Annotated in this window: 50 protein-coding genes and 3 pseudogenes (2 of these 53 cut by a window edge); 17 read left to right on the top strand and 36 right to left on the bottom strand. The window is 69.3% G+C overall.

The genetic code is table 11. The features are described from left to right. Positions 1-1,755 carry the 3' portion of an alpha-mannosidase gene (locus ACWD4O_RS23500; protein ID WP_451282487.1) on the top strand. 1,371 nt of this gene lie to the left of the window's left edge, so the window shows 1,755 of its 3,126 coding nt (coding positions 1,372-3,126); its start codon lies beyond the left edge, outside the window; its stop codon occupies positions 1,753-1,755. Between the two features lie 80 nt (positions 1,756-1,835). Beyond that, positions 1,836-3,086: an alpha-L-fucosidase gene (locus tag ACWD4O_RS23495; RefSeq protein WP_451282486.1), complete on the top strand. Its 1,251-nt coding sequence runs from the start codon at positions 1,836-1,838 to the stop codon at positions 3,084-3,086. Positions 3,087-3,407: 321 nt separating this feature from the next. Here ACWD4O_RS23495 and ACWD4O_RS23490 read toward each other — a convergent pair whose 3' ends face one another. Then, the gene (locus tag ACWD4O_RS23490; RefSeq protein ID WP_451282484.1) at positions 3,408-5,096 is read right to left on the bottom strand and encodes a fibronectin type III domain-containing protein; all 1,689 of its coding nucleotides are present in this window, start codon (positions 5,094-5,096) and stop codon (positions 3,408-3,410) included. Between the two features lie 227 nt (positions 5,097-5,323). Beyond that, complete coding sequence (locus ACWD4O_RS23485; RefSeq protein WP_451282482.1) at positions 5,324-6,463, bottom strand: ATP-grasp domain-containing protein; 1,140 nt, start codon at positions 6,461-6,463, stop codon at positions 5,324-5,326. A gap of 351 nt (positions 6,464-6,814) precedes the next feature. On the opposite strand from ACWD4O_RS23485, the gene ACWD4O_RS23480 reads away from it, so the two are divergent. Both ACWD4O_RS23480 and ACWD4O_RS23475 read left to right on the top strand, forming a co-directional pair. Next, a complete protein-coding gene (locus ACWD4O_RS23480) occupies positions 6,815-7,699 on the top strand; it encodes a metallophosphoesterase family protein (RefSeq protein ID WP_450947950.1) in 885 nt (294 codons plus the stop codon). After that, positions 7,696-8,394 (top strand): 4'-phosphopantetheinyl transferase family protein, encoded by a 699-nt coding sequence (locus tag ACWD4O_RS23475; protein WP_451282480.1) that lies wholly within the window; start codon positions 7,696-7,698, stop codon positions 8,392-8,394. The genes ACWD4O_RS23480 and ACWD4O_RS23475 overlap by 4 nt, the downstream gene beginning before the upstream one ends. Positions 8,395-8,921: 527 nt before the next feature. Here ACWD4O_RS23475 and ACWD4O_RS23470 read toward each other — a convergent pair. Then, entirely contained in the window at positions 8,922-9,182 is a 261-nt protein-coding gene (locus ACWD4O_RS23470) for a hypothetical protein (RefSeq protein WP_451282478.1), read from the bottom strand. 240 nt (positions 9,183-9,422) lie between these two features. Between ACWD4O_RS23470 and ACWD4O_RS23465 the strand changes: the two genes are divergently transcribed. Beyond that, positions 9,423-10,454: an alpha/beta fold hydrolase gene (locus tag ACWD4O_RS23465; RefSeq protein WP_450947953.1), complete on the top strand. Its 1,032-nt coding sequence runs from the start codon at positions 9,423-9,425 to the stop codon at positions 10,452-10,454. Between the two features lie 45 nt (positions 10,455-10,499). Here the strand turns inward: ACWD4O_RS23465 and ACWD4O_RS23460 are convergent, their stop codons facing one another. After that, positions 10,500-11,030 (bottom strand): toxin-antitoxin system, toxin component, encoded by a 531-nt coding sequence (locus ACWD4O_RS23460; RefSeq protein ID WP_451282587.1) that lies wholly within the window; start codon positions 11,028-11,030, stop codon positions 10,500-10,502. A 32-nt stretch (positions 11,031-11,062) separates the two neighbouring features. Next, the gene (locus tag ACWD4O_RS23455; RefSeq protein ID WP_451282475.1) at positions 11,063-11,716 is read right to left on the bottom strand and encodes a helix-turn-helix domain-containing protein; all 654 of its coding nucleotides are present in this window, start codon (positions 11,714-11,716) and stop codon (positions 11,063-11,065) included. A gap of 244 nt (positions 11,717-11,960) precedes the next feature. On the opposite strand from ACWD4O_RS23455, the gene ACWD4O_RS23450 reads away from it, so the two are divergent. After that, positions 11,961-12,629, top strand: coding sequence for an MmyB family transcriptional regulator (locus ACWD4O_RS23450; protein WP_451282473.1), 669 nt, complete (start codon positions 11,961-11,963; stop codon positions 12,627-12,629). A gap of 155 nt (positions 12,630-12,784) precedes the next feature. On the opposite strand, the gene ACWD4O_RS23445 is transcribed toward ACWD4O_RS23450, so the two are convergent. Genes ACWD4O_RS23445 through ACWD4O_RS23430 form a run of 4 tightly spaced genes read right to left on the bottom strand, consistent with a single transcriptional unit; the run spans position 12,785 to position 16,168 of the window. Then, positions 12,785-13,597, bottom strand: a complete 813-nt coding sequence (locus ACWD4O_RS23445; protein ID WP_451282586.1) for an ABC transporter ATP-binding protein — start codon at positions 13,595-13,597, stop codon at positions 12,785-12,787. Positions 13,598-13,626: 29 nt separating this feature from the next. Then, a complete protein-coding gene (locus ACWD4O_RS23440) occupies positions 13,627-14,406 on the bottom strand; it encodes an ABC transporter permease (RefSeq protein WP_451282584.1) in 780 nt (259 codons plus the stop codon). A 20-nt stretch (positions 14,407-14,426) separates the two neighbouring features. Next, a complete protein-coding gene (locus ACWD4O_RS23435; protein WP_451282471.1) occupies positions 14,427-15,200 on the bottom strand; it encodes an ABC transporter permease in 774 nt (257 codons plus the stop codon). Then, positions 15,197-16,168: an ABC transporter substrate-binding protein gene (locus ACWD4O_RS23430; protein ID WP_451282469.1), complete on the bottom strand. Its 972-nt coding sequence runs from the start codon at positions 16,166-16,168 to the stop codon at positions 15,197-15,199. Before ACWD4O_RS23430 ends, ACWD4O_RS23435 begins: the two co-directional genes overlap by 4 nt. 147 nt (positions 16,169-16,315) lie before the next feature. Here ACWD4O_RS23430 and ACWD4O_RS23425 point away from each other — a divergent pair, with 147 nt between their 5' ends. Further along, positions 16,316-17,167: an IclR family transcriptional regulator domain-containing protein gene (locus ACWD4O_RS23425; protein ID WP_451282467.1), complete on the top strand. Its 852-nt coding sequence runs from the start codon at positions 16,316-16,318 to the stop codon at positions 17,165-17,167. Here ACWD4O_RS23425 and ACWD4O_RS23420 read toward each other — a convergent pair. Genes ACWD4O_RS23420 through ACWD4O_RS23410 form a run of 3 tightly spaced genes read right to left on the bottom strand, consistent with a single transcriptional unit; the run spans position 17,082 to position 19,281 of the window. Next, the gene (locus ACWD4O_RS23420) at positions 17,082-18,020 is read right to left on the bottom strand and encodes a PDR/VanB family oxidoreductase (protein ID WP_451282465.1); all 939 of its coding nucleotides are present in this window, start codon (positions 18,018-18,020) and stop codon (positions 17,082-17,084) included. The genes ACWD4O_RS23425 and ACWD4O_RS23420 overlap by 86 nt on opposite strands. After that, positions 18,017-18,217 (bottom strand): hypothetical protein, encoded by a 201-nt coding sequence (locus tag ACWD4O_RS23415; RefSeq protein ID WP_451282464.1) that lies wholly within the window; start codon positions 18,215-18,217, stop codon positions 18,017-18,019. Before ACWD4O_RS23415 ends, ACWD4O_RS23420 begins: the two co-directional genes overlap by 4 nt. Next, positions 18,214-19,281 (bottom strand): aromatic ring-hydroxylating dioxygenase subunit alpha, encoded by a 1,068-nt coding sequence (locus ACWD4O_RS23410; RefSeq protein WP_451282462.1) that lies wholly within the window; start codon positions 19,279-19,281, stop codon positions 18,214-18,216. The genes ACWD4O_RS23415 and ACWD4O_RS23410 overlap by 4 nt, the downstream gene beginning before the upstream one ends. A 1,053-nt stretch (positions 19,282-20,334) precedes the next feature. Here ACWD4O_RS23410 and ACWD4O_RS23405 point away from each other — a divergent pair. After that, on the top strand, positions 20,335-21,351 hold the full coding sequence (locus ACWD4O_RS23405; protein ID WP_451282460.1) for a hypothetical protein: 1,017 nt from the start codon (positions 20,335-20,337) through the stop codon (positions 21,349-21,351). Here the strand turns inward: ACWD4O_RS23405 and ACWD4O_RS23400 are convergent. Further along, a complete protein-coding gene (locus ACWD4O_RS23400) occupies positions 21,275-22,219 on the bottom strand; it encodes an AraC family transcriptional regulator (protein WP_451282458.1) in 945 nt (314 codons plus the stop codon). The genes ACWD4O_RS23405 and ACWD4O_RS23400 overlap by 77 nt on opposite strands. A gap of 201 nt (positions 22,220-22,420) precedes the next feature. Here ACWD4O_RS23400 and ACWD4O_RS23395 point away from each other — a divergent pair, with 201 nt between their 5' ends. The 4 genes and pseudogenes from ACWD4O_RS23395 (at position 22,421) to ACWD4O_RS23380 (ending at position 26,306) form a co-directional block, all read left to right on the top strand. Continuing rightward, positions 22,421-23,050, top strand: coding sequence for an NAD(P)-dependent oxidoreductase (locus tag ACWD4O_RS23395; protein ID WP_451282456.1), 630 nt, complete (start codon positions 22,421-22,423; stop codon positions 23,048-23,050). A gap of 324 nt (positions 23,051-23,374) precedes the next feature. Further along, positions 23,375-24,337 carry an amidohydrolase family protein gene (locus ACWD4O_RS23390; RefSeq protein ID WP_451282454.1) on the top strand — a complete coding sequence of 321 codons (963 nt, stop codon included), beginning with the start codon at positions 23,375-23,377 and terminating at the stop codon, positions 24,335-24,337. Further along, a pseudogene (locus ACWD4O_RS23385) lies at positions 24,264-24,917 on the top strand (D-alanyl-D-alanine carboxypeptidase); the annotation flags it as partial. The gene ACWD4O_RS23390 and the pseudogene ACWD4O_RS23385, both read left to right, overlap by 74 nt. Positions 24,918-25,019: 102 nt before the next feature. Next, the gene (locus tag ACWD4O_RS23380; RefSeq protein WP_451282452.1) at positions 25,020-26,306 is read left to right on the top strand and encodes an amidohydrolase family protein; all 1,287 of its coding nucleotides are present in this window, start codon (positions 25,020-25,022) and stop codon (positions 26,304-26,306) included. Between the two features lie 245 nt (positions 26,307-26,551). Here ACWD4O_RS23380 and ACWD4O_RS23375 read toward each other — a convergent pair whose 3' ends face one another. From ACWD4O_RS23375 to ACWD4O_RS23350, 6 genes are all read right to left on the bottom strand, one after another. Next, the gene (locus ACWD4O_RS23375; protein WP_451282450.1) at positions 26,552-26,776 is read right to left on the bottom strand and encodes a hypothetical protein; all 225 of its coding nucleotides are present in this window, start codon (positions 26,774-26,776) and stop codon (positions 26,552-26,554) included. 730 nt (positions 26,777-27,506) lie between these two features. Further along, entirely contained in the window at positions 27,507-27,971 is a 465-nt protein-coding gene (locus ACWD4O_RS23370) for a signal peptide protein (protein WP_451282448.1), read from the bottom strand. A 119-nt stretch (positions 27,972-28,090) separates the two neighbouring features. Next, complete coding sequence (locus ACWD4O_RS23365; protein WP_351915327.1) at positions 28,091-28,465, bottom strand: antibiotic biosynthesis monooxygenase family protein; 375 nt, start codon at positions 28,463-28,465, stop codon at positions 28,091-28,093. A gap of 336 nt (positions 28,466-28,801) precedes the next feature. Next, positions 28,802-30,082, bottom strand: coding sequence for a LuxR C-terminal-related transcriptional regulator (locus ACWD4O_RS23360; RefSeq protein WP_451282446.1), 1,281 nt, complete (start codon positions 30,080-30,082; stop codon positions 28,802-28,804). Positions 30,083-30,931: 849 nt separating this feature from the next. Further along, positions 30,932-31,801: a helix-turn-helix domain-containing protein gene (locus ACWD4O_RS23355; protein WP_451282445.1), complete on the bottom strand. Its 870-nt coding sequence runs from the start codon at positions 31,799-31,801 to the stop codon at positions 30,932-30,934. A 167-nt stretch (positions 31,802-31,968) separates the two neighbouring features. Then, a complete protein-coding gene (locus tag ACWD4O_RS23350) occupies positions 31,969-32,277 on the bottom strand; it encodes a MarR family winged helix-turn-helix transcriptional regulator (RefSeq protein WP_451282443.1) in 309 nt (102 codons plus the stop codon). 84 nt (positions 32,278-32,361) lie between these two features. Here ACWD4O_RS23350 and ACWD4O_RS23345 point away from each other — a divergent pair, with 84 nt between their 5' ends. Next, entirely contained in the window at positions 32,362-33,036 is a 675-nt protein-coding gene (locus tag ACWD4O_RS23345; protein WP_451282582.1) for an FAD-dependent monooxygenase, read from the top strand. Here the strand turns inward: ACWD4O_RS23345 and ACWD4O_RS23340 are convergent. The 3 genes and pseudogenes from ACWD4O_RS23340 to ACWD4O_RS23330 all read right to left on the bottom strand — a co-directional run. Continuing rightward, positions 32,918-33,180: pseudogene (locus ACWD4O_RS23340) on the bottom strand (transposase); the annotation flags it as partial. The gene ACWD4O_RS23345 and the pseudogene ACWD4O_RS23340 overlap by 119 nt on opposite strands. Positions 33,181-33,192: 12 nt before the next feature. Next, positions 33,193-33,678: a hypothetical protein gene (locus ACWD4O_RS23335; RefSeq protein WP_451282441.1), complete on the bottom strand. Its 486-nt coding sequence runs from the start codon at positions 33,676-33,678 to the stop codon at positions 33,193-33,195. 179 nt (positions 33,679-33,857) lie between these two features. Beyond that, a complete protein-coding gene (locus ACWD4O_RS23330; protein ID WP_451282440.1) occupies positions 33,858-34,244 on the bottom strand; it encodes a hypothetical protein in 387 nt (128 codons plus the stop codon). 99 nt (positions 34,245-34,343) lie between these two features. On the opposite strand from ACWD4O_RS23330, the gene ACWD4O_RS23325 reads away from it, so the two are divergent. Beyond that, positions 34,344-35,528, top strand: coding sequence for an IS701 family transposase (locus tag ACWD4O_RS23325; RefSeq protein WP_451282580.1), 1,185 nt, complete (start codon positions 34,344-34,346; stop codon positions 35,526-35,528). Positions 35,529-35,631: 103 nt separating this feature from the next. Here ACWD4O_RS23325 and ACWD4O_RS23320 read toward each other — a convergent pair whose 3' ends face one another. From ACWD4O_RS23320 to ACWD4O_RS23285, 8 genes and pseudogenes are all read right to left on the bottom strand, one after another. Then, positions 35,632-36,543 carry an alpha/beta hydrolase gene (locus ACWD4O_RS23320; RefSeq protein WP_451282438.1) on the bottom strand — a complete coding sequence of 304 codons (912 nt, stop codon included), beginning with the start codon at positions 36,541-36,543 and terminating at the stop codon, positions 35,632-35,634. A 119-nt stretch (positions 36,544-36,662) separates the two neighbouring features. Next, positions 36,663-37,178 (bottom strand): response regulator transcription factor, encoded by a 516-nt coding sequence (locus tag ACWD4O_RS23315; protein WP_451282436.1) that lies wholly within the window; start codon positions 37,176-37,178, stop codon positions 36,663-36,665. Positions 37,179-37,373: 195 nt separating this feature from the next. Further along, positions 37,374-38,333, bottom strand: coding sequence for an amidohydrolase family protein (locus ACWD4O_RS23310; RefSeq protein WP_451282434.1), 960 nt, complete (start codon positions 38,331-38,333; stop codon positions 37,374-37,376). Between the two features lie 55 nt (positions 38,334-38,388). Continuing rightward, the gene (locus ACWD4O_RS23305; RefSeq protein WP_451282432.1) at positions 38,389-39,975 is read right to left on the bottom strand and encodes a Na+/H+ antiporter; all 1,587 of its coding nucleotides are present in this window, start codon (positions 39,973-39,975) and stop codon (positions 38,389-38,391) included. Between the two features lie 64 nt (positions 39,976-40,039). After that, a pseudogene (locus ACWD4O_RS23300) lies at positions 40,040-40,141 on the bottom strand (DUF2255 family protein); the annotation flags it as partial. A gap of 15 nt (positions 40,142-40,156) precedes the next feature. Beyond that, positions 40,157-40,582: a nuclear transport factor 2 family protein gene (locus tag ACWD4O_RS23295; protein ID WP_451282431.1), complete on the bottom strand. Its 426-nt coding sequence runs from the start codon at positions 40,580-40,582 to the stop codon at positions 40,157-40,159. A gap of 83 nt (positions 40,583-40,665) precedes the next feature. Continuing rightward, complete coding sequence (locus tag ACWD4O_RS23290) at positions 40,666-41,682, bottom strand: zinc-dependent alcohol dehydrogenase family protein (protein ID WP_451282430.1); 1,017 nt, start codon at positions 41,680-41,682, stop codon at positions 40,666-40,668. A 283-nt stretch (positions 41,683-41,965) separates the two neighbouring features. Further along, on the bottom strand, positions 41,966-42,301 hold the full coding sequence (locus tag ACWD4O_RS23285) for a carboxymuconolactone decarboxylase family protein (protein ID WP_451282578.1): 336 nt from the start codon (positions 42,299-42,301) through the stop codon (positions 41,966-41,968). 830 nt (positions 42,302-43,131) lie between these two features. Between ACWD4O_RS23285 and ACWD4O_RS23280 the strand changes: the two genes are divergently transcribed. Next, entirely contained in the window at positions 43,132-44,001 is an 870-nt protein-coding gene (locus ACWD4O_RS23280) for a helix-turn-helix domain-containing protein (protein WP_451282429.1), read from the top strand. A gap of 110 nt (positions 44,002-44,111) precedes the next feature. Beyond that, complete coding sequence (locus tag ACWD4O_RS23275; protein ID WP_451282427.1) at positions 44,112-44,981, top strand: helix-turn-helix domain-containing protein; 870 nt, start codon at positions 44,112-44,114, stop codon at positions 44,979-44,981. A gap of 141 nt (positions 44,982-45,122) precedes the next feature. On the opposite strand, the gene ACWD4O_RS23270 is transcribed toward ACWD4O_RS23275, so the two are convergent. The 6 genes from ACWD4O_RS23270 to ACWD4O_RS23245 form a co-directional block, all read right to left on the bottom strand. Beyond that, positions 45,123-45,782 carry a hypothetical protein gene (locus ACWD4O_RS23270; protein WP_451282426.1) on the bottom strand — a complete coding sequence of 220 codons (660 nt, stop codon included), beginning with the start codon at positions 45,780-45,782 and terminating at the stop codon, positions 45,123-45,125. A gap of 46 nt (positions 45,783-45,828) precedes the next feature. Then, complete coding sequence (locus tag ACWD4O_RS23265) at positions 45,829-47,019, bottom strand: fructose-specific PTS transporter subunit EIIC (RefSeq protein WP_451282424.1); 1,191 nt, start codon at positions 47,017-47,019, stop codon at positions 45,829-45,831. A gap of 214 nt (positions 47,020-47,233) precedes the next feature. Next, positions 47,234-48,460, bottom strand: coding sequence for a S1 family peptidase (locus ACWD4O_RS23260; protein WP_451282422.1), 1,227 nt, complete (start codon positions 48,458-48,460; stop codon positions 47,234-47,236). A gap of 280 nt (positions 48,461-48,740) precedes the next feature. Beyond that, positions 48,741-51,080 carry an ATP-binding protein gene (locus ACWD4O_RS23255; RefSeq protein ID WP_451282576.1) on the bottom strand — a complete coding sequence of 780 codons (2,340 nt, stop codon included), beginning with the start codon at positions 51,078-51,080 and terminating at the stop codon, positions 48,741-48,743. A gap of 182 nt (positions 51,081-51,262) precedes the next feature. Continuing rightward, the gene (locus tag ACWD4O_RS23250) at positions 51,263-53,557 is read right to left on the bottom strand and encodes a LuxR C-terminal-related transcriptional regulator (protein ID WP_451282420.1); all 2,295 of its coding nucleotides are present in this window, start codon (positions 53,555-53,557) and stop codon (positions 51,263-51,265) included. A 282-nt stretch (positions 53,558-53,839) separates the two neighbouring features. Further along, a complete protein-coding gene (locus ACWD4O_RS23245) occupies positions 53,840-55,852 on the bottom strand; it encodes a DHA2 family efflux MFS transporter permease subunit (RefSeq protein ID WP_451282418.1) in 2,013 nt (670 codons plus the stop codon). Between the two features lie 485 nt (positions 55,853-56,337). On the opposite strand from ACWD4O_RS23245, the gene ACWD4O_RS23240 reads away from it, so the two are divergent. Next, positions 56,338-56,431 carry the start of an MFS transporter gene (locus ACWD4O_RS23240; protein ID WP_451282416.1) on the top strand. It continues 635 nt past the right edge of the window, so only the first 94 of its 729 coding nucleotides appear in the window; the start codon lies at positions 56,338-56,340; the stop codon falls past the right edge of the window.

The raw sequence follows: 56,431 nt of genomic DNA, 5'->3' as shown, positions 1-56,431 counted from the left end.
CTCGCCCCGTTCGGCTGGGGCGACGGCGGTGGCGGCCCCACCCGCGAGATCATGGAACGGGCGCGCCGGCTGGCCGACCTGGAAGGCTCGCCGAAGGTCGTCGTCGAGCACCCCGACACCTTCTTCGCCAAGGCCCGCGAGGAGTACCCGGACGCGCCCGTCTGGGTCGGCGAGCTCTACCTGGAGCTGCACCGCGCCACCTACACCACCCAGGCCCGCACCAAGCAGGGCAACCGGCGCAGCGAACACCTCCTGCGCGAGGCGGAGTTGTGGGCCACGACGGCCGCACTGCACGCGCCGGGCTACGCCTACCCGTACGAGAAGCTCGACCGGCTCTGGAAGACGGTGCTGCTGCACCAGTTCCACGACATCCTGCCGGGCTCCTCGATCGCCTGGGTGCACCGCGAGGCGGAGGCCGAATACGCGCGTGTCGCCCAGGAGTTGGAGGTGCTGACGGCCGAGGCGGTCGCCGCGCTGGGCGGCGGCCCGGCGGGCGAGGGCCGGCCGGGCGGCGGTGCGGCGCGGGTGTTCAACACCAGCCCGTTCGACCGCGCCGAGGTGGTCCGCACGCCCGAGGGCGCACCGGCGTACGTCGAGGTGCCCGCGAGCGGCAGCGCACCCCTGGCGGGGCCGGCGGACGGCGCGCAGCCGCCGCAGCCGGTGACGGTCTCCGGCCGTGTCCTCGACAACGGGCTGGTTCGTGTACAGATCGCGGAAGACGGCACACTGTCTTCGGTATACGATCTGCGGGCGAACCGTGAGGTCCTCGCCGACCAGGGCAACCTGCTGCGTCTGCACACCGACCTCCCCAACTACTGGGACGCCTGGGACATCGACAAGCACTACCAGAACCGCTACACCGACCTGCTGGAGCCGGACGCGGTGACGGTCGTCGAGGAGGACCCGCTCGTCGGCGCGATCCGGATCACCCGCTCCTTCGGCAAGGGCTCGACGATCACCCAGACCGTCACCCTGCGCGCCGGCAGCCCCCGCATCGACTTCGAGACCGACATCGACTGGCACGAGGCGGAGAAGATCCTCAAGGCGGCCTTCCCGGTGGACATCCGGGCCCCGCACTCCTCCGCCGAGATCCAGTTCGGCCACATCCAGCGCCCCACCCACACCAACACCAGCTGGGAGGCGGCCCGGTTCGAGGTCTCCGGCCACCGCTGGGTGCACATCGGCGAACCCGGCTACGGCGTCGCGGTCATCAACGACTCCACCTACGGCCACGACGTCTCCCGCACGGTCCGTGAGGACGGCGGCACGACCACCACCGTCCGGCTCAGCCTGGTGCGCGCCCCGCGCATCCCGGACCCCGAGGCCGACCAGGGCCGGCACCGCTTCAACTACGCGCTGCTGCCCGGCGCGAGCATCGAGGACGCGGTCGCCGAGGGCTACGCCCTGAACCTCCCGCTCCGGGTGGCGAACGCGGCGGACGTCGCGGACGCAGCGGACGCGGTTCACGCGCCCGAGCCGATCGTCTCGGTGGACGGCGACGGCATCACCGTGGAGGCCGTGAAGCTCGCCGACGACGAGTCCGGCGACGTCGTCGTCCGGCTCTACGAGTCGAGCGGCGGTCGGGCCGCCGGCGCCCTGCGCACGAGCTTCCCGCTCGCGGGCGCGCAGATCACCGACCTGCTGGAGCGACCGCTGGAGCCGGCGGTCGTCGCTGAGGACGGCGCAGTCGACATCGCGCTGCGGCCCTTCCAGATCCTGACGCTCCGTCTGGAGCGCGCCGCCACCGGCCGCTAGCAGCGGCCCCCAGGGGCGGGCGTGCACTCCACGCGCCCGCCCCCGCCATGAAGTGCCCTGCTCTGCGGAGGAGTTCAGCCGTGTCCATGCAACCCTGGTTCACCGACGCCAAGTTGGGGATCTTCGTCCACTGGGGCATCTACGCCGTCGACGGCGTCCAGGAGTCCTGGTCGTTCTACGACGACATCGTCCCGCACGACCGTTACATGTCCCAGCTCGAGCGCTTCACCGGCGCCCGGTACGACCCGAAGGCCTGGGCCGACCTGTTCGAGCGCGCCGGCGCCAGGTACGCCGTCCTCACCAGCCGCCACCACGACGGCGTCGCCCTGTGGGACACGGAGTACGGCGACCTCAACCTGGGCCGCGACTACCTTTCCGGCTACGCGGACGCGCTGCGCGAGAAGGGCCTCAAGGTCGGCCTGTACTACTCGCACTCCGACTGGAACCACCCCGACTACGCCTCCACGCGCAAGCCGGGCCGCCCGCCGGAGCTGGAGGACAACCGCTACTCCGAGTGCTCCGCCGAGGACGAGGACCTGGACGCCTGGGAGCGGTTCATCGTCTACCGGGACGGCCAGATCCGGGAGTTGGCCTCCCGCTACCGGCCCGACCTGATGTGGTTCGACGGCGAGTGGGACCGCAGCGAGGAGCAGTGGCGCATCCCGGAGCTCGCCGCGCTGATCCGCTCGTACTCGCCGCACGTCGTCTTCAACGCCCGCATGCTCAGCGAGGGCGACTACGCCACCCCCGAACAGGGCGCGCCCATCGAACCGCCCGCCGGGCCCTGGGAGTTGTGCCTCACCATCAACGACTCGTGGGGCTACCAGCACCACGACCACAACCACAAGTCGCTCACCCAGCTGATCCGCTACTTCAGCGAGACCATCGGCGGCGGCGGCAACCTGCTGCTCGACGTCGGCCCGATGGAGGACGGCACCATCCCGCAGCCGCAGGTCGAGCGCCTCGAAGGTCTGGGGGAGTGGATCCGTAAGCACTCCGAGGCCGTGTACGGGACGGTGCGGGGGCTGCCGGCCGGGCACCACTACGGGCCCAGCACCCTCTCCGCCGACGGCCGCACCCTCTACCTCACCCTGTTCGACATCCCGCGTGCCGAGATCGGCGTCCGGGGTCTGGTCACGCCGGTCCGCAGGGTCACGGTGCTCGGCACCGGCACGGAGCTCGCCCACCGGGTCGTCGGCGGTCTGCACGAGGCGGTCGGCGTGCTGTGGATCGACCCGCCGGCCGGCTCCGACCTCGACCCGCACGCCACGGTCCTCGCGGTCGAACTGGACGGCGACCTGGAGCTGTACCGGGGTTCGGGACGCTTCTGACGGCCACCTGGGCACCCGGTTCGGGTCGGTCGGTCGCTCCCCGTGACAGCGGCCGACCGACCCGATCCCCCGTTCCCCCGGGAATCCCCCGTCGATTCCCGTTCTTCCCCCGTTGATCCCTGTGCTCCCCCCCCGGGGCCTCGTGCTCCCCCAGCCGTTCCCCGGTGGGCCCTACACACTTAGGAGCAGCCACCCCGGGCGCTGATACACCCTCCACGAAAGAAAAATCCCCCGGGCCGGAGCCCGAGGGACTTCTCGCTCGTGCAGAGCTGCCCGGCAACCGATCCTCTGGGCGACCGAGCTGCCCGGCAGCCGAGTTGCTCAGCCGGTGAAGCCGGCCGTGATCGAGGTGAACTGCCAGGTGCTCTGGCTGATGCCGGAGCAGTTGCTCACCACGCCCCCGCCCGGGCACGGCCGGTCACGGTTGACGGCCCAGAAGGCGAGCCGCGCGATGTGGTGGCCGTTCGCCCAGTCACGGATCGACGTCCAGATCGCCGGGGTGGTGTTCTCCTGCTGGTCGGACAGTCCGTTCATCCCGGAGATGCCGATGTGCGCGTAGGCGGTCGCGTCGTCCCACCCGAAGGTGGACTTCAGCTTGTTCTTCAGCCCCTCCGTGGCGTTCACCGTGTTGCCGTACATGTCGGCGCCGCCGCCGAAGTCGAACGGCATGATGGTGAAGACGTCGATGTCGGCGCCGATGGACTTGGCCTGTTCGATGAGACGGTTGCCGTAGTAGGTCGGCCCCGTCGTGGTCGTCCCGAAGGTGACGATGGTCTTCAGGCCGGGGTTGTTCGCCTTGACGGTCTTCAGCGCGGTGAGGATCCGCGCCTGCACGGCCTCGTTCTCGAACTCGTCGGTGTTCTCGATGTCCATGTCGATCGCCTTGAGGGAGTAGGCGTCGATCACCTTCTGCAGCGCGGCCGCCAGCGCGCTCGCCGAGGAGCAGTTGGCGCCGAGCTTGCTGCCCTGCCAGCCGCCGAACGACGGCACGATGTCACCGCCCGCCGAGCGGATCTGGTTGATGACGCTCTGGTCGACCCCGCCGGTCAGCGGACGGTTGCTGTCCCACATCGGGTTGCAGCCGCCGCCGTCCAGCATGAACGCCATGGTGAACCACTTGACGCCGGTCGCGTTCATCACCGTGGTCGCGCTCGGTGGATCGCCCCAGCCCTCGAACAGATAGGGCGCCGCCTGCTTGAACCCGGTGCCGCCCCCGCCGCCCGCGTTCGTGGTGACGGACACGGAGTTGGAGGCCGCGGAGGTGTTCCCGGCGGCGTCGCGCGCTTTCACCGTGAAGGTGTACGCGGTGCTCGCGGACAGCCCGCTGACCGTGGCGGACGTACCGGAGACGGTGAGGACGTTCGTGGACCCGCGGTAGACGTCGTAGGCCGTGACGCCGACGTTGTCGGTCGAGGCGTTCCAGGACAGCGACACGCTGGACGACGTCTTGCCGGTCGAGGTCAGCGTGCCGGGCGCGGTCGGCGCCTGGGTGTCCGAACCGCCGCCTCCGCCGGGCCCGTCGAGGCTGATGTCGTCCGCCTGATAGGTGCCCTGGGCGTACCAGCCGTGCACATAGATCGTGGCGCTGGTCTGCGCGGCCCCGGTGGTGAAGGACACCGACAGCGGGCTGTACGCCGACGGCGACGACGTCCAGGTGGAGGCGCCGCCGTCGACGCCGAGGTAGACGTAGGAGCCGCGCACCCAGCCGGTCAGCGCGTAGGCGGTGTTCGGCCGGACGGCGACGGTCTGGCTGCACTTGGCGATGTCGCTCGAACTCACGGCTCCGGCAAGGGCCTTGGTGCCGCCGTGCACGGGTGTGGAGACGATCGAGCCGAGGTTGCCGGTACAGGACCAGGGTGAGACGGCGCCCGACTCGAAGCCGGGGTTGGTGAGGACGTTGGCGGCCTGAGCGGTGCCCGGCAGGGCGACGGCCCCGGCGAGGGCGAGCCCGGCGGTGCCGAGCAGGGCGAGGAATCGACGCCATGGGCGTCCGAGGGATCTGGTGCGCACGCGATCTCCCTGAAGATATGGGGGTGTTCGGGAGTGCAGGGGAGTGTGCAGAGAGTGCAGGGGGTGCGCATCAAAGTTGGTATGGACCAATCCGCCTGTCAAGATGACAGACGGAATTGGTCCATACCGGTGAGAAGAGATTCAGTTTTTTGAGGGGGCCGCCCGGCTCGGCGGGGGCCGCCCGGCTGAGCGTGCAGCCCCCGGCTCGGCTTGCCCCCTGGTACCGCCTAGTGCTGCAGCGCCTCCGCCGCGCCCGCAGGCGTCACCTCGACGGAGTCGGCAGGCGCGGGCATGGCGGGCAGTCGCGGCTCGGGGGTCTCGTCCAGCCGCTGGTGCGGAAGCGAGACCGCGCGCAGCGGCCGCGGGCCCGACACCACCGTGTAGTCCTGCCCCAGGAACGGCGGGACGATCTCGCCCGGGTCCTCGCCGAGTGCCAACTGCACCGCCGCCCAGGGCGCGTTGACGCCGCACAGCGACAGCTGGTGCAGTCCGCCGGCCGGGCGGGTGTTGACGTCCATCAGGACCGGCTGGTCGCCGAACATCCGGAACTGGATGTTGGACAGGTAGTGCAGCCCGAAGCCCTCGGCGATCAGGCGTGCCGGCTCCAGCCACTGCTCGTGCAGCGTGAAGCCGCGACGACGGCCGTTCTTCGTCCGGCCGATGGCCATCCGCAGGACGTTGTCGGGGCCGGTGAGGCAGTCCACGGACACCTCCGGCTGCTCCAGGCGGGGCATGACCAGCAGATCGACCGGCTCGTCGGACTGCTGCAACGCCCCGACCACCATGTCCAGTTGGACGTACGCGCTCGGGAACCCGTTGAGGTGCATGAGCGAGAACGGGGTCCGGGTGATCATGCGGAAGCCCACGCCGCCCGCGCCGGACGCCGGCTTGAAGCAGGGCTTGTGTCCGGCCCCCTCCAACTCCTCGACGGCGGCCACGAGTTCGTCCGCCGAGCGGGCCCGGTACCACGGCGGCACGGGCACGCCGATCGCCTGCACGGCCTCGTAGGCGATCACCTTGTCGTGGAAGACGGCGACGGCCTCCGGCGGCGGCGCCAGCAGCGCGGTGCCGATCGCCTCGAAGTCGGCGCGGTGCGCCACGATGGCCGACTGGTTCAGCCGGGGCACGAACACGTCGATGCTGCGGCGCTTGCACTGGGCGAGCGCGTACTCGACGTACGCGGCCGGGGAGAGACCCTCCGGCTCCAGCTCGGCGGTGTCGGCGGCGGCCAGCACGGGGGAGTCGGCGTCACCGTGCGTGGCATGGATCTCGACGGCGCGATCGCTGGGATTTCGTCGCAGCTGATCCGTGAAGAACACGTTCTCCGCGTACGTGCGGTTGAGCCAGACGCGTACGCGAGAGACCATGCGAGGCCGCCTTTCACGGTTCGCGGGCAGGGCGAAGCAGGCCCGGCCCGGGCAGGGGGAATGGTGGGTCACCAAAACCGCCCTGCGGAAGGGACGTCCATGGCGGTGGTGTTGGGGCGATCATACGGCTTCTCGGGGGTGCGGCGTGCAACGCGCGTGTTACGGATTTTCCGATCTTGTTCACGTGAGGCGTGCGGTCGGGTAGTGGCGTGCTCCGGCGCAGGTGGCGGCTGGTGCCGACAGGGCGGGCGGCCCGATTCGACCTTGAACCGCAGGCGTGAATGTGTTCTCGTGGTGGCACTGGTGTGTTCGTGAGGATGCGGAGCGTGGCGACGTGAGCGGGGGCACAAGGTGACGACGACGGCCGGTGACGCAGAGCGACGCGCCGGGCAGCACGCCGGACGACTGTTGGCCATCAGCGATCTGCACATCGGATATCCCGAGAACCGCGCTCTGGTCGAGGCCATGGCCCCGGAGTCGGACGAGGACTGGCTGCTCGTCGCCGGCGACGTCTCGGAGAACGTGGCCGACATCCGGTGGGCGCTGAAGACGCTCGCGAGCCGGTTCCGCAAGGTCGTCTGGGCCCCCGGCAACCATGAGCTGTGGACCCATCCGACGGATCCGGTCGCCCTGCGCGGGGTCGCCCGCTACGAGCACCTCGTGGAGCTCTGCCGCGACCTGGGCGTGATCACGCCCGAGGACCCCTACCCGGTGTGGGAGGGGCCCGGCGGCCCGGTGGTCGTCGCACCGCTGTTCCTGCTGTACGACTACTCGTTCCTGCCGGCCGGCTGCACGACCAAGGCGGAGGGGCTGGCGTACGCGGAGGGCACCGGGATCATCTGCAACGACGAGTACCTGCTGCACCCCGACCCGTACCCCACCCGCGAGGCCTGGTGCCGGGCCCGGGTCGCCGAGACCGAACGCCGGCTCGCCGAACTCCCGGACGACCTGCCCGTCGTCCCGGTCAACCACTACCCGCTGCACCGGCATCCGATGGACGTGCTGTGGCACCCCGAGTTCGCCATGTGGTGCGGCACCGAGCTGACCGCGGACTGGCACCGCCGGTTCCGCATCGAGACCATGGTCTACGGCCATCTCCACATTCCGCGGACCACCTGGCACGAGGGCGTCCGCTTCGAGGAGGTGTCGGTGGGCTACCCCCGCGAATGGCGCAAGCGGCCGCAGCCTCCGGGCCGGCTGCGGCGCATCCTGCCCAGGGAGGCCGAGGCGAAGTGATCGAGGACCTGTTGCCGGAGTCGGCAGTGGTGGTGGAGGCGTTCGGCGAGGAGGGCGTCCGGGAGTTCGGGGACGGTCCGCTGTACCCGGAGGAGGCGGCGCTGGTGGCGCGGGCGGTCGACAAGCGGCGCCGCGAGTTCACCGTGGTACGCGCGTGTGCCCGGCGCGCCATGGAGAAGCTCGGCGTGCCCCCGCAGCCCGTGCTGCCCGGTGAGCGCGGCGCTCCGCAGTGGCCGGAGGGCCTGGCCGGCAGCATGACCCACTGCGAGGGCTACTGCGGCGCGGCGCTCGTCCGGGCCGAGGATCTGGCCTCCCTCGGCATCGACGCCGAGCCCCATGCGCCGCTGCCCGAGGGGGTGCTGTCCGCCGTAGCCCTGCCCGCGGAGGCGGAGCGGCTCGGCCGCCTGGCCGCGGAGCGTCCCGCGGTGCACTGGGACCGGCTGCTGTTCAGCGCCAAAGAGTCCGTCTACAAGGCGTGGTTCCCCCTCACCCGCAAGTGGCTGGACTTCAGCGAGGCCGACATCGACGTCACCGCCGAGCCCGCCGGTCCCGCCGACCTCTCGCAAGGCGCCTTCCGGGCCCGGCTCCTCGTGCCCGGACCGCTGGTCGGCGGCCGTCGGCTCGGCCACTTCGACGGCCGCTGGACCGTCCGCCGCGGCCTGGTGGCCACGGCGGTCACGATCCACCACACCTGAGGCGACCGCCCGCAGGCCGTCACGCTCCACCACGCCCGAGGCGAGCGCCCGGCACGCCGCCACGGTCCGGGGCGCTGCTTGCGCAGCCACCAGGAGGGCTCCCGCTCGTTCCCCGGTCGACTGCGCGTCGCTCAGGACGGCGGGTGGCCCACCGAGCCTGGGCGTGCAGGGCGTGCAGGGTCGGGCGGTGGACCGAGGCGGGTGCCGGGGCTTCACGGGTCGGCAGCTGGCGTTGCGTGGCGGCTGAGGGGCTCCTCCTCGTTCCTCGGTCGGCTGCGCGTCGCTCAAGCCGGCGGGTGGCCCACCGAACCTGGGCGTGCAGGGCGTGCAGGGTCGGGCGATGGACCGAGGCGGGTGCCGGGGCGTCACGGGCCGGCAGCGGGCGTTGCGTGGCGGCTGGGGTGGCTCCTTCTCGTTGCCGGGTCGGCTGCGTGTCGCTCAGGGCGGCAGCCGACCGAGTGGGCAGGCAGCGCGGGCGGCCGACCGGGTGGGTACGGGCGCCGTGTCCGAGGCGGGTGTCCGCGCTGTCATGGGCCGGGGCACCAGCTGTGCAGCAGGCGGAAGAACTCCGCCTCGTTGCCGGCCAGCCCCGCGTCCGCCAGGGCCTGTTCCGCCTCGGCCAGGACGGCGGGTGGCACCACGGGCGGCAACCGGTCCTGCGGGGGCCCGGCGGCGCCGACGCCCCGGCCGGCCCCCTCGTCGCCGAAGGCGGCCCGTACGGTGTGCAGCAGCCGCAGGTAGGCCTGTACGGCGGTGCGCTCGCGGTCGGTCAGTACGGCAGTGGGCATCGGTCGGCTCTCCCCGCGTCGGCGTCGTCTCCCACGCGCCCTGACGGCGCGTACGCCCCCGTGCGGCGGCGCACCCCCCAGCTTGCCGGGCACCACTGACAATCCGGCCGTCCTCCACTTCGGTTCGCCCGCTTAGCGGAGGCGAAACCTGTCCGAAATCCCCTGGGGGAAAGGGGACCTACGCTGGTGGGAAGGGCTTTCGGAAGACCGCCGAAGGCCGGTGGAACAGGAGGCGAGCGGGTGGTCGACGTCCCGCAGCGGCGCCCGGCGCGCCCCGCACGGCTGCGCCCGGTGGGCGACGGAGAACTGGAGCTGCGCCACCGGGTGGTGCACGGATACCGGCGTGCCTTCCGGATGGCCGGCGAGGGACCGGCGCTGGTCCTCATCCACGGCATCGGCGACTCCTCGGCCACCTGGGCCGAGCTGATTCCCGACCTGGCCCGCACCCACACCGTCATCGCCCCCGACCTCCTCGGCCACGGCGCGTCCGACAAGCCCCGCGCCGACTACTCGGTGGCCGCGTACGCCAACGGCCTGCGCGATCTGCTGTCCGCGCTCGGCGTGGAGTCGGCGACCCTGGTCGGGCACTCGCTGGGCGGGGGCGTGGCGATGCAGTTCGCCTACCAGTTCCCCGAGCGCACCGAACGGCTGATCCTCGTCAGCGCGGGCGGAGTCGGCCGCGAGGTCAACCCCGCGCTGCGGCTGGTCTCACTGCCGGGCGCACAACTGGCCTTGTCCGCCCTGCGGTTGCCGGGTGCCCGCCTCCAAGTCGGCCTTGTGATCAAGCTGATGGAGCTGCTGGACACCGATCTCGGCCAGGACGCACCCGACTTGCTGCACCTCGTCGACGCCCTGCCGGACGAGACCTCCCGCAGTGCCTTCATCCGCACCCTGCGCGCGGTCGTCGACTGGCGCGGTCAGGTCGTGACCATGCTCGACCGCTGCTATCTGACGGCCGGCATGCCGACGATGCTGCTGTGGGGGGACCGGGACAGCGTGGTGCCCGTGCGACACGCGTACGGCGCCCACGAGGCGATGCCGGGCAGCCGACTGGAGATCTTCGAGGGCGCCGGCCATTTCCCGTTCCACAGCGACCCGGCCCGATTCCGCGCGCTCGTCGAGGAGTTCACCCGTACGACGGCCCCGGCCGACTGGAGCCGCGAGCGCTGGCGCGAACTTCTGCGCGAGGGCCGTCCGGGGACGGGACCGACGGGCCTGCCGGACGGCACGGGACAGGACCTGCGCGAGGCGAGCGAGCGCAGCGCGACCTGACCGGGCGGGTCCTGTCCCGTGCCGGTGACCCGACCCGGCGGGAGGTCAGTTCTGCGGTCCCAGGTAGCCCAGCGACGTCTCGATCCGGCCCGCCAGGTGATCACGCTGCCCGCGCCCCCGGGGGGACGAACCCGGCAGCCAGGTACGGCACTTGCTGGCCAGCAGCAGGCCGAAGCTCTCGGCGTCCCGCTCGTCGGCCAGGTCGAAACGCGTGCGCGCGGCGACGCTGCGCACCGTCGCCCGGAGGTCCGCCCCGTCGCTGAGTAAACGGGCCGCGACCGCGGCGCCCTCGACGTGATGACCGCAGTGCCCCGCCTTCATGTGCCACAGCTCGTGGCCCAGGATCACCAACTGGTGGTCGGGCGCGGTGCGTTCCTCGATGACGACCAGGTCCTGGTCGGCCATGTCCAGCCACAGCCCGCTGGCCGTGTCGGCCGGGAAGGGGGCCATCCGGAAGTGGACGGGGCGACCGCGCCGTCTGCTCATCCCGTCGCACAGGGCGGTGTACAGCTCGGCAGGCGCGGCAGGGGCCGCGAGGGCCAGTTCCGAGACCAGTTCGCCGCTGAGACGGCGCATTTCCTTGGCGATGCTCACCCTTCTCCCCCCGATCACGACTCGGGCCGCTTCACGCTCTCCAGGAGCATGTCCAGCCACTCGGCGACCTTGTCGCGGTGCTGGTCGGTGGGCAGCTGAGCGGCCCGCCACGCGATGCCACGGACGCCGTGGTCCTGGAGCAGCCGTTCCAGCGGGTCCTCGGCGGCCGCGGCCGCCTCGCGGGCCGCGAGCTTCTGCAGCAGCTCCTGCTCGGTGTGCTGCAGGGCCCCCGCGAGCGCCTCCGGGTCCTCGGCCGTCAGGAAGCCCGCGTGCACGCGGAAGAACCGCTGCAGGGCGTCGCAGTGCTCCATCGTGGGACGCCGGTCGCCGTTGATGAGGGCGCCCGCCTGCTGACGCGACATGCCGCCGCCGTCGGCGATCTCCTGCTGGGTGTACTTGCGGCCGTTCGGCTTGAGCCGGGTACGGCGCAACAGGTCGAGGCGCTGCAGAAAGCGGGCCTGCACATCGGGCTCGCCGGCGGCGCGGCCGCTCAGCAGGGCCTTGACCACGGACTCCGGGACACCGGAGGCGACGGACAGCCGCCCGGTGGCGAAGACCTCCGCGTGCGGTACGCCGAGCCGGTCGGCGAGCGCGGCGACACGGACGACGACGGCCGACAGCAGCACCGTCGCCGTGGCGCCCGGAACCTCGAAGCCATCCTCCGACACCGTCAGGTCTCCTAGGTCTCTCACGTCCCTCTCACACAGGCACACGCTCACCGTACAGACGGTCGCTGTGAACTGCGTGGAGAGTAGCGGTTATTTCGAACTCACATCCAGGTCTCGCCACAACTGTGGCCAATTTCAGCCGTCAACGAGCGCGGAATGCCACGATAGTTGACATGCGAAGCGTCCGGGCAGCAGGATCGGGGCGCCGCGTGAAGGCCGCATAGGCAAGAGGGGTGACCTCCCGATGGCATATCAGGCAGGAAGGCAGCGGTCCGTACCGCGGCCCGTCCCCGAGAGTCCCGAGGCCCAGGCGTATCTGCAGGACTACGCCACATACCTGGAAGCCGTCCCCTTCCCGTCCGTGGTCCTCGACCAGCGCTGGGACGTGGTGCTCTCCAACACCGCTTTCGCGTCACTTTTCCGTGAGGTCGGCCCGCATCCGACGGCTCTGCCGGGCGAGAACTTCCTGCGGTTCGTCCTCTTCCATCCCGACGCGTCCTTGGTCCTCGGCGACCACGAGGCCGGCTGGTGCCTGCCGATGCTCGCCGGTTTCGCGGCGGCGGTGGAGCGCAACGGCCACGATCACGGGCTGCAGGCGATCCGCCGCGACATCGCGCAGGACCCGATCATGGAGGCCGCCTACCGGCACGGGCTTCCGCACTGGATCCGCGCGGTCGGCGAGGGGGCCGTCGAGCACGACGGGGCGGTCCGTCTCCTGTTGCACCCGGACCCGCGCTGGGGCGCCACCGAGTGCCGCATCGTGGGCGACACGCCCCGGACCCTGCAGGACGTGGGGTACACCCGGCTGACCATGGTCCTGCGCGACAACCGGCCGGCGTTCCCCCCGCGCAGAACGCGTTCCGCGCGGCGCACCGCGGGCCACCTGAGCGTGGTACCGGCCCCCGAGGCCTGACGTCCCCCGAGGCCCGACCGGGCACCGTCGGCGTTCAGGTCGCCGACGGCGCCTGGTCGGCGACCCGCCGCGTGCATCCGTCCCCGTACACCCGACCTCACACACACGACCTTGTGCACCCGACCTTGTGCACCCTCCGCCCGGTGCATTCGTGCTCAGTGCGGCGGAGGCGTGTCCGTCTTCGTGAAGCGGTCCACCGGAGTCCCGCGCTTCGCCGCCTGGATCTGCTCGTACACATGGGTCCGCAGTTCGGCGAAGCGCGGGGCCACCCGGGTGTGCAACTGGTCGCGCTCCGGCGGCAGATCGACCTTCAGCTGCTCCTGGACGACCGTCGGGGAGGCGGACAGGACGACGACCCGCTCGCCGAGGTAGACCGCCTCGTCGATGTCGTGCGTGACGAACAGGATGGTGATCCCGCGCTCGCGCCACAGGCCCCGCACGAGGTCCTCCAGGTCGGCCCGGGTCTGCGCGTCCACCGCCGCGAACGGCTCGTCCATCAGCAGGACTTGAGGCTCGTACGCGAGCGCCCGGGCGATCGCCACCCGCTGCTGCATGCCGCCCGACAACTGCCACGGATACGCGGAGGCCGCGTCCGCCAGCCCGACCGACTCCAGGGCGTCGACGACCAGCTCCCGCCGCCGTTGCTTCGCCAACCCCTTCTGTTTCAGGGGGAGTTCGACGTTCTCGCCGACCCGCATCCAGGGGAAGAGGCTCCGCCCGTACTCCTGGAAGACGAACGCCATGCCCGGCGGCGGGCCGGTCACCGGCCGTCCCGCCAGGAGCACTTCGCCGCCGGACGGCGCGAGCAGCCCGCCCATGCACTTCAGCAGGGTCGTCTTGCCGCAGCCCGACGGGCCCACCAGGCACACGAGTTCGCCCGCCTCGACCGTGAAGGTCAGGTCGCGCACCGCCTCGACCCGGCGCCCGGACCCCTCGTAGACCTTCCGCAAGCCGCGTACGTCGAGCATGGACCGCCCTTTCACGAGCGTCACGTCGGTCACGGGGACCGCCGGGTGGATGCGCGCAGACCGTGGTACCAGCCGAGCACCCGACGCTCGACGACCTGGAAGAGCACCGACAGTACGAAGCCCAGCAGACCGAGCACCAGGATCCCGGTCCACATGTCGGGGATGGCGAAGCCCCGTTGGAACTGCACGATGGTGAAGCCGAGCCCGTTGCTGGCGGCGAACATCTCGCTGATGACCATCAGGATGATCCCGATCGACAGTGCCTGGCGCAGCCCCGCGAAGATCTGCGGGCTCGCCGACGGCAGGATCACGGTGCGCAGCCGGGCGACGCCCGTGATGCCGTAACTGCGGGCCGTCTCCGCCATCACCGTGTCCACCGCCCGCACGCCCTCGACCGTGTTGAGCAGCACCGGCCACACACAGCCGCTCGCGATGACGACGACCTTCATGGTGTCGCCGATGCCCGCGAACAGCATGATGATCGGCACCAGGACGGGCGGCGGCACCGCCCGCAGGAACTCCAGGACCGGCTCGCACACCGCCCGCACCCGCCGGTACGAGCCGATGACCGTGCCCAGCGCGATCCCGACGACGGCCGCGGTCGCGTAACCGCCCGCCAGCCGCAGCACGCTGGGCCGGACGTCCGTGCGCAGCCGCTCGCCCGTCCACACGTCGGGGAACGCCTTCAGGATCGTGCGCAGCGGCGGCCAGTACACGTTCGTACTGCCGTCGGACGCCAGCCACCACGCCGTGACCAGGACGGCCGGCAGACCGAGCGTGAACAGTAGCCGCAGCAGGAACCGCCGCACACCGCCACCTCCCCGCGCCTTCACACCGCCACCTCCCCGCGCACCGACTGGTGCCAGGCCAGCGCCCGCCGCTCCACCGACCGGGCGCCCACGTTGATCAGCAGCCCGAGCACTCCGGTGACGACGACCAGCGCGTACATCTCGGGCACCGCCTGCGAGGTCTGCGCGACGGCGATACGCGCCCCCAACCCCGGTGCGCCGATGACCAGTTCGGTGGTGATGGTCAGGATCAGCGCGACGGCCGCCGCGAGCCGCACGCCGGTCATGACGTACGGCAGCGCGGTCGGCCACAGCACGTACCGGACACGTGCCCAGGGGCCGAGCCCGTAGGAGCGGGCGGTCTCCTCGGCGACCGGGTCGACGTCCTGGACGCCGTACAGGACCTGGATCAGTACCTGCCAGAAGGAGGCGTAGACGACCAGCAGGAGGACCGAGCGGAGTTCGGTGCCGTACAGCAGCACCGCGAGGGGGATCAGGGCGACCGACGGGATCGGGCGCAGGAACTCGATCGTCGAGGCCGTCGTCTCACGGAGGTGGGGGACGACCGAGACGATCACGCCCGTCAGGATCCCGGCGCACACCGCGATCGTCAGGCCCAGCGCCCAGCCGGTGAGGGTGTCGCCGAGCGCGGTCCAGAACGCGGGGTCGGCGAGTTCGTCGCCGAGGGCGCCGGCGATACGGCTCGTCGGCGGGAAGTAGGCCTCCTTGACCAGGCCGAGCCGCGGCACCGCCTCGCCCAGGGCGAGGAAGGCCGCGAGCCCGGTCGCACCGAGTGCGAGGTTCGCTCCCTTCACGGCAGCAGCTTGTCCAGGTCCGGGGTCGTCTTGAAGAGCTTGTCCTGCTCGCCCAGCTTCTCCAGCGCCTCGATCGACGAACGGTTCGCCTCGGCGGGCCACTTGGGCAGCGTCACCTGCGTCAGGACGGCCGCGGGGATCTTGGTGTACGTGGTGACGATCTGCCGGACCTCGTCGGGGTGGGAGTCGGCGTAGGCGAGGGACTCGGCGGTGGCCTCCTGGAACTTCTTCACCACCTCCGGGTTCTGCTGCGCGTACTGCGTGGAGGTGAAGTACATGGCGACGGTGAGGTTCGGGGCCACGTCCACCAGCGGCGAGGCGATCTCCACGCCGCCCTGGCTCTTGACGGTGGCGAGCGCCGGCTCGACCACCATCGCGGCGTCGATCTGCCCGCTGTCCAGGGCGGCGGCCATCTGGTCGAAGGCCAGCTCGACGAAGTCCACCTTGTCCGGGTCGCCGCCCGCCTTGCGCACGGACTCGCGCACCGCGGTCTCGTTGATGTTCTTCAGGGTGTTGATGGCGACCTTCTTGCCCTCCAGGTCCTTCGCGGACTTGATCGGGCTGTCCTTCTTCACCGTGATCGCCCCGAAGTCCTTGCCCTGCACGCCCGTTGACGCGATGCCGTTCGAAACGGCCTGCACGGGAACGCTGTTGGACTGGGCGACCATGAGCGAGGTCATGTTGCTGAACCCGAACTGGAACTGCCCGCTGACGACTCCGGGCACGATCGCGGCGCCGCCCTGCGCCGTGGTGATCGACAGTTTCAGGCCGTGCTTCTCGTAGAAGCCCTGTTTCACGCCCAGATAGACGGGCGCCACGTCGACGATGGGGATGAGGCCGAGTTTGACGGTCGTGGTGCCTCCGGACGACGAACTCCCGGTGGACGTACCGGAGTCGTCGGACGAGCCACAGGCCGCCGTGGCGAGCAGGATGGTGCCGGTCGCGAGACCGGCGAGCAGACGACGCAAGGCTCCTCCTGTGCAGACAACGGGTTCCGACAGGCTGTGCGCACACCGCACAGTAGTGCTCAATTGGCGTGCAGGGAACGTAGAGCCCGCCGTCCGACGGGGTCAATGGGCTTGGCTGACGAAATTGTTGACAGTTTGGAGGGCGGCATGTCCGGCACGGCCCGAGAACCGCACTTCGTGAGGTCCTTCGAGCGGGGTCTCGCGGTCATCCGCTCCTTCGACGCCGAGCATCCCGAGCGCACGCTCAGCGAGGTGGCGCGCGCCTGCGGCCTGACCCGGGCGGCCGCCCGACGTCTCCTGCTCACCCTCGCAGACCTGGGATATGTGCACAGCGACGGCCGGCTGTTCCGGCTCACGCCGCGCGTGCTGGAACTCGGCTACGCCTACCTGGCCGGCCTGACGCTCCCTCAGGTCGCCGAGCCGCACCTGGAGCAACTCGTCGCACAGGTGAAGGAGTCGTCCTCGCTGTGCGTCCTGGACGGCGACGACATCGTCTACGTGGCCAGGGTGCCGACCGCCCGCATCATGTCCGCGGTCATCACCGTCGGCACCCGCTTTCCCGCGCACGTCACCTCGGTGGGCCGGGTCATGCTCGCCGCACTGCCGGAAGCCGAACTCGAAGTCCGGCTCGCCCGCACGCAGTTGCGCGCACTGACCGCGCGGACGCTCGTCGAGCCGCAGGCTTTGCGGGCGGAACTGGCCCGGGTGCGACGGCAGGGGTACGCCCTCGTCGACCAGGAGCTGGAGGAGGGGCTGCGGTCGGTCGGCGCCCCGGTGCGCGGCCGGGACGGCACCGTGGTGGCCGGCGTGAACATAGCCGTCCACGCCGGCCGGACCTCGGCGGCCTCGGTCCGCCGGGAGCTGCTTCCGCAACTGCTGGCGGCCGTGGCCCGGATCGAGGCCGATCTGCGGGTCACAGATCCAGCACGAGCCGCTTCCCCCGACACCGGGACACACAGATCATCATCGTCTCCCCGGCCTCCCGCTCCGCCGGGCTGAGGACCGAGTCCCGGTGCTCCGGCTCGCCCTCCAGCACATCGGTCTCGCAGGTGCCGCAGGTGCCCTCCGCGCAGGAGTAGAGCACCTCGACACCGGCCGCGCGCACGGTGTCCAGCACGGAGACGCCCGGTGCCACGGTCAGCGTCCGGCCGCTCTGCGCGAGCTCGACCTCGAACTCGCCGTCCTCGCCCGCCGGTTGCTCCCTGGCCTGGAACCGCTCCACATGCAGCGCACCGGCCGGACAGCGCTCTTCGACGGCGTCCAGCAGCGGCCCGGGACCGCAGCAGTAGACGAGGGTCCCCTCGGGCAGCGTGTCGAGCACCGAACCGAGGTCGAGCAGACCGCTCTCGTCCTGCGGGGCCACGGTGACCCGGTCGCCGTAGCCCGCCAACTCCTCGGTGAACGCCATGGACGCGCGGCTGCGGCCGCCGTAGAGCAGGCTCCACTCGGTGCCCGCGGCCTCGGCCGCCGCCAGCATCGGCAGCACGGGGGTGATCCCGATCCCGCCCGCGACGAAGCGGTAACCGGGCGCCGGACGCAGCGCGAAGTGGTTGCGCGGGCCGCGCACCCGGACCTTGTCGCCTTGCCGCACCTGCTCGTGCACATGCGCGGAGCCGCCCCGCCCGGCCGGCTCGCGCAGCACCGCGATCCGCCAGGCGGCCCGGTCGGCCGGGTCGCCGCACAGCGAGTACTGCCGCTCCAGACCCGGGCCGAGGACGACGTCGATGTGGGCGCCCGGCTCCCAGACCGGAAGCGGCTCGCCCAGCGGATGGCGCAGGGTGAGGGCGAGCACGCCGTCGGCCGCGAACTCCCGCCGATCGACGACGAGTTCGTCTTCGTACACGTCACTCATGGCGTGCTTCCTCGCGGCTCGGTTCCTTGTGGCTCGGTTCCTTGCGGCTTGTGTCCTTCGGGGTGGCCGAGCATCCACTCCCACATCTCGATCGGGTCCTGCGAGGCGTGCTCGGCGCCGCAGTGACAGGTGCCGTGCAGGACATCGGTGCCCGGCAGCCAGTCGACGCGGTAGATCTCGCCGGTCGGGGAGCTCAACTGACCTGCTCCATCGGCTTGTCGCCCTCCTCGACCAGCCGGGCGAGGATACGGCGGGCGGCGAGGCCGCCGGTGTCGATGTTGATGCTCAGCTCCTGGTAGCCGGCCCGCTCCGAACCGAGCGTGCGCTGAAGGAGGTTGAGCGCGTCGACGTCCTGCATGACGACCGTGTGGTTGTTGCCCCGCAGGAACTCGGTGACCTCGTCGTCGTCCGTCGCCCAGTCCCGCGAGACCATCCAGAAGTCGTACACCTTGCCGTCGTCGGACGGCGTGATGGCGTACGTGATCTCGGTGTGGAAGCCGTTGGGGTCGCTGCCGTCCGCCTCGGGCAGCACGCCCACCGGCGCGATGCGGCTGTGCAGCAGGTAGAGGCAGGGCGCGTGGTACTCGATGTCCTGCCAGCGGGTGATCCGGCCCTCGATGCCGGTGGACCTCGCGTAGAAGGGCGGGCACTCGGCGTCGTCCATGTGCCGGCTCACCCGGACGATCCCGGCGCCCTCGTCGACCTCGGTGGTGATCGGCGTCTCCGCGACCTCCGGGGTGCCGATGTAGCCGCCGTGCAGGTACGTCTCGTGGGAGAGGTCGAGGAGGTTGTCGACGAGCAGACCGTAGTCGGCGTCGATGGGCTCCATGCCGCGGACGGTCGTCCAGCCGGGGGAGTCGAGGTGCCGGGCGCGCGGGATGCTCTGCGGGTCGGCCAGGGCCGGATCGCCTATCCAGACCCACACCAGGGCGTCCTGCTCGACGACCGGGTACGCGGTGACCCGGGCGGTGCGCGGGATGCGCTTCTGCCCCGGCACGTACACGCACGCGCCGGTCGTGTCGTACGTGAAGCCGTGGTAGCCGCACACGATGCGGTCGCCGTCCAGCCGGCTCTCGGAGAGCGGGAACCGGCGGTGCACACAGCGGTCGTGCAGCGCGACGGGCGTCCCGCCCTCCTCGGTCCGGTAGAAGACGAGCGGCTCACCGAGGATCGTCCGGCCGAGCAGTTCCTCGCGCCCCACCTCATGGCTGTAGGCGGCGACGTACCACTGGTTCCTGGCGAAAGTGGTCATGTGCGGCATGGCAGTTCCCGTCCCTGTCGGCGGGGCTTCGTCGCCCCGCGTGCCGTGGTTGGAATCAGGGTCGTGAGGGTTGCGGTGGCTCGGCAAGGTGGCTTCTGTCAGGCGGAAGGACTTCTGAGAACAGGCTGGTCAGAGCCCTGTTCTGTCAGCCCTCAGTCGCCAGAGTAGGTGGCCTGGGCGGTGCTGCTGCGGGGACGGCGCGGCGGGCAGTCGGACCGATGAGCCGCTGAAGAGGCGCTGAGTGGCTGTGGCCGGCCGCCAGGCGCAGGGGGCTCACCAGCGGATTCCTCGCTGGCGGTGGTGTACGCCTTTCGTGATCATGTCCTGCGGACATGTCTTCAGGCGGGACGGCTGACGTGCGACGGCCCGGGAAAGGCGGTTCCTGGCCAAGACCGACCTGCCGGGCGGCAGGGGTCATCCAGGAGACGGGTGGTAGGCGGGTGGCGTGGCTGGCTGCCCCGCCGCCTCGCGAGGCAACCGGCGCTCTCGCGACATCCGGTACGCCCCGGAACTGCCATTCCTCGGCGCCGACATCAGCGCAGCCTTGGTTGGCTCGCCGTCCCCGACGCCGAACTGGCAATCTCGGTACCTCAACGAGTTCATGGACCTCTGCGAGGGCCCTTGAGCGGTACTCAGGTAAGTCCTGCCCATGGCGGGACAGTTGAGGGAGTTCACATCTTCTTTGTCCAGGTCGACACTGGTGCCGTCGGTGACGGTGAGGTCCCTCCCCCGCGGGGTGACGGACGCCCGTGCGCCCCCGGCGAACGGGGCAGCTGAGTTCGGCGGTATATCGGGCGATCGCGGCGAGGCCGCGGGCGCCGGCGAGTGCGGCCAGGGTGCACAGTGCGAGCATCGGGCTCGGCGGGGTCGAGGAACGCGACCGCATCGTGGTCGCGGTGGCGCTCGAGCGCGGTGATCGAGGACGATGGCATCGGAAGCGGTTGTTGTTGATGAGGCGTCAGACACCTTGATCATCAACGACCGCTTCCGCCGTTCTCCGACCGGCCCCCAAGCGCGCTCACCTACGGAGTCTCGGCCACCATCGGCTCGGAGGTGGCACCCCAGCGGTTCACCGTCGGGGACCTGGTCCACGACCGTCGGCACTTCTCGCTGGACCTGGCGACACCGGAGTCCGCCGGGCCGGTGATCTCCGTCGCCCTCCGCCCCGGGGACCGCACCCTGTACGCCGTCCGCATCCACGCCCTCGATCAGGCCAGAGAGGAGGTTTGGGACACTGCTTCGGGCCGCCGAACGGCCGACTTCGCCGGCCTGACCGGCGCGCTCGCCTTCACCGCCGACGGCTCCCGCCTCGCGGCGGGCGATCAGACCGGCCGCGTGGCCCTCTGGCACGGAACGCTGAGCCGCCGCGAGGATGTCCTGCGGAACGTCTTCACCAAGCTCTTGGACGAAATCCCGGAGGCGGTCAGCGCTGTCGCGTTCAGCCCCGACGGCCGCACGCTGGCGGTCGGCGGCGACCAGGGCACGCTCCAGCTCCGGGACATCCCCACCCGGCAGCCCCTCGGCGGCCCGCTGATCACGCCCGGCGAGCGCATCGACACGCTCGCCTTCGGTGCGGGCAGCGGCACGCTGTACGCGGTCAGCGCGCATGTCCCCTTCCAGCGCTACACAGTGGCCCCCGCCCGCGTCGTACCCCAGGTCTGCGCCCGCGCGGGCACCGATCTCACGGCGGCGCAAGGGCGTACGTACATCCCGGATGTGCCCTACCGCCGGATGTGCCCTACCGCCGGGTGTGCGGCGACGCCGGGGCCGGCTCCCGCTGACGCATCCCCGGCCGACGGTCGGAGCCGAGCGGTGCAGTCTCGTCCTGGCTCGCAGTGGCCGAAGGACCGCCGGGTGCCGGAGCGTCCGTCACGGTCCACGACATCCCCGCCTCCATTGCCGTCGACGAGGAAGGGGTGGGCCACGCCCCTGACCCCGCCGCCAGGCAGGTCCTTTGGACTCCGGACGAGGCCGAACGACGCGTTGGAAGTGATCAGGGGGTGCCTGCGGTCTCGGGCACACCGTGCGTTCTGCGGTAGCGGCCGGGCGAAGTGCCGTACTCGCGGGTGAAGGCCCTGACGAACGTGAACTCCGAGGCGTAGCCGCATTGCCCGGCGATGGTGCGAAGGTTGGCATCGGTTTGGGTGAGCGCCTGGCCGGCGAGTGTCATGCGCCACCAGGTCAGGTAGGCCAGCGGAGGCTGGCCCACGATCGCGGTGAACCGCTGCGCGAAGGCCGCGCGTGAGAGGCCGGCTTCCGCCCCGAGTGTCTCTACGGTCCACGGATGTGCAGGTCGGTCGTGGATGGCGTGCAGAGCGGCACTGATCGCGGGATCGGCGAGGGCAGCGGCCCAGCCGCTGGACGCGGTCCTGGCCTGATCGGTCAGGCAGGCCCGCATGACGTAGAGCAGGAGGGTGTCGAGCAGCGAGGGCAAGATCGCGTCCGAGCCCGGGCCGGGCCGCTCCAGCTCGCGGCCCAGGAGCTCGACGGCCGAGCGCAGTTCGGGGTATGTGCCGATGTTGGCCGGCAGGTGGATGAGGTCGGGCAGCCCGCTCAGCAACGGGTGCTCCCGGGTGCGCTTGAGCCGGTAAGCGCCGCAGAGGATGCGGGTGGTTGCGCCGGTGCCGTTCAGCTCCCCGTTGAGGGCCCATTGGCCGTCGGGCTGCTGCACGATGTCGGTCAGCGGCGTCTTGGGGTCGTCGGCGAGGCCGTGCGCGGTGCCGTGCGGCCGCAGGACCACGTCGCCGGCGCCTAGTGCGACCGGTGCATCGCCGTCGCCGTCGCCGGGCAGCAGCCAGCACGAACCACGCAAAACGATGTGGAACGCGACGCCGTCTCTGGCGGCGAAGGCTAGTCCCCACGGCGCGCAGGCCGTTGACAGAAAGGACTCCGGCCGCCCACTGCGCATGGCAGTGATCGCCTCACTCAGCACGTCCACGCATCGACTATAGCCACAGATCCGAGCAGGAGGACGGACGGCAAAGTTCCGAGGACTCCAGGCCATTGGGCGTCCAACCGTGCGCGCCTATCGTCGACGTGTGGCTGATCGACGCAGGCCAGACGCCTGCTCGCCACACCTGCCACAGCCCGTCATCAGCTGCGGCCGAGCCGGGCTGGTGTCCACGTCAAGGAGATCGTCATGAAACTCACCGTCCTCGGCGCCACCGGCCCCACCGGCCGGCAGATCCTCGAACAGGCTCTCAGCGCCGGCCATGAGGTCACCGTCCTGGTCCGTAGCCTCGACCGGCTTCCGGAGGCTGCGCGCGACCGGGTGACCGTCGTGACCGGCGACGCCACCCGGGCCGCAGACGTTGAGCGGGCCCTGGCCGGAAGTGAGGTGGTGATCTCGGCTCTGGGGTCCGGCAACGACTTCAAGTCCGATATCGCCAGCCGCGCCGCCCAGGCGCTCGTCCCCGCCGCCAAGGCCGCAGACACCAAGCGAGTGGTCGTGCTCTCCGCGCTCGGTTCGGGCCCGACCTCCACTCACGCGTCCACGGTGCCCAGGCTCTTCGGCCGGCTGCTGATGGGCACGGTCATGGCCGACAAGGCCGTTGCCGACGATCTGATCAAAGCCAGTGGACTGGACTGGACTCTGGTCCGTCCGGCGGTTCTCACCAACGGGCCTCACACCGGCTCGTACAAGGCCGTCACCGTCCCTGACCGCAAGGTCGGCGACCGTGTCAGCCGCGCCGACGTAGCAGACTTCATGCTGCGGGCCGCCACCGACGACGCCTGGTCACGCCGTGACGCCATACTGCTCAGCAAGTGAGCATGGGTGTGGCTGGTCCAGCACCTCGGTATTGGGCGTACGCCGCGGCCCCCTTACGAGCCTTGTCGCTCTCGTGTGCGGTCGAGCAACCTGCCCCTTCGGCCAGGCAGAACCGTCAGAAGGGATAGCAGGGCGCGAAGTCGTTGCGTCCCAGAATGAAGGCGTCACCCGCGGTCCGTCTCCTCGGCGGCGTACGCGTGTACGGCGGAAGGTCAGATATGTGAAGGCTACACGCATGCGCCCGTCAACTGCCGAAGAGGTTATGGAGCCGGGCGCGGTCGTCGGCTGCTACTGGTTCCGTGATGACTGAAAAGGACAGGACGCATGACGTTGGTGAATGGGTGGGTGGATGTGCACGCACACTTCTTGCCGCCGCTCAGCAAAGAGCAACGCCTCAAGCAGTGGGAAGGCATGCGCGCGCAGCGCTTCCTGGCGCCGCAGCCGTATTACTGGAGTCCGGAGTCCGCCTTGGACTACATGGACCGGACCGGTATCGCCATGCAGCTGCTCAGCAACATCCACACCCCCTCGCTGCAGGCATTGCGTGATTCCAACGACTACGCGGCGAAGATCGTCGCGGACCATCCGACCAGGTTCGGGTTGTTGGCAGCGCTCCCCACCGACGATCCCGAGGCGTCGCTGGCCGAGATCGAACGGACCCAGTCGGACCTGCACGCTGACGGGTACACGGTGAGCGCCCGGTACAACGGCGTGTTTCTCGGCGACGAGCGGCTGGAACCGGTGTGGGCCGAGCTGAACCGCCGCCGTGCGGTTGTCTTCGCCCACCCGAATACGATCGCGCCGGCGCAACTCGGTCTCCCCGCCGTCATGATGGAGGTTGCGTTCGAGACCGCCCGGAGCGTGGTCGACATGCTCTACGCCGGGGTGTTCCGCCGATACCCTGACCTGACCGTGATTCTCGCCCACGGCGGTGGAGCTCTGCCCGCGATGAGTGGACGGCTGGGGCAGTTGGGGGCGGAGCCCTGGGTGCCGAACGCGCAGAACATCACCCGGGACGAGATTCGCGAGCATCTGTCCAGGCTGTACCTGGACACCGGCAACGCGGGAGCCGACGCCAGTCTCGCGCCGGCGCTCGCCATGGTCCCGCGTGACCACCTGATCTATGGCTCCGACAGCGGCGCGCCGTGCAACACGGACGAGACCTTGGCAAACAACATCCGGGCGCTCCGCGACTCCCGCGTACTCGTCGAAGGTGAGGCCGACCAACTCGGCTACCGGGGCTGGGACTTGTTCCCGACCGCCAGCCGCCGCGCCGGCAGAAGCTGAGCCGCTGGCCAAGCGGCCTGAAGGGGACTCGGAGCGGAGCCGCGGCATTCGCGGAAAGAGCACACGCCCTGGTAGCCGCAGTGCCCTCACCGGAGCCGACTGCCAGGGCTTGGCCGCCCGTCCCGGCCGATCGATCGGCGATTCCTTGTCGGAGAAGGCGATCTGGGGCCACGGCGCCACAACCGCGCTGATGCCCGCGTCCAATACCAAACTCGCCACCGCGACAGCCGCGTTGACCGTTCTCGGCCCCGACCACAGGTTCACCACCAAGGTCGTCTACGGCGACGGCACGCTCACCCTCGTCGGCGGGGGCGACCGCCCCGTCACCACCGACGGGCTCGACGCGCTGGCCGAGACCGCCGTCTCGGGCCTGAAGAACGCCGGTGTGACCTCCGTGAAGGTCCGCGTCGACGACAGTCTCTTCCCCGAGCCCGCTCTCGCCACCGGCTGGAGCACCGGCTACTACCCTGATTCGGTCGCGCCGGTGCGGCCGCTGGTAGTGGACGGACACGCTGTCACGGACACCTCGCTGGACGCGGGACAGGTCTTCGCGAGGCTCCTCGCACACAGGGGCGTCACCTTCGCCTGCTCCACCTCTCCGGCGGCCGACTGCGGCTGACCAACCGGGACGGCACAGGGCGCCGTACCCTCCCCGTCCCGCTGGCTGCCGCCCCGCACCGACGTGACCCGCGTACACGCCGGACGGCTGTGGGACGGCACCGGGGAAACCGTCCGTGAGGACGTCGACATCGTCATCACCGGGCACCGCATCACCGCCGTCGAACGGCACCCCTCCGGGGCGGGGCGAGCGGGGGAACGCCGGATCGACGCCTCCGGCTCCACCGTCATCCCCGGCCTGTGGGACTCCCACACCCACCCGTACCAGAACATCTACGGCGGGCGTCAGTCCAGCCTCATGCTCGCCTACGGCATCACCACCAACGTGTCCCTGGGCGGCTTCGCCTATGAGCAAGCACGCCTGCGCGAAGCCGCGGACAGCGGCGCCATTGCGGGGCCGCGGCTGCTCACCACCGGCGAACTCATCGACGGGAGCCGGGTCGCGTACAGCATGGGCCGTGCCCACAGCACCTCCGAAGGCCTGCGACGCACCCTCCAACGCGCTGTCGCGCTCGACTACGACTTCGTCAAGACCTACGTCCGTGCCCCCGCCCGGGTCATGGCGGAGGCGGCCCGCACCGCCCACGAGAGGCTCGGCGTCCCCGCCGGAAGCCACCTGCTGACGCCCGGCATCCAGGTCGGCCTGGACCTGACGACCCATCTGACGGCGACCCAGCGCCAGGAGTACGGCCGCTCCGTGTCCACGGCTGGACACACCTACGAGGACGTGCACGAGATCTACCGCGGCGGCCGCTTCGAGATCATCATCACGCCCTTCACCGCCCTCTGCCTGCTCGGGGACGACCCTGCCCTGGCCGACGACCCCCGGGTGACCACCCTCATGCCCCCATGGGACACCGTCACCGTGAAGGCCCTGGCAAAGGCCCGGCCCACCGAGGAGCAACTACGGCAACTGCGCATGGAGATGGCCACCTATGGGCGGATCGTCGCCGACGGCGGCACGCTCGCCCTGGGGACCGACTCCCCTCTGGCCCCCATCGGTCTCCAGGTCCACCTCGGCCTGCGCGCCCTCCACCGGTACGCCGGTCTGTCCCTCGCCCAGGCCCTGCGCACCGCCACTGTCGTGCCCGCCCGGATGTTCGGCGTCGAGGACGACCTGGGCACCGCGGAACCCGGCAAGCTGGCCGACCTCACGGTCATCGACGGCAACCCGTTCCAGGACTTCACCGATCTGACGCGGGTGTCCTGGGTGATGCGCGACGGCATCGTGCACCGTCTGAAGGACGTGGTCGGCCCCCATCACCTCACCGCCGCCCCGGCGGACGGTGACAGTGAGTACTGGCATGCGGTCGGCCACATCATCCGCCGCGAAAGCTGCTGCGCGACCTGACCGTCCCGGCACCGTACGCAGGCGACGGTCGTCACGCGGTCTCGACGGTCCGCTGCGAGCGCACGATCATTGCGAGACGCCCGGGAATGGCTGCCGACTCGTGCGGTGTGTGCGGTGCTGACGCTTGGGCGATTCGGCCAGGAGGACACGGGCAGACGGGCGGCACGTCGTAGCTCCGGTTCGGCACGGCGACTTGAGAGGTCACCCTTCGGACAGCCCTGTCGGCCGGGGCGGGCCGCTCCCGGTCAGCGGGGAGCATGATCGAAGGGACGCCCGACGGCGTTGACGAGACTCAGCCCGCTGACATCGGTGGCACCGCCGTTCTTCAGCCGCGACACGATCGGGGCCTGGTCCTCGGCCACCGCCCGGCGGCGTTGCGCGGACTTCGTGTGCATCGGCAGACCGGCGTGCTGGTCGCGCAGCACGACGATGACCCGTTGCGAGGCACCCGCAGGGGTGCTCCTGCTCATCGCCGCAGCAGAGGCGTCGGGCGCCGTGACTGTGACAGCCAACGAGAGGGCACTCACGAGGATCCTTCCCCTGAGCGCCCTTTCTTTTCTGGTGTTCATTCAGCTCTCCGCTGAGGGTGGGGGGCGTTGCTTCGCGGGATGCGGCGGTGGCGGGCGCCAGTTACTGCCGAGGCATGGCTGTGAGGCACCCCGTTCGTGGGCGAGGGCGGCTGCCTCCCCGTGGGTGCTGACGCAAACGGGACCTGGCGGGGAAATGCGATGGCCATGGCACGTGCCTGCGCCGCGGCTTGCGGCGCGGCCGGCGATCCTGGCGAGCAGGGCCTGTGAGTCGAGATGCGCCGGAGTAGGAAGCTGCAGCAGGATGCCCGGGACGGCCTCGTCCGCTGCGAGTTCGTCGATTCAGCGACCCCACTGTGGCAAGGTCGACGTCACTGTCCAGGTGCGATGGTGGCCGACCAGGCCGGCGGAGGTGTCAGCAAGCTTTTGAGCCTCGACCCGGTCACCGCGAGCTGTTCACATATCGCGGTCTACGTAGGGGAGTTGACCGCGCGACGGTACCGGCGGAGTGTGACGTGGTCTCGATCGACTCCGGGGCGGGTCGGCGTACGTGTTCCCGGCGAGGGGGGGGCTCGCCGGGAAACCGCACAGCACAGTACGGGCGGACCATACGCATCACCGGGAGTTGCGCGCTGTCGGTCACGATGGTGATGCTGATCGGCGTGTCTCCAGGTCAGCCGTACAGCGCCACGCGCGGTTGCACCGTACCCGCAGCACCGGGAGCGATCACGGTGACCCGGTACCGCTCCGTGAGCGTCTCGCCTGGACGCAGGGTGTGCTGTGCAGCCACGAGGTCGGTGAACAGCGTTCCGGTCTGGCTGCCCACAGACACCACCTCTCGGTAACCGTCCGCGCCCCGCCGCTCGACCTTGATGTCTGCGGGTGCCAGGTAGGGACCGGCATCCGGCGACTCCACGAGGATCTGTGGGGCAACGACCTGGTCGACCGACGAGTCGTTGCGGTAGGACACCGTGAACGTGTGCGACTGTCCTGCCGCAGGGAGAGCCCTGGTGGGAGCGTCCAAGAAGTCGACGGGAACCAAGGCCGTCGCCGAAGTCGAGGCGACGGGGGCCGCGCTCGCCAGGGCGGGCGATGCCCCGGCCACGCCGATGCCGACCAGTGCGGCGGTAAGGGCCAAGGTCGCCCTCCCGAGACGGTGGTTGGTCGATGACACTTGCTCAGTCCTCCTGATGTGGTTGCGTGGGTTTGCTGGTTGACCGATTCCAGCCCATCGGGGGCGAATGCCTTGTCAGCTTCCTACTGTTCCCCTTCGCAGACGCCCTCGACAGCGAACTTCTGGTAGAGGTGCGGGTAGGCGACGGTGCCTGCGGGGTAGTTCCCCAGGTGCGTGGCGAACTCCGGCGTGTCGAACGCGGTGCGGAGATGCTCGGTGGATTGCCAGACCGCGACGTTGGTGAAGAGCCGGCTGCCGCCGACGCCGCGGTACAGCTGCACCGAGAGAAGGCCCCCCGCCTTCTTCATGTACATCGCGTCGTCCCTCCAGGCGGCCACCACCTCGTCCTCCTTGCCTTCCGGGGCGACGAACGTGTTGATGATGGTGACCGGGCCGGTCTTCTCCCCCTGCTGGTCGAGGAACTGGGTGGACTCGTCGAGACTGCCAAATTTGAGCATGATTCCTCCATGAGGAGCGGAAGTGGTTCCCGTGAACCTGCGGAAATTCTAGGAACCATTGAATGGGATGGCGTGACCGGAATGATGGACCGCCAACTTTCGAAAGAACATAGCACCTATCCAATGCCCGGACGGCCAACAATTCGGGGATTGGGGGTACGGGCGGTGAATTCTTTACTCTCCGCTTTCCCCTATTCTTTCTGCCTATTCTTTCTGCCTATCCATTGAGCCTGGCCGACAGGAGCAGTGGAAGCGCCCGTTCGACTCGCGCGACCGAGGCAGGCGGCTCGCAGGCCGATAACGTGGGCGGGTGTCGCTCACCGCCGATGGCACGGGCTATGCGGCGCCCCATTGGTGGGCGAGTGCGGCTGCCTCGCCGCGGGTGCTGACGCCCAGTTTGCCGATGATCTTCGCGACGTGGAACTTCACCGTCGACTCGCTGATGTGCAGTGTCTGGGCGATATCGCGGTTGCGGCGGCCGCGGGCCAGCTGGCCCAGCACCTCCAGCTCCCGTGCGCCGAGCGTGGTCAGTGGGTCCTGGCGGGGAGTGCTGGGCGATGCGATAGGGATCTCGAGGGTCACCGTCGTGCCCCATCCCGGCATGGCGTCCACGTCGAGCCGCCCGCCGAGTGGTGCCAGGCGCTCGGTGACACGGCGGGCGTCGAGGGCGCTGCGGGAGAGGGTGCCGGGCCCGTTGTCCCGCACGGTGGCGCGCAGTTCGTTTGCGCCGACCTTCCAGCCGACGTGGACGCGGTGCTCTCCGTCACCGCCGTGACCGTGGTCCTGGTCGTCCAGTGACGCGTGGACGGTGGCCCGCACGACGGCGAGCGCCGTGTGGGTGACGTCGGCGGGCAGCACCCGGTCCGCGCCTTCCTCCGCGCCGGGCGGTCCGAGCTCCAGCTGTATCCCGCGGGCGCCCAGGACCCGGCGCAGCGACACCGCCAGCCGTTCGAAGGCGTCGCCGACCCGCTCCTCCATCAGCACCCGGTCGAGTTCGACCCGTGAGCGCAGTTCGGCGAGGGCGGAGACGGCGAGGTCGACGGCGCGCGTACGGGCGTTCGTGTCGTCCAGGGCGCGGTCGCGCAGGATGCCGAGCAGGGTGGTCAGCGCGGCCCCGTGTGCGTCGCGGAGTTCGGCGATGGCAACGGCACGTGCCGCGGCCGCGGCACGCGAAGCGGCCAGCGATCCTGGCAGCGCCTCGCTGCGCAGACCCTCCCGGTACGCGGTCACCAAGTCCCACAGCGCCTGGGCGGACGCCACATGCTCCTCCGGCACGGAAGTGTCCTCGCTTCGTACGAGGACCAGCAGTGCGCCCTGCCCGGTGATGTCGCTGGCCAGAGCCAGCACGGGCACGTCGACGCCGGCCATCCGCGCCAGCCCCTGCCAGCTTCCCCTCGCCGGCAACAGCGGCCGCAGCCTGGCCAGGTCGTCGGCGACGATGGTGAAGCCGGGCCTGCCCGGGTACTCGCCCTGGGCCTTGAACGGCGAGAGCGAGCAGTTGCCGGACAGTTGGGCGATCGCTCGGTGCGGAATCGCCTTCGCCGTGGCGGTGGAAAGGAGCTGCAGGTGCTCGGACAGCGGCGCCTGGATCAGCTCGACTGCGGCCATCAGGTCCATGCCCGTCAGCGTAATCAGCAGGCCTCTCCCACCGGATCGTCCTTTCGGCCAGTTGGAACCGTCCGAAAGTACGGCTACGCCCGAGCCGCCCCGCCGGAAGCTGGATGCGTTGTTCACGATCGGCCGCTGCCACAGCGGCCTGACGCATACGGTACGACGGGAAGTGACAGGCATGAAGGCGATCTCGTACGAGGAGTACGGCGGTCCGGTGCAGGCATCGGCCAGGTGTTCGCAGTTGTCCAGCACCACGAGGGTCTGCCGCTCGGCAAGGTGTCGCGCGAGTTGGTCCAGGACGGGTCACGGGCCCAGGTCGGGCATTCCCGGCGCGGTCGCGGCCATCCCTGCCACCGCGGCCGGTCCCGTACCGGGGCCAGGTCCACCAGCCAGGTGCCATCGGGGAAGGACTTCGCCGAGATCGTGGCCGCTTACAGGACGAGCCGTGTCTTGCCCACTCCGCCCGCTCCGGTGAGCGTGAGAAGGCGGGTCGTCCCGAGAAGGCGGTCGATTTCAGCGAGGTCGTGGTGCCTGCCCACGAACGTGGTCAAGGGGGCAGGCAGACTGCCCACAGAGGGTTTCTGGGTGATCATGGCCGTTTTCGCCTTCCAGCGGATCGCAGTCGTCCGGGGTCACCACGGACGTCCGCCGGTGGCGGCAGCACGCTCCGTCGCGGGCGCGTGGAGCGAGTCGGGGCGGCCGGTCCTGACCGGTAGCAGTTCGGCGATACCGACAGTGCGCCGAAGCAGGCGTATGGGCAGGCCAAAACCAGATCGCTTGAGGACCTGGAGTATCTCCGGCGCGCGGATTTACGTGGAATCTGCCGCCTTCATGCGCACAGAGTGCGGGCGGGGGCTAGGGGGTGGTCTGGGTCGGTGTGTTTTTTGGGCTGGTGGTCCAGGAGGCGAGGAGGTGGAGTCGTTCGTGGGTGGCGGTGCCGGGTTCGGCGTTCCAGATGATGATGTGCTGGTCGGGGTCGGTGCCGCAGGTGAGGGTGTTCCAGTCGAGGGTGAGTTCTCCGACGACGGGGTGGTGGAGTTTTTTGATGCCTTTACCGCGGGTGGCGACGTCGTGTTCGGTCCACCACCGGCGGAATTGTGGGTCGTGGGCGGAGAGTTCTTCGACGAGGGTGGTCAGGGGCTGGTCGTTGGGGTAGCGGGCGCTTTCCATGCGGAGTTGGGCGATGGCGAGGCGGGTGACTTCTTCCCAGTCGGCGTAGAGGGTGCGCATCCAGGGTTCGGTGATCAGGAGGCGGACGAAGATGCGCTGGTGTTCGGGGTAGCGGTCGAAGTCGGTCCACAGGGCGGCGGCGAGTTGGTTCCAGGCGAGGATGTCGGTGCGTCGGCCGATGACGAATGCGGGGGAGGCGGTGAGGTCGTCGAGCATGCGTTGCAGCTGTGGGTCGACCTGCTGGCGTGGGTGCGTGGCGGGGGGTTGTGTGCGTTCTTTGGCGGCGAGGCCGAGGAGGTAGGTGCGCTGGTCGTTGTTGAGGCGCAGGACCTTGGCGATCTCGTTGAGGAGGGGGGTGGATGCGTGGAGGCGGCCTTGTTCGATGCGGGTGTAGTACTCGGTGCTGATGGCGGCGAGGAGGGCTACTTCTTCTCGGCGCAGGCCGCTGACGCGTCGTCGTGGTCCGCCGCGCAGGCCGACGTCCGCGGGGTTCAGATCGGCGCGGCGGGCCTTGAGGAACTCACCCAGCTCGTTCAGATGAGGGTTGCGCTGCATGACCTCCAGCCTGGCACAAACTTCACATCTTGTGAGGGGTAAAGATCCCTACCCTGCCTGTTCGGCCAGCTGGCGACAGGCCCCTCGGTCCTGTGGTCGGTCTTGGATCAGCTCAGCGCTTCGACCGGTTCCTGGGCCGCGAGGGTCTGGGCCCCGCTGTCGATACGTCACGGCTCCTGGACCGCGTCGGCCACCTCGTCGAGAGGAGTCCTCGGCTGTGCGGTTTTCTCGGGCCCCAGCCTCTCGGCGATCCGGTACTCGATCTGCATAATCCCGGCGTCGGCATCGCGCAGTGACGCCCGGCCGGCGTCGGTGAGATGGAGCTCCCGAACGTGCCGATGGCGCGAGTGCGGGCGGCGTTCCAGCTGGCCCCGCTCCTCCAGGCGTGCGACCTGGGTGGCCATCGCCTGCGGGGTGATGCCGAGGCGGCGGGCCAGTTCGGCTCCGGTCAGGCCGGGGGCGGTGTGGACGCACATCAGCAGGCAGTGCAGGCTTGCGCCGCACGTCCCTCCCCTTACCAATGCCTTAATGCTCATTATCTTCATGTTCATGGAACTTGGATGGAAAGAGGCGGGGTCATGAGCACGGACGTGATCGTGGTGGGCGGTGGCCCGGTAGGGCTGCTGACGGCCGCCTTACCGGACGCGGCTGGTGCCGACGTAGAGGTGTATGAGCGCAGTCGGGAGTTCGAGCGGCACTTCAAAGGGCTGACCCTGCATCCCGCACGCTCGAAGTGCTCGGTCGGCCGGCGGACGGCGACGGCAGGCGGCTCAGCGAGGTGCTGGTGGCGCAAGGGCTGGGTCACCCGCAGCTTCTCCCCGGACGACCGCCGTTCCGTGCTGGTCACGCTGACCCCGGCAGGCGTCGAACGCGCGCTCGAAGTGTTCGCCGTGAAGACCCAGGCGGAGGAATCACTCCTGGCCGCGCTCTCCCGACCGCTCAGAGTCGCCTCAACGACGATCTCCGCACCGTCCTGCTCTCCCTGGAAGGCTCGGCCTGATCCCACAGGCCATGGCGGTGTCGGACGGCTGCTGCCACGGCGGACGCCGACTCCGAGCGGAGCGACCTTTTCGGCCAGGTCGACGTCCGGGACGACCTCGCCGCCATCACCGTTTGCCTTTCGGTCGCCCCGACCACCGACGACCGGCTCACTTCCACCTCACCGCGGGCACCGAGTTCGTCGAGCACGACTCGGTGGAGTTTGGCCCACACCCGAGCCTGCGACCACTCGCTGAACCGCCGGTGGGCCGTTGCCCCTGACAAGCCGAAAGACGCTGCCGGCAGCTGCTGCCATGTACAGCCCGACGTTGCCCCACCCGCTGGAACAGCTCCCACAGCTCCCACAGCTCATCCGGCACCAGCCGCTCAACGATCCCCACGAACTGCCGCGCCTACGGCTTGCTTCGGCAGTCCGTCTCGGTCCAGATCGCCGGGAGGTCACGGCAGACGATGGTGAGTGTGCCGTCCCAGCAGGCGACTTCGTGGCTGCAGCCGTCCCTGTGAGGCAGGATCTCGTCGAGAATCACAGCCCCGAGGGCAGTCCCTCGGTCCTCGTCCGCAGGGTCGATGAGGAAGCTGGACACCCCTGTGTAGCGGATAACCAGGTCTCGGTCATGCTTCCAGCAGTTGTGCTGGAACTCGACCTCCGTCTCCTCACCGCCGGTGCCCCGGACCGCCCGAAGCGTCAGGTCCTTTACACATCGCCCGCTCCGGAAGTCGTAGTGGTCCGTGTCAGTGGCGAAGGGCCGAGCACCCGGCGGCAGATCACCAGAGATCGAGGGCAGATGGTCCAGACAGCGAGCCGGGTCCAAGACCCCTGACAGGTCGCCGACCTGCGCATCGAGATTGACGTACCGACCAACCTGGCCAGCAGTCACGGCAGACACCGTTGCAGCACTAAGCGGCCTGCCCTGCCCAGCTCATGAGGCCGGGCAAGGCAGGTGTCGTTCGCCCGTGCCGCTTGGCGAAGCGTCGGCGAATCGTCCGGTCGCCCCGCTTCTGCGAGGTGAGACGACGGGAGGCAAGGTCGCGCTCCGTGTCCCGGTGATCTGACGGCTCAGTCCTCGGTGAACTCCTTCTGGACGCAGACCTCACCGGGCCCGTTCCAGCACAGCTTCATCAAGTACTTGGCCGCATACGGAACGACGTTGTAGTCGAAGTAGTCGCAACCGGCGTCGCCACCGTCCGACTTCGTCTCCTTCAACTGCCACCCGGCCACGTACGTGTAGAGCTTCCCGGTGACCCCGTGCCCATCGGCCCGCTTGTCGCACACCCGGAAGGTGTCGGGGTCGGGGTCGAGGTGGGTCATGGTACCGATGGTGTTTCCGCTGCGCTTCAGCGTCAGCGTGGTGTCGGCGGCACTGGCGGAGCCGGTCGCCCCGACGACGAGGGCGATGGCTCCGGCCATGGCGAGGGCTCCACGAACGACTGGATACTTCCGCATCGCATCTCCTGATGATGTGTTCACGACGTTGGGCGATCAACCCTAGTGCTGCAACGGTGTCTGCCGTGACTGCCGGCCAGGTTGGTCGTTGGTGTGGCTCTGGGTGGGGACCTTGCTGAGGCGCGTGTGTGGGCGAGTGAGTTGGATGCGGTGCACGGGCGGTTCGTGCACCGGTTCAGCCGGTCGGAGCCGCGGGAGTCGGCGCTGGCCTATATGCGGGGCCTGATCGCTCCGTTGCAGCGCAAGAACGGCTGGACGCTGGCGGAGGAGGCCGGCCATAGCGGTCCGGACCGCATCCAGAGGATGCTGAACCGGATCGAGTGGGACGCCGACCAAGTCCTCGACGACGTACGCCGCTACGTGGTCGACAATCTCGGCGACCGGGAGGCGGTGCTCATCGCCGACGACACGGGCTTCCTGAAGAAGGGCACCCGCTCGGCAGGAGTGCAGCGACAGTACCCCGGCACCCCGGGCCGCACGGAGAACTCCCAGACCGGCGTCTTCCTCGCCTACGCCGCCGACCGCGGGCACACCCTGATCGACCGGCGGCTCTACCTGCCCACGTCATGGACGGACGACCGGGAACGCTGCCGCCGGGCCGGCATCGCCGACGAGGTCGCCTACGAGACGAAGGCGGCCATGGCCAAGGCGATGGTCCGCAAGGCGATCGCCGACAGGATTCCCTTCGCCTGGGTGACCGCGGACGCCGCCTACGGGTTCAGCAAGGGCTGGCGCCTCGAACTCGAGCAGGCCGACGTCTTCCACGTCATGGCCACGACCCGGCACGACACCGTCGTCACCCGCTGGGCGCCCGACCACCCCGTCCACGACCTGTTCCCCGGCCTGCCACGGCAGAAGTGGAAACGCCGTTCCTGCGGCGAGGGAGCACACGGCCGGCGGATCTACGACTGGGCCCGTGCCGAGGTCAGACCCCGGCACCGCGAAGACCGCCGGCACTGGGCCATCGCCCGCCGCAGCATCAGCCGACCCGGGGAGATCTCCTACTACATCGCCTACTGCCCCGCCGACACCACCCTGGACGAGCTCGTACGCATCGCGGGCAGCCGCTGGGCGGCGGAAGAGTGCTTCCAGACCGCGAAACAGGAATGCGGCCTGGACGACTACCAGGTCCGCCGCTATCCCGGCTGGCACCGCCACATGACCCTGGCCATGGCCGCCCACGCCTGCCTCACCGTCCTGCACGCCCGCGAACTCGACGCCGACAAAGCAGAAACGGATCCTCCCAGCTCATCCACCTCAGCCTCGCCGAGATACGACGACTGATCACCCGCCTCACCCACAGACGCCCCACCCCCATCAACCACACCCTGCACTGGCCGACGTGGCGCCGCCGACGCCAGCACTCATGAGGTGGGTGATGACCTGCTCAGAGAACGCCGAAGAAGTCCACCATCTTGGGGATCGCCTGATCGACGTACTCGGGAACGTCGTACATCGCGATGTGAGTCGCCCCGTCGACGACGAACAACTCCTTCGGTCCCTTGGAGAGCTCGTAGGCCTGGTCGCTGAACACCTTCGTGTCCGCCTTGCTCCCGGCGATGAGGAGCAGCGGCTGGGTCAGCAGTTCCGGGATCTGGTCGAACGCCGAGAAAGCGAACATCCGGTCCATACTGGTCAGCAGGAAGCGGCCCTTGGAATGGGGGTGCTGACCTCGGGGCGTCCGGTAGTAGTCGTACCCCTCGCGCAGGAGATCCGGCGTGTTCTCGTCGATGTCTTCCAGCTTTTCCGGAACGAACGGTTGGTAGAGCGGCTCTGCTCCGTTGGCCTCCGCCGTGCGCTGCTTGGCGACCATCTCCAGTGCTGCGATCTGCTCGGCCACCGGGGTGGGATGTCCCAGGAAAGCCCGGGAACCCTCGCCCATGGGAGCTGCGCTGACAGTGGCCACTGCCTTGAAGCGACGCTCGGTCTGGGCCACGCTGATTGCGTAGCCGCCGCCGGCGCAGATGCCGAAGACTCCCATCCGGTCGACGTCCACATACGGGAGAGTGGTGAGGAAGTCGGCCGCGCAGCGGGCGTCCTCCACCCGGATCGTCGGGTCCTCCAGGAGGCGGGGCTCGCCACCGCTCGCACCCTGGTACGAGGAGTCGTAGACCACTGTGACGAATCCGTGGGCGGCCAGCCTCGCGGCATACTGACCGATGGTCTGTTCCTTCACGCCGCCGGCCGGATGAATGCCGACGAGTGCCGGATACTTCTTGTCCTCGCTGAAGCTGTCCGGCAGGTGAAGGTGCGCGGAAATTTCAACTGCCTTGTTTCTGAACGAAACGGTTTCGACCATGGCGTCTTCCCTTTTCTCGCCCGGGCCCGTCACCAGGCGGCTCGTCCGCCATTTTTCGCCGTGGCCGAGATGAAGTCCACTCGTGGTGGGGGGAAGAAACTTTCCCCTGGATACCTTTCTCAGGCGTTCATCCCGGGGGACGAGTCAGGATCCGGGTTTTGGACGAAGCCGGTCTGATAGGCGATCGCGACGAGTTGGGCGCGGCCGCGGACGCCGAGCTTGGTCATGATGTGGTTCACGTGCGTCTTGGCGGTCGAGCGCGAAATGCGCAGCCGCTCGGCGATCAGATCATTGGAAAGTCCGGTGGCCACGAGCCCGAACACTTCCCGCTCGCGTTCGGTCAGGAGCCTGAATTCCGGGGCCGAAATGCCGGTCAGGTCGGGAGTGGCGAGGTAATGGGATCCGGCAAGGTCTTCGTCCGCCGAGATGGCGCGCGTGGCAGCGAGGCCGTCCGTACCAGGCATCCTGATGTTCATCAGCACGACGTCGGCACGGCTGCTGCGGGCGAGCATGACCGCTTCCTGACCGGTCGCCGCCTCCCCGGCGACCTCCAGGTCCGGTTCAGACTCGATGAGCGCGCGGAAACCGGTGCGGATGAGAGCCTGCTCATCGGCGAGCAGAACGCGGACGGTCATCCCCGGCTCACCTGGCCCTGAGGGTGGCCGCGGCAGCATCGAGCACACGCGGGTGAGTGCCGGCCGACCGCCGCAGCGACGCCGAACTGGTCACGACTTCACAGCCGAGCCCGACACGTGCGCTGAGGTCCCGCACTTCCGCTCGCCGGGCGGACCGTCGTGCAGCCGCGTCTCCTGGGCGGCTGACGGCTCGTTTCACCGTCTTGTCCTCGGAAACAGCTGCTGGGCGTTGGCGGTCGTCAGGGAACGCCAAGTGGTCCCGGCCACCGGTGAGTCGGCTGCGTCGATCGCGGCGATATGAGCGTCGGCCAGCGGTGAGGGCGTCCAGCAGTAGTCGCTGCCGAACAGTACGCGGTCCGGATCGACGAGTTCGAGCAGCGCCGGGACCTGACGGGGGAAGGCGGTGCCCGCCATGTCGTAGTAGAGGCCGCGGAGCTGCTGCACCGCGTCGGAGGCGGGCGCACTGCCCGCAGGCAGGAACAGCCGCATGAACTCGTTGATCCGGTCGGCAAGGACCGGGACCGCGCCGCCGCAGTGCGGGATGATCACGCGCATGTTCGGGTGGCGTGTCAGCACGCCCGCCATCACCAGGTCCGTCACGGTGCGGGCCGTGTCGAAGATGTACTCGACCATCGGTCGCGGCCTGCCGAGTGCCGACTGTTCCCAGCACACCGGTGAGGTGGGGTGCAGGAAGACCACGGCCCCTCTGCGGTCGAGTTCCGCGAAGACCGGCTCGAGGCGCTGGTCGCCGAGGTAGACACCGTGCGTGTGGGTCAGCAACGCCACGCCGTCGGCGTCGAGTTCGTCGAAGGCGAAGGCGATCTCCTCCAGGGCGCCCTCGACGTCCGGCAGAGGAAGCGACACGAAGTTGCCGAAGCGGCCGGGGTGCTCGCGGCTCATCTCGGCGGCGTACTCGTTGACGCGCCGGGCGAGCAGGCGGGCCGCCTTGTCGTCGCCGAAGTGCACACCGGGGGACGACATGGACAGCATCGCGGTGTCGATGCCGTTGCGGCCCATCAGGTCCAGGTGGGCCTGCACGGACCACGACGGCCACCCACCCATGCCGTCCGGGTGGGCATGGCCGGCAGCCGTTGCCTGCTGAACGTAGAAGTCGGGGAGGAGGTGGGCGTGAACGTCAATGAGTCCGTACGGCATCGCGGCCGGATCCTTTCTGGTGGGCGGGGGTGTCGAGGTCACGTGGGCGGCCGGCCTACTCGGCCTGCCCGCCTCCGGCCAGCCGCACCTCTTCGTTGTCCAAGGCGGCCTGGAGCCGACGCAGCACGGTGTCGTCGATCTCCTTCTCGTCCCGCAGACGGACGACCGTTGCCCGCTTGTGGGCGATGAGGGAGAGGCGGAGTTCGGTGTAGTGGCGGTTCTGGAGCAGGGCGGGGTGGTCCTCGGAGCCGGCGCCTCTGGCCCGTACGGTCGCCAGATTGGCCTCGTACTCCTGGCGCAGCCACTCCACGACCTTCGGGGTGGTCCCCTGTTCGGCGGCGAGTCGCGGCAGCGCCTTGATGGCCTCCTCGGTCGCCGTGGTCTCGGCGAGGATCTCCTCCTCGTCGACGGAGGTGTCGGGCGGCAGCCGGGCCCAGCGCACCACGCGCGGCAGCAGCAGTCCCTGTCCCACGAGCGTGACGACGATGACGCCGGAGGTGACGAAGACGATGAAGGCGCGGTCCGGGAAGGGCGCGCCCGAATCGAGGGTCTCCGGCACGGAGAGCGCGACGGCGAGCGACACCGCGCCCCGGAAGCCGGCGAACCCACTGACGACGCGGGCCCGGTGGCTGATTCTGAGCAGCCGCTGTCGGGGGCGCCGGTCGAGAGCGCGGATCAGGTAGGCGGAGGCGAACAGGAACGCGAACCGGACCGCGACCAGCACCACGCTGACCACTCCGATCGCGATCAGGGCGTTCCGCAGGTCGGAGTGGCTCAAGTGGCGCAGCGCGTACTGGAGTTCCACACCGACCAGGACGAACAGGGCGCCGTTGATGATGAAGGTGGCCAGCGGCCAGAAGGCAAGCGCCTGGCGGCGGTGCTCGGCACGGATGATGCTGGGAGCCACCTGGGCCATGATGAGACCGCTCACCACCACCGCGAGGACACCCGAGGCGTGGATGAACTCGGCGAGCAGGTACGCCGTGAACGGCGCGAGGATCATGACGAGGTTGCCGAGCAGGGGGTCGTCCAGTCGGCGTCGCAGGTTCATGTTGACCCAGGCGACCGCCACGCCGACCGCCGCACCGCCGCCGTACGCCAGCAGGAACAGTGCTCCGACGTGGGGAACGGTGAGATGCTCCTCGCCGACGGTCAGACCGACCGCCAGGCCGAAGATGACCAGAGCGGTGCCGTCGTTGACGAGACTTTCCGCGCGCAGGACGGTGATCTGGCGACGCGGCAGGGAGCCGGCCAGAGCGCCGACGGCTGTGGCGTCGGTGGGAGCCACGGCCGCGCCCAGCGCCCACGCCGGTCCCCACGGGAGTCCGAGCGCGTGACCGGCGATGGCCACGGCGCCCGCGGTGAGGATCACCAGGACCGTGCTGAGCAGGACGATGCCGCGCAGGTTGGAACGGATCTCCCGCATGGACGTGGTCAGGCTCTCCCAGTAGAGCAACACCGGGAGGAACAGCAACAGAACGACTTCGGGAGGGAGTTGGGTCTGGCGGACGGCGGGGACGAGACCGAGGAGTGCGCCCACAACAAGGAGCACGACGGGCGGCGCGACGCGGAAGCGCCGGCCCAGGACGTTGCCCAGCAGCACGGCCGCACCGAGGACGACGACGAGTTCGAGACCGAGCATGGGGCTTACTCCTGGGAACTGGCTGTCGGCGGGGGCTGAGAGCCCGCCACCGCGATCGTCTTGGTCATCTGGGCACCAGCCGCAGCGTCGTCGAGCGTGCCGCCACCAGGGGGTTGACGTACGAGTCCCCGAAGCGGCCGTACTTCGTGCGATACGCCGTGTCGACGCGTTCGTTGGTCGGTCAGGCGGGAGTGGTGGTGAGCGGCTCACCTAGGTGGGTCCGGGTGATGCCCAGCGAGTCCTCGAAGACGCGGTAGTCGGTGATCAGGCCGTCGGCGACGGTGAAACGCAGGACCATCTCGCTGTCGAGTACCTGTCCCGAGGGGTGGAAGCGGGAGGTGTACCGGCCGGGTACCAGTACGCGTCCGTCGGCCTCCACCATGGTCCCCAGTGCGAACGCGAGTGGCTCGACGGCCGCGAAGAACGCGGCGAGGGACTGCCGGATCTCCTCCGGCCCGGTGCGGCTTCCGGCCCAGGGGGTCAGTGCCGGGTCGCCCGGGATCGTCCAGGTCGCGCCGGGCGCGAAGTGGGTGAGGATGCGCTCCGTGTCGCGCGTGCCGAAGGCCTCGAAGTACGTCTCCACAGTGGCGATCGCTTCGCTGGTCATGGGTGTCCGGTCCGTTCTGTTTCGGTGTGGCCGAGGGGGGCGGGCGTGGCGGGTCCGCCGCCCGCCACCGCCGGGGCTTCACGTCAGGGACGCAGCAGCGTCTTGATGGCGCGGCGTTCGTCCATGGCCTTGTAGCCTTCGGCCGCCTCGTCCAGGGGCAGGGTGAGGTCGAAGACCTTGCCAGGGTTGATACGGCCGCTGAAGACACGGTCGATCAGGTCGGGAAGATAGGCGCGCACGGGGGCGGGGCCACCGCGCAGACCGACGTGGGAGAAGAAGAGCTCCTGGCCGTCGATCTGTGTGCCGTGCGGAAAGCCGACGAAGCCGACGTTGCCTCCCGGGCGTGCGGACTGCAGGCCCTGGCGCATCGACTCCTGTGTGCCGACGCACTCGAGGACCGAGTCGGCGCCGATGCCGTTCGTCAGTTCCTTCACGCGGGCGACGCCTTCCTCGCCTCGCTCGGTGACGATGTCGGTGGCGCCGAACTCCAGGGCGAGCTTCTGCCGGGACTCGTGCCGGCTCATGGCGATGATGCGCTCGGCGCCCAGTTCCTTGGCGGCGATGACACCGGACAGGCCCACCGCGCCGTCGCCGACGACGACGACGGTCGAACCGGGTTTGACCTCGGCGGCCTTGGCGGCGTACCAGCCGGTGCCCATGACGTCGGACAGGGTCAGCAGGCTCGGGATCAGCTCCTCGGCCGGCTGCTCGGGGGTGGTGACCAGGGTGCCGTCGGCGAGGGGGACACGGACGTACTCGGCCTGGGCGCCCGTCACCCACTGCGCGTGCCGGCAGGAGGTGTGGTAGCCGGCCTGGCAGATCGGGCAGGTGTTGTCGGAGGCGACGAAGGAGCCGATGACGAACTGGCCCGGCCTCACGCTGGAGACGTCGCTGCCGACCTCCTCGACGATGCCGACGTACTCGTGGCCGATCGGTTGCGGCTCGGCGACCGGCAGGACACCCCGGTAGCTCCACAGGTCGGAGCCGCATACACAGGCGGCGACGGTGCGGATGACCGCGTCCGTCGAAGCCGTGATCTTCGGCTCGGGGGCGTTCTCCACACGGATGTCACCCGGCGCGTGAATGATGGTTGCTCGCATGGTGCCTTCCCAGCTCTTGTCGTGTCTGTCGTGGTGTCAGGGGCGGGTACGGGTGCTGACGCGCGGGCCGTTGCAGTCGTCGTCGGTGACGTGTTCGAGCCAGGTGGCGTCGTCCGTCTCCCAGAGGGCGAGATGGGCCATGAACCGGTCGGGCGCGGCGCCGTGCCAGTGCTCCTCACCCGGGGGCGTGTGGATGACGTTGGTGCTGCCGCCGGACCCTGCGGTGGCGGTGTGTGTCGGTGGGGTAGTGCGGGCGATGTGGGGTACCTGCGGCCGGGAGGCGTCAGTCGCCGGACTGGCCGGACTTCTCCACGATCTCCTTGAGCTGGGTCATCGCGGTCATGGCGTTGGGCCATCCGGCGTAGAAGGCCAAGTGGGTGATGGCCTCGACGAGCTCGTCTTTGGTGACACCGTTCTCCAGCGCCCTGCCGAGGTGGAAGCCGAGCTGGTCGGTCCGGTACAGGGAGGCGAGAGCGGTGACGGTGACCAGGCTGCGGTCGCGCGGGGAGAGGCCCGGCCGCTCCCAGACGTCGCCGAACAGGACGGTGTCGGTCACCTCCGCGAGCTTGGGGGCGAACTCCTGGATGGCCGGCGGCGCGAACTTCTTCCGTTCGGACATGGGGTGGTGCTCCTTCGCGTTCTCGGACCGCAGGTGCGCACCGCGCGCCGTGCAGTAGTACTCGTGCTCCTGCCGGAGATGGGACTTCCTCGGCACGAGGCGTTCGAGGCGATGGGGCCGGCCGAGGGCCTCGTCCGTACGGAGAAGGCCGGCGCGGGCGTCCAGATCTCGGAAGGCGGCCGGGGCCTGCGCCGCCGAGGCAGTCGCGCAGCAGGCTGCCGATGCAAGCGGCGCTGACTGTCCCACGGCCCTGACGCGCTGGTCGCTGATGGCGGCGTACACCGCATGGCCGCCGCCGGTGGAGATGCCCAGCGCACCGATGCGGTCGGGGTCGACGTCGTTCCGGGTGCTCAGGTGCCTGACGGCGTTCTTGATGGCCTGGGCTCGCTGGAAGGCGAAGCCGTGCTCGGTCAGTCGGCGGGCGTAGAGTCCGGCGGTCCGCTCCATCACCTCGTCCCACGGGTGGATGACCACGATCGCAGGCAGCTGGTGCCCGGCGCGGGCGGCGGGCGGGTGCAGGTGACCGGCCGGCACGAGGCCATTGCTGACGAAGGTGACGTCCGTCCGCACTGTCTCTGCTCGCCTCCTCCGCCTGCCGCAGGGACATACGGAATATCGGTACCATTCGAAAAAGATTCCGGCCCGGGGTGGCTGTGTCTCCTGTTCGGGTGAATGCTCTCCCTGGGCCGATTCCGGGCACCGAACATGCCATCGACCCTGCCACCTTCGCGGGAACCCGCAAAGGGGAGAATTCCATCCGGGGAATCACTTATCCAGGGGAAGAATCCTTACCCCCCTCCCGGAGACCAGGCGGTGTGACACTGGCCGTCATGACCAGCGACGCGCATCTGAACGAGCTGGGAGAATTCCTCAAGGTGCGGAGGGCGGAGTTGAGCCCGCGCACCGTCGGCCTGCCCGACACCGCTGGCCGACGTGTGCCCGGCCTGCGCAGGGAGGAGGTCGCCCTGCTCGCCGCCATCAGCTCCGACTACTACACGCGGCTGGAGCAGGGCCGGATCCAGCCGTCCGCGACCGTGCTGGCCGCCCTCGCGCATGCCCTGCATCTGGACGACCACCAGCGTGACCACCTGTTCGAGCTGGCCGGCCGGCAGCGGTCGAGGCACCGCCCGCCAGGCGCGCAGAAGACCCAACCTCAGTTGCGCCGACTCCTCGACGATCTCACCATGAGTCCTGGGGTGGTGATCGGCCGCCGTATGGATGTCCTGGCGTGGAATCCGGTCGCGGCCGCGCTGCTCACCGACTTCGCGAAAGTGCCGGAAGACAAGCGGAACTGCGCCCGGATCCTCTTCACCGACCCCTCCATGCGGACGCTGTACGCCGACTGGCGGGCCGTCGCCCGTGACTGTGTGTCCCATCTGCGCGTGACGGCCGCCAAATACCCGAACGATCCGCGGCTGATCGGTCTGGTCGGCGAACTCTCCGTGGAGGACAGGGATTTCGGGCGGTGGTGGGGAAGCCGTCATGTGCCGTCGCGCAGGGTGGGCGTGAAGAGGTTCCACCACCCCGTCGTCGGCGAACTCGTCCTCGACTGGGACATCTTCACCTGTAGCGGCGATCCCGATCAGGAACTCGTCGTCTGGACGGCGGAGCCTGGCACACCGTCGTACGACGGGCTACGAGCGCTCGCCTCGCGGGCCACAGGTCGGTCCGGCGGGCCCGCGGCCGGTCCGGCCGACTGACGTGGCGCGCTGATTCGGCCCGTCCGACGTGGGAAAGGCAGGTGATTGCCAGACCCTGGGAGAAAATTCTCCCCCTTACCTTCGATCGGAATGCTGCGACACTGGCTGCTATGTACACCAAAGCACATTCGCCTGAACTGGGAGAATTCCTCAAGGTGTGCCGGGCTCAACTCAGCCCGCGGACGGTGGGTCTGCCAGATTCCGGGGCGCCCCGGCGGGTGCCGGGGCTGCGTCGTGAGGAGGTCGCTCAACTCGTCGGGATCAGCACCCACCTCTATGCGCGGATGGAGCAGGGGCGTGCCAGTGTGCCGAGGTCGGTGCTCGGCACGCTCGCCCGTGTCCTGCACCTCGACGACGAGAGGCGTGACCACCTTTTCGAGCTGGCCGCGAGCGGTGGGCGCGAACCGCGCCGACGACGGGCGCAGAAGGTTCATCCGCAGCTCAGACGCATCCTCGACGAGCTGACAGCGACCCCCGCGATCGTCCTGGGCCGACACCTGGACATCCTCGCCTGGAACCCGCTGGCGGCCGCGCTGCTCACCGACTTCGACCGGATCCCGGAGCAGAAGCGCAACTACGCCCGGCTGCTCTTCACCGACCCCGCCTTCCGGGAGCTCTGCCTCGACTGGAGGACGAACGCCCGAACCTGTGTCGCTCACCTGCGTCTGGAGGCCGCCAGGCACCCTGGCGACCCCGGGCTGGCCGCACTCGTCGGCGAGTTGTCGGTGGTTGACACCGACTTCCGGCAGTGGTGGGCAGGCCGGCAGATGACCGGTCTACGGATGGGCACCAAGAGGCTGCGTCACCCCATCGTCGGCGACCTCGCCCTCGACTGGGACAGCCTGACCTGCGAAGCCGCCCCCGCACAGAAGCTGCTGATCTCGACCGCGGCTCCCGGGAGCCCGTCCCATGACGGGCTGCTCTTCCTGGCGTCGTGGACCGCGGACTCGCGGACGCCGGCCCCCGACGGGGCGGTTTGACCGGGACGGGGCAGCCGGCCCGCGCCGACATACGGTGTGTGCCTTGCGTACAGCCGTCGGGTGAAAGTGCGAAGTGACGACCGCGCTCGGCCGGGGATCCCCGGCCGAGCGCAGCGGCGCAACGAGTCGGCAGCTGTCACATCACTGAGGTTTGACCGGTGTGAGGGGAACCTTGGTCACCTCTCGGGGGGTGGACGCCGGCGCCGGTGCTTTCTTCGCGGACCCGGCGGTCACCTGCTTCTTGGCCGCCCGCTTCTCGACCACGTGCTTCTTGGCTTGGTGCTTGGTGGAGCCGTGTGCCGACAGCGGCGAGCCCGGGCTCTGGGCGATGATTTTGATCTTGCTGCCGTACTGCGTCGCCAGCGGATTGGTCACCGACGCCGGGGCCATCGTTCTCAGGTCGATCTGGTCCGTGTCGTTGTTGTAGGTCGCGTCGGCCACGTAGCCGGCGTTGATCACCGCCGTGATGGCGGCGTCCTCGATCGTGGGGATCTGGTCGTTGGAGGCGAACTGACTGTACTCCCCGCCCATGTCCACCGCGGGATACGTGTAGCCCGGTGGAATCTGCAGCTGGGTGGGGACGTGTCCGCCGGTGAACACCAGAATCACGGTGGAGTTGTTGTCCACGTACTCCGTGAACGCGCCGTTGAGGTCGCCCAGGTTGATGATCTGCTGCCAGTCGGCATCGCTGATGCCCACCACCGCCGGGTCCTGCTGCGCGTACGACGGGGCGACGCCCAGGGCGATCGTCGCGGACAGGACCGCACCCGTCAGCAGTACCTTGGAAAGCCTTCTCTTCATTTTCAGTACCTCATTCCTGTTTTTTCCGTCGAGTGGCGGATGGAGCTCAGCCCGCCACGGGCACGGCGGTCCGGGGGGCGGGGGCGGAGTCCACGGCCACCACGGCCTTTCCCCTGCCCAGGCTCTTGAGGGCGACCGCAAGGCCGGCGGTGACGAGGACACCGGCCAGGACCGAGGCCGCGAACAGCAGTGGCTTGCCGAGGTGGCCGACTGCGAAGACGCCGCCGTAGGGAACGTCGATGGTCGCGCCGAGCGTCATGACCAGGCCGCCGGTGACGGCGCCGCCCGCCATGGACGCCGGCAGCGCCCGCAAGGGGTCGGTGAGGACGAAGGGGGCCGAGCCCTCAGGGATGAACGCCGCACCGAAGAGCCAGGACACCTTGCCGTAGTTCCGCTCCGCCTCGGTGAACACTGTGCGGCGCATCAGAGTGGCCAGCGTCAGGCCCAGCGGCGGGACCATGCCGGCCGCGACCACCGTAGCCATGATGGTCATGTTCATGGTGCTGTAGTGCGCTGGGTCGTCACCGGTCACCATCACAGCGCCGTAGGCGATGGCCAGCCTGGTCATCGTCCCTCCCAGGTCGCAGCAGACAAGCAGGCCCAGGAGCAGCCCCAGCGCGAGGGTGTTGTGGAACTGCAGTTCGACCAGTTCCTGGTGGAACCACTGTTCCAGGGCGGTGAGCGGCGCACCGGCGACCGCGATGACGGCGAAGGCGGTGACGAAGGTGGTCAGCAGGGGGATCAGGGCGACGGAGAGCATGCCGTGCAGCGCCGACGGGACGGGGATGCGCCGCAGCCCCCGAGTGGTCGCGCCGGCGATCAGGCCGGCGGCCAGTCCACCGAGCGCACCGGCTCCGATACCCATGGCCGCGACGCCGCCGAGGAAGCCGGAAACCATGGCAGGCCGGTCGGCCATGCCGTAGGCGACGTAGGGGGCGATGGCGATGGGGAGGCAGTTGAGGGTGAGGCCGCCCGTCTTGAACATCAGCGCGGCCCAGGTGGTGGTCTGGCTCCAGTCCGCGGCGTACAGGACGGGGGCGGCTGTCCCGGCTATGTGAGGACCGCCGAGGGCGAAGGCAAGGACCACCAGCGCAGAAGCGAGCGCGGTGAGGGCGCCCAGGTAGGGGGTGCCCGAGAGCAACCACCTGCTGATCTGGACGGCGATGTGGCGGCCCTGTGCGTCGCCGCGGTTCATCGGGGCGGGCGGGGCGGCGGCGGGAGGACGTGAGTCAGACATGGGGCGACAAACTCCAGTTGGGTGCGCGGGGCGGAAGGCAGGGGCACTGGAGACCCCGATAGGGGTCATGGTCCGAGGGCGCCAGTGGGAAGGGGGACCGGCACATGAGCGCAGCGGGCTGCTGGGCCGCGGGGATTTCGGGCGGTGTCGGCCGTCTCGGACGGCGGCCGACACCTGCGGGTCCTCCGGCAGAACTACCTGCGAGCCGGATCACTCAGTGATCGGTGTCGGTCAGAAGCTCCCAGTTCACGCTGTAGGCGGTCGACCTCCACTTCACGCCGATCATGTGCTGGGGGTGCCCACAGCAGTCATAGGCAATCCCTGAATTTATGCCGACGATCCAGGCTGCCGAGTTGGTTGAGTCGGGCACGTAGACCGGAGCGCCGGAGTCACCCGGGATAGCGAATTTCCCGTTGTTGTAATACGGGAAATTCGTCCCCCCGCGATCGAACAGGAAGCCTCTTCCGTTCTTGATGCACGTACTTCCTGGGTAGCAGACTGTGAAAGCGGTGCTGGTGATGGGGTGGCCGCAGTGGTTGTACGTCATGGAACCGCTGACGCACACCTTCGTTCCCGTGCTCGCGACCGTGTCGCCCCGTACGAACAGATCGGTCCCACTGGTGGCGGTTCCACCGCCCCACAGTTCGAAGTTGTAAGGGAAGGGGCCGGCCGCACCGCCTGGGGCCAGCATCTCTACGTCCGCGTCTCGGTCCCGCTGATAGACCGAGCCCATCCATGCTCCGGCGCTGTTGTCCAGCCTTCTGTTCCAGACGTTCTGGCCAACGGCCGTATTGCAGTGTGCCGCGGTGATCATGGCGCGCGCAGAAGTTCCGGACTCGGGTTTGACGCCGAAGCCGGCCGTGCACGATCCCCCGGTCTCCGTGATGGTGGAGGCCCCGCCGTTGAACGGCGCGTTGTCTCCGAACCTGGTGTCGATCACCGGCTCGACGCGTGCGTTGCGAGTCTCGATCGTGCCGGGGTAGGCGTCGGTCAGCGCCTTCAGCGAAGCGAGGGGTGCGTCCGTCTGGACGAGGAGTTTGTCCTTTTCGGCGTCATACATGACGGAGACGGAGTGGGTGATGGCCTCACGGTTCCACTTGCGGGCTGTCACCACGTCGCGGATCTTGTCCATCGTCGGCTGGGTGAACTGGCTGGTCTTGACCGTGATGTTCGTGCCGGCCGGGAGTTCCCCTTCGATCTTGGCCTTTTCGGCGGCGGACGTCCCCTTGGGCAGGGCCAGTACCGGGTCGGCGTCGCCATCGAAGACGCCCAGGGCGTGATGCGACCTGGAGACCGCATCCACCTTGTGCCACTGTGCCTGAGTCGGCTCTGAGGCCTTCCCCGCAGGCGACGGCAGGGGTGTGTCGGCCGCCCATGAGGAGGCGGTTCCTGTCAGGGGCAGTGCGAGGGCGGCGAGAGCCCCGACCGCCATGCCGATCATGCGCTTTGATCTCGTTCCGGGTCTCATTTTTCATCCTTCTGCGGAGAGGTTTCCGAGTTGCATTCCAGACCTGCGAATTCAGTGCTCTCGCTCTCGAATGAGACCGGGGGAGATCTTGCCCGCAGCGCCCTGGAAGCAGGGCGGAATCGTGAAGGAATCCCGCTGAGATCAAGCGGTGACCGGTGAAAGAATTCTCGAAGAGGTGCGGCCTCGCTGTTTCTCATGACCATGAGGATCGGCGCGAGGCCCCATCGAGGGCTATAGGTAGTTTTGCTGAGTGCTACCGCGAGGACGTATGGCGTGCCGTCCACCAGGTCGCTATCTGGGAGCGGGAGCCGAAGCCCATCTTGGCGAGGATGTTCAGGACGTGGGCGTCGACGGTGCGAGTGGAGCGGCCGACCGTCGAGGCGATCTGCCTGTTGCTCAGGCCCTTGGCCACGAGCGCGGCGATTTCCTGCTCCCGGGTGCTCAGCGGGCCGACGGCGTGGGCCCCGGTGGCCTGCCCGAGGTCGGGTTCCTCGTCCAGGGCCAGCGCGAGGGCTCGTTGGGGAGTGTCGTAAGAGCAGCCCTCTGTGAACGCGCTGTCGTAGGAGTCCTGGCCGATGGCGGCGATGATCGCCTGCTCGCAGCGGTCATGAGGCTCGGCGAACGCTCCGCCGCTGGTGCCGTGCAACTCCCGCGTCAGGGGACGCAACGCGCCCAGCAGCCGTGCCGCCTGCCGATGGCGGCCAAGGGCGGCAGTGCTCCAGGCCAGCATCTCCAGCGTCACTGCCACACCTGCGAAGTCGGTGAACCCCCGATGGATCTGCAGGCTCTTCTGCGCCAGCCTGTTGCTCTCCTGCGGGTCGCCGCGGAGCCAGGCCATGTAGCACAGCGTCCACAAGGCGTACGCACGACTCAGCTGCTCACCGCATGTTTCCGCAGCCGTCACCGCAGACCTGCCGGTCTGCGCTGCGCGCGGATCACCGAGGTAGAGCTGGGCCAGAGCAAGCTGAAAATGGAACATCAGTCTCGCCGGCTCCTTCCCCAGTGCGGAGAGGGCGGCCAGTGCGCTGTCCAGCAGATGCGCGGCTTCCACGGGTGATCCGCCGTAGAGTCGCGACGATCCACGGATGCCTAGGACGTAGGCGTGGATCAACGGGTCGTTCAGTCGCTCGCCCAGCTCGTCGGCCTCGTCCAGCCAGCGGTCCGCCACCTTGAGATCACCCTGCATCACCGCCGCCCAGGAAGCCGACCACAGCGCCACGGCCCGGGCTGGGACGGGGTCGGGAACGGCGGCGAGGAGCCGCTCGAACTGCCGACGCCCCTCACCCAGGAATCCGTTGCAGCACCAGTGGAAGCGCAGAGCCCCGACCAGAGCGAGGTACGTCTGGGCTTCGCCGGGCTCCGGGCCTGCGGGGCGTGCCGCACCCGCCTCCAGGCTGCCGGACTTGGACGTCACCTGTGCCGACCACCCCCGCTCCAGAGCCGCCAGCAGATCGGTGTGCTCGGCGCGGAGCCGAGCCAGGGCCTCCTCCTGCCCTGGGCCGTACCACTCGGCGGCCATACGTTCGGCGAGATCGAGGAAGAAGTGGCGATGCCGCCGAAGCAGCCACCCTTCCTCGCCGCTTTCGGCAAGCCGCTCCCGCCCGTACTGGCGGATGGTTTCCAACAATCGGTAGCGGCGTCGCCCCTCACGTTCGACGGTCAACACCAGCGACTGGGAAACAAGCCGTTGAAGAATTTCCACCACATCGTTCGGGGAGATGCCATGACCAGCGCAGACACCGTCGGCAGCGTCAGCGGCGAAATCGCCGGCGAAGATCGACAGGCGGCTCCACAACAGGCGCTCAGCGGGAGTACACAGCTCATAGCTCCAGCCGATCGCCGCCCGCAACGTGCGCTGGCGCGGCAGTGCGGCTCGGCTGCTGCCCGAGAGCAGCGCGAAGCGGTCCTCCAGCCGGTCCACCACCTGCTCCACGCTGAGTGTGCGCAGGCGAGAGGCTGCCAGCTCGATCGCCAGCGGCAGTCCGTCCAGATCGGCGCACAGCCGCACTACGTGCTCCCGATTCGCCTCGGTGATCCGGAAGGAGGCGTTCACGGCCGTCGTGCGGTCCCGCACCAGGTCGACCGCCTCCTCCGGCTGCAGGGCAGGCACAGCGAAGACCAACTCGCCCGAGACGCCCAGTGTCTGGCGGCCGGTCGCCAGAATCCGCAGGCCCGGGGCGGCCGTCAGCAGTGTCGTCACCAGTTGTGCGCAGGCATCGACGAGGTGCTCGCAGTTGTCCAGGACGATCAGTGCGCGGCGCCCGGACAGGTGTCCGATGAGCTGTTCGACAACCGGCCGGGCACCTGGGTCCGGCAGTCCCAGAGCGTTCGTGACCGCACTCGGCACCGCCGTTGTGTCATGCACAGGCGCCAAGTCGACCAGCCACACACCGCCGGGGTAGGACTTCTCGCGGCCGGCCACAGTCTCCAGGGCCAGCCGCGTCTTGCCGATGCCGCCCATCCCTGTGAGTGTCAGCAGCCGTGTCGTCCTGAGCAGTCGGCGGAGCTCGGCCAATTCGCGCCGTCTGCCGACGAAACTGGTGACAGCGGCCGGGAGGTTTCCTGCCGATGAATCCGCGATCGGTGAGGCCATTGCCGTCGCCTCTTTCCCGGATCGAAGCCCCCCGGTCCGACACGGGGGCGTAGCGATCACCTTGGATGATCTCGACGTCCCGAGAGCCAGGCCTGCACTGTCGTGGATCGGTTCCATAGAGTGACAAAACACCATAATAGTTCAGTACGGTGTCCAGGTCGGCACATGGTCTGCTCGGCGGTCTACGAGTCAACGGCCTGGTTTGTCGTCCACCAGGTCGCTACCTGGGTCCGGCAGCCGAAGCCGAGCTTGGCCAGAATCTTCCGGACGTGGTTGTCGATCGTGCGCATGGAGCATCCGAGCAGTGAAGCGATCTGTCGATTGCTCATGCTCTGGGCCAGCAGGGCCGCCACCTCCTGCTCACGCCCGGTGAGCGTATCCGGGGCCCGAGACGCGGCGGTGGGAACGACGGGTTCGCTGCCGGTGCTCAGCGCGTAGTGAATTGCCTGAGCGGGAGTTCCCCGCCGGTCTCCCTCAGCCAGTGCCTTTCGGTACGCCGCGGATCCCAGGGCGCGTACGACTGTCCGCTCGCACCTGGCGTGCTCCTCGGCAATGTGGGGGCCGAACGCGGAGATGTCGGTGCCGATGTCCCGCAGCAGAGCGTGCGCCGCGCCCAGGAGTTGTGCGGCCCGATGGTGGGATGCGCGGTCGCTCGGCTGACCGCCGGCGACCGTGGCCCAGGCCAGCAGCTCCACCTTGAACATCACGCCGATGTGGTCGTTGAAGCCCTGCTTGAGTTCGAGCGCGGCCCGAGTGCAAGCCTTCGACGCTGCTGGATCGCCATGCTTCAAAGCGTCGTAGCCCAGCGCCCACAGCACGTGTGCCCGCCCCCACTTGTCGCCGCAGGCCTCAGCGAGGGCAAGTGCACGTCTCCCGGTCTCCGCCGCACGGGGATCGCCGAGACCGGTCTGCACGAGGGTCAACTGGAACAGCGGGAAGATCGCATCAGAGCTCTCGTCCGGGGACGTACGGGCCGCTGCCGCCGCGAGCAGATCCCTGGCGTCCTCCAGTTGCCCCCGAGCGACGGCCAGGAGACCACGGAAGACCTGGACGTGCGCCCGTGCCGCCGAGAGGCTCAACTGCTGGGAAAGCACGTCCGCCTCGGTCAGCCACCGGTCAGCCGCTGCCGAGTCGCCCTGGAGCAGTGCCACCCACGTAGCGGCCAGCAGGGCTTCGGCCCGCAGGGGTGTGGGATCGGGGGCTTTCGCCAGCGTGCGGTCGAACCAGCGACGGCCCTCACCGAGAAATCCGCCGACGCACCAGTGATAACGCAGCGCGGCGGTCAGCGCCAAGGCGGTATGCGGGTCATCGCTCCGGGCGAGTGCGGCCAGGAGGTTGCCGTGCTCGGTCCTCAGCCGGGCCAGGTTCTCGACCTGCCGAGGGCTGTGCCATTCGGCGTCGACGTCTTGGGCGAGACCGAGGTAGAAGTCCCGGTGCCGACGCACCAGGTGCTGTTGCTCGCCGGACTCGGCCAGTCGTTCCCGCCCGTACTCACGGATGGTCTCCAGCATGTGGTACCGAGGCCGGCCGTCAGGCCGGCACATCAGCACGACGGACTGGGCCACCAGCCGATCCATCAGATCCAGCACATTCGGTCGGGCAATGCCGTTGCCTGAGCATATGGCTTCGGCCGCGTCCAGACTGAAGCTGCCCGCGAACACCGACGCCCGATTCCACAGCAACTGCTCGGCCGGATCGCATAGCTCGTAGCTGTACTCGATCGCCGCCCGCAGGGTGCGCTGGCGCGGCATCGCGGTCCGGTCGACGCCGGCGGATGGTCCGGACCGGTCCTCCAGGGTGTCCAACACCTGCTGCGGGGTAAGTGTCCGCAGACGGGACGCGGCCAGTTCGATCGCCAGCGGCAGTCCGTCCAGCTCCGCACAGAGCCGCTTGGCGGCCTCGAGATGCGCCTCGGAGATGCGACGGCCCGCCTGTACGGCAGTGGCGCGCACTCTCAGTAGTTCCACGGCGTCGCGCACAGGCAGGGGCATGACGGTCAGGACGTGCTCGCCGGGGATGTGCAGCGTGTGGCGGCTCGTGGCCAGAATGCGCAGCTCGGGCGCCGCCGGGAGGAGCGCCTGGATCAGCCCGGCGCAGGCGTCGGCCTGGTGCTCGCAATTGTCCAGCACGATCAGCGCGCGGCGCCGAGCGAGATGTTGGGCGAGCTGAGCGACAGCCGACCTGGTGCCGGGATCGGGAGCGTGCAGAGCGGCTGCTGCCGCGCTCGCCACGGCCGAGGGATCCTGCACCGGAGCCAGATCCACCAGCCATACGCCGTCCGGAAAACGCTCCCGGAGCGTGCCTGCACTCTCCAGAGCCAGTCGTGTCTTGCCCACCCCGCCCGGTCCGGTCAGCGTCAGCAGACGCACTGCATCAAGGCGGTTGCGGATCTCGGCAATGTCGCGCCGCCTGCCCACGAGAGGGGTGAGGGCGGTAAGGGAGGGCAGGTTCCCGGTTCGAGAGGTGTAAACGGTCAAGGCGCCCTTCCGTCAGCTCGTTGTCGAGTTCCAACGGCTCGCAGTCGTCCTGGAACTTCACGGGCGCCCCTGGGCACCGGCAGCCTGCTTCGTTGCGAGCGCATGGGGGGCCGAGACCGGTCGTGCGGCCGTACACGGTGGCTGTAGCCCGTCGCTTTGCAGACGAAGGGCAATGGTCACGAGCGCGTTTCTCCGGCGGCCCCGAACGGGAGGATTGCCTACCCGGAGGACGATAGGGAGGGGAAGATTTCCTCCCCCTCACAGCTGGGCTGACCCGGCGGGTCAGCCCACCCGCCCGCTGTTCGAGCCCGGCAGCTGTGACGTCAGGTCCTCGACCAGTTCGACCAGGTCCGTCGATCGGTCGGGCCCCCACCAGTCGCCGAGCAGTTCGGCGAAGGCGTCGTCGCGTGCCGCCGACAGCTTTGCCGCGGCCTCGCGCCCGGCATCGGTGAGGAGCAGTTCCATGTCCTCGCGGACGGCCAGCTGCTCCTGCTCGATCTGCTGCAGGGCAGCCTCGATCACTGGCAGCGGCACCTGGCTGTACTCGGCGAGCCGCGTCGGCGACAGCGACCTTTCCGGTCGCAGCGCCCGCAGCAGCAGCCAGCTGGAGGCGGGCAGCAGGTCGTATCCGGCCTTGGCCGTAATCCGCTCGTAGATGCCGCGCCGTCCCTCCCGCGACCCGAGCACGGACAGGGCCCGCTGCACCTCCTCGCGAGAGGTGCGGTGCACGGGGTGGGCGCTGAGGGTCTGCGCCATGTCGGGCGCGGTGACCGAACCGCGCAGCCTGTCCTCCTTGAGCAGCCAGGCCAACGCGAAGGCGAGCAGGACGATCGGGGCCGCGTAGAGGAACACGTCGGTGATCGAGGTGGCGTAGGCGTGCAGCGCAGGCGGGCGCAGCTCGGGCGGGAGTCGGTCCATGGCACGGGGGTCGGCTTCGAGCGCGGCGGCGGACTGCGACTGCGTGGGGCCCGTGAAGGCTCCGCGTAGCTTGTCGTCGAGGCGGCTGGTGAAGAGCGTGCCGAAGACGGCGACCCCGAACGCGGAGCCGATCGACCGGAAGAACGTGACCCCCGAGGTGGCAACGCCCAGGTCCTCGTACGACACCGCGTTCTGCACGATCAGGACGAGCACCTGCATGACCAGGCCGAGCCCGAAGCCGAAGACGAAGAAGTACAGGCTCATCTCGAGGTCGCCGGAGGACTCCGTGAGCCGGTGCAGAAGCAACAGTCCCGCGGCGGTGACAGCGGTGCCGAGCACCGGGAAGATCTTCCAGCGTCCGGTACGGGAGACGACCTGGCCCGACAACGTGGACGTCAGCAGCAGCCCGAGGACCATCGGCAGCATGTGCACGCCGGACATGGTGGGTGTCACAACTCGCACGACTTGGAGGAATGTCGGCAGGTAGGTCATCGCGCCGAACATCGCGAAGCCGATCACGAAGCTGATGGCCGAGGAGAGCGCGAACGTACGGATCCGGAACAGCTTCAGCGGAAGCACCGGCTCGGCGGCCCTGCGCTCGACGAACAGGAACCACACGAGCAGTACGGCGCCCAGGACCGCGGTCCCGGTCAGCGGGGCCGACGTCCATCCCCAGGTCCTGCCGCCGAGCGAGGTCACAAGGATCAGACAGGTGGCGACGGCCGCGATCAGGAGCGTGCCGAGATAGTCGATCCGGTGTTTCTCGGCCCGGCCCGGGATCCGTAGCGCGGCGGCGATCACCACGAGGGCGACGGCGCCGACCGGCAGGTTGATGTAGAAGACCCAGCGCCAGCTCAGACGGTCCACGAACAGTCCGCCGAGCAGCGGCCCGAGGACGCTGGTCGCGCCGAAGACGGCACCGAACAGGCCCTGGTAGCGGCCCCGGTCCCGGGGCGGCACGATGTCGCCCACGATGGCCATCGACAGAACCATCAGGCCACCGCCGCCAAGGCCCTGCACCGCGCGGAAGGCGATCAGCTGGGACATGTCCTGTGCCAGACCGCACAGCGCTGATCCGATCAGGAAGATCACGATCGCGGCCTGGAAGAGCTTCTTGCGGCCGTACTGGTCGCCCAGCTTGCCCCACAGCGGCGTCGCCGCGGTCGAGGCGAGCAGGTAGGCGGTGACGACCCAGGACAGGTGGCTCATCCCGCCGAGGTCACTGACGATGGTCGGCAGCGCGGTGGAGACGATGGTCTGGTCGAGTGCCGAGATGAGCATGCCGAGCAGCAGCGCGCCGATGGACACCCGCACCCTGTGCCGGTGCTTCGCCGCAGGCTGCGGGTCCACTGCCTGTTCGCCCACGTCCTGGGCCATTGCCGCCTCCTGAAGTCGAGTCCTTCGTGACCTTGTCAGCGCGGCATTACGTCGGAATTCGAATATGGGGCAATTCCGTACGGCACCTCGGCCCGTCACACTTTCCCGGGTGGGCCTCTCCCTTTTCGGAGCGCCCTCGTGCGCTGAATCATCAGCAGGAATTCCCTCTGCCGATTCCTCTGGTCCGGGCAGGTCGCGCCACTGACGATAGCTGCCGGGCAGGAACATGTGCATTGCTGTATGGGGGGAGGGATCCATCCCCTGGATAACTCGTACCAGGGAGGGAAAACGTCCTCTTTACTTTCTTCTCCGTAAGGGGGAATTTATTGTCGACGCAGACTGCGGAAATGGATACACAGACCTGACGCGCGCCGGCAGCCGGACGGCGCGTTGTCACGACCCCTGGATGTTCGTCGCGTGGGCTGCTGTGAACGTCCGCGAACGTCCGCTCTGTCGAGTCTCGGGCCGAAGGAAGCGAGTCACGGATGGCCAGAGCCACACCCCCGGCGCGTAGCGCCGTAAGTCCTCCCGCAGACACGGCACGGGCCGGCGCACTGCTTCCCCTCGCACTGGTCGCCG

This window comes from Streptomyces sp. NPDC002623, from assembly GCF_053592635.1.
Note: the sequence above shows the minus strand (reverse complement) of the source record. Positions and strands in the feature narration are given on the sequence as shown.

What these genes read in the sequence shown, in the direction of transcription:
- ACWD4O_RS23280 (WP_451282429.1), top strand. Translation starts at nt 43,132, where the DNA reads ATGACCAGCGACGCGCATCTGAACGAGCTGGGAGAATTCCTCAAGGTG.
- ACWD4O_RS23360 (WP_451282446.1), bottom strand. Translation starts at nt 30,082, where the DNA reads ATGGACCTGATGGCCGCAGTCGAGCTGATCCAGGCGCCGCTGTCCGAG.
- ACWD4O_RS23390 (WP_451282454.1), top strand. Translation starts at nt 23,375, where the DNA reads ATGACGTTGGTGAATGGGTGGGTGGATGTGCACGCACACTTCTTGCCG.
- ACWD4O_RS23275 (WP_451282427.1), top strand. Translation starts at nt 44,112, where the DNA reads ATGTACACCAAAGCACATTCGCCTGAACTGGGAGAATTCCTCAAGGTG.
- ACWD4O_RS23245 (WP_451282418.1), bottom strand. Translation starts at nt 55,852, where the DNA reads ATGGCCCAGGACGTGGGCGAACAGGCAGTGGACCCGCAGCCTGCGGCG.
- ACWD4O_RS23265 (WP_451282424.1), bottom strand. Translation starts at nt 47,019, where the DNA reads ATGTCTGACTCACGTCCTCCCGCCGCCGCCCCGCCCGCCCCGATGAAC.
- ACWD4O_RS23270 (WP_451282426.1), bottom strand. Translation starts at nt 45,782, where the DNA reads ATGAAGAGAAGGCTTTCCAAGGTACTGCTGACGGGTGCGGTCCTGTCC.
- ACWD4O_RS23260 (WP_451282422.1), bottom strand. Translation starts at nt 48,460, where the DNA reads ATGATCGGCATGGCGGTCGGGGCTCTCGCCGCCCTCGCACTGCCCCTG.
- ACWD4O_RS23355 (WP_451282445.1), bottom strand. Translation starts at nt 31,801, where the DNA reads ATGCAGCGCAACCCTCATCTGAACGAGCTGGGTGAGTTCCTCAAGGCC.
- ACWD4O_RS23290 (WP_451282430.1), bottom strand. Translation starts at nt 41,682, where the DNA reads ATGCGAGCAACCATCATTCACGCGCCGGGTGACATCCGTGTGGAGAAC.
- ACWD4O_RS23255 (WP_451282576.1), bottom strand. Translation starts at nt 51,080, where the DNA reads ATGGCCTCACCGATCGCGGATTCATCGGCAGGAAACCTCCCGGCCGCT.
- ACWD4O_RS23295 (WP_451282431.1), bottom strand. Translation starts at nt 40,582, where the DNA reads ATGACCAGCGAAGCGATCGCCACTGTGGAGACGTACTTCGAGGCCTTC.
- ACWD4O_RS23365 (WP_351915327.1), bottom strand. Translation starts at nt 28,465, where the DNA reads ATGCTCAAATTTGGCAGTCTCGACGAGTCCACCCAGTTCCTCGACCAG.
- ACWD4O_RS23470 (WP_451282478.1), bottom strand. Translation starts at nt 9,182, where the DNA reads ATGCCCACTGCCGTACTGACCGACCGCGAGCGCACCGCCGTACAGGCC.
- ACWD4O_RS23375 (WP_451282450.1), bottom strand. Translation starts at nt 26,776, where the DNA reads ATGAGCAGGAGCACCCCTGCGGGTGCCTCGCAACGGGTCATCGTCGTG.
- ACWD4O_RS23315 (WP_451282436.1), bottom strand. Translation starts at nt 37,178, where the DNA reads ATGACCGTCCGCGTTCTGCTCGCCGATGAGCAGGCTCTCATCCGCACC.
- ACWD4O_RS23485 (WP_451282482.1), bottom strand. Translation starts at nt 6,463, where the DNA reads ATGGTCTCTCGCGTACGCGTCTGGCTCAACCGCACGTACGCGGAGAAC.
- ACWD4O_RS23420 (WP_451282465.1), bottom strand. Translation starts at nt 18,020, where the DNA reads ATGAGTGACGTGTACGAAGACGAACTCGTCGTCGATCGGCGGGAGTTC.
- ACWD4O_RS23305 (WP_451282432.1), bottom strand. Translation starts at nt 39,975, where the DNA reads ATGCTCGGTCTCGAACTCGTCGTCGTCCTCGGTGCGGCCGTGCTGCTG.
- ACWD4O_RS23285 (WP_451282578.1), bottom strand. Translation starts at nt 42,301, where the DNA reads ATGTCCGAACGGAAGAAGTTCGCGCCGCCGGCCATCCAGGAGTTCGCC.
- ACWD4O_RS23330 (WP_451282440.1), bottom strand. Translation starts at nt 34,244, where the DNA reads ATGCGGAAGTATCCAGTCGTTCGTGGAGCCCTCGCCATGGCCGGAGCC.
- ACWD4O_RS23460 (WP_451282587.1), bottom strand. Translation starts at nt 11,030, where the DNA reads ATGCGCCGTCTCAGCGGCGAACTGGTCTCGGAACTGGCCCTCGCGGCC.
- ACWD4O_RS23425 (WP_451282467.1), top strand. Translation starts at nt 16,316, where the DNA reads ATGTCCGGCACGGCCCGAGAACCGCACTTCGTGAGGTCCTTCGAGCGG.
- ACWD4O_RS23445 (WP_451282586.1), bottom strand. Translation starts at nt 13,597, where the DNA reads ATGCTCGACGTACGCGGCTTGCGGAAGGTCTACGAGGGGTCCGGGCGC.
- ACWD4O_RS23450 (WP_451282473.1), top strand. Translation starts at nt 11,961, where the DNA reads ATGGCATATCAGGCAGGAAGGCAGCGGTCCGTACCGCGGCCCGTCCCC.
- ACWD4O_RS23320 (WP_451282438.1), bottom strand. Translation starts at nt 36,543, where the DNA reads ATGGTCGAAACCGTTTCGTTCAGAAACAAGGCAGTTGAAATTTCCGCG.
- ACWD4O_RS23310 (WP_451282434.1), bottom strand. Translation starts at nt 38,333, where the DNA reads ATGCCGTACGGACTCATTGACGTTCACGCCCACCTCCTCCCCGACTTC.
- ACWD4O_RS23345 (WP_451282582.1), top strand. Translation starts at nt 32,362, where the DNA reads ATGGAAAGAGGCGGGGTCATGAGCACGGACGTGATCGTGGTGGGCGGT.
- ACWD4O_RS23410 (WP_451282462.1), bottom strand. Translation starts at nt 19,281, where the DNA reads ATGCCGCACATGACCACTTTCGCCAGGAACCAGTGGTACGTCGCCGCC.
- ACWD4O_RS23395 (WP_451282456.1), top strand. Translation starts at nt 22,421, where the DNA reads ATGAAACTCACCGTCCTCGGCGCCACCGGCCCCACCGGCCGGCAGATC.
- ACWD4O_RS23350 (WP_451282443.1), bottom strand. Translation starts at nt 32,277, where the DNA reads ATGTGCGTCCACACCGCCCCCGGCCTGACCGGAGCCGAACTGGCCCGC.